Genomic DNA, 57,671 nt, shown 5'->3' with positions numbered 1-57,671 from the left:
GTTGGCTCAAAATCTCTAGGGCTTGGGCTTGGTTATACGCCCCCACCACTGCAAAGCCTGCATTTTCCAAAAACTCCGCTAGGATTTTATGCAATAAAAAGTCATCCTCTAGCAAAAAAAGCTTTTTCATAGCGGGTATTCTAACATTTTTTGTTATATAGTGGGGTTTTGTGTTAAAATAACTAGGTTGCTTTGCAACAACACAAACCAAAGGATTTTTATGCCAAAAATTTTTAAGTTTTCTCTCTGTGCCTTGCTTGCTCTAAGCGCACCTTTAAGTGCGCATAAGAAAATGGATAGTATGGGGCTCATTAAAAAAGCCCTAGAAGCAAACCTAGTCCCCATGCCCATAGGCAAGGATTTAGACAAGTTCTTAGCCCAAAAAGTCAAAGAATTGAACTTAGAGTATAAGGGTGCTGTGATGACAAAGGCACAAATTGAGTTAGGTAAAAAACTCTATTTGGACCCGAGAATTTCTACTTCCTATTTGATCTCTTGCAACACTTGCCACAATTTAGGGCTAGCAGGGGTGGATTTGGTGTCTAGGGCGGTGGGCGAGGGCTGGAAGCCCAACCCTCATTTTTTAAACTCCCCCACGGTGTATAACTCCGTGTTCAACGCCGTGCAGTTTTGGGACGGACGGGTGGCACACCTAGACGAGCAGGCCAAAGGTCCCATCAGCAACCCCGTAGAAATGAACGCTAACCCTAAAATTGTGGAGGCAAAAATCAACTCCATGCCCGGCTATGTCAAAGCCTTCAAACGCGCTTATGGCAACAACATTAAAATCGATTTAAATTTAATCACCGACACCATTGCCATGTTCGAAGCGACCTTAGTAACCCCAAGCCGCTATGACGACTTTTTGCGGGGCAATGTCAAGGCGTTGAGCCGCCAAGAGCAAGAGGGTTTAAAGGTGTTCTTAGATAAGGGCTGTGCGGGTTGCCACAATGGCATTAATTTGGGCGGGATGATGCAACCCTTCCAGGTGACTGCGCCTTATAAGTTTGCCAATGTGGGCGACTTCAAGGGGGATAAAAATGGCATGGTCAAAGTCCCCACTTTGCGTAATGTCCTAGAAACCATGCCCTACTTCCACAATGGGCAGTTTTGGAACATCAAAGATGCGATCAAAGAAATGGGTGCAATCCAACTGGGTGTCACCATCAACGATGAGGAGGCGACAAAAATCGCTACCTTCTTCAATGCGCTTACGGGCAAGAAGCCCACGATTGTCTACCCAGAATTGCCCGTAATGAGTGCGAGCACCCCCAAACCGCAAGGTATCATGGAGGGCGACAAACAACCCGCCAAGCAGCCCACGCACTAATTTAAGCGCAACTTGGGTATAATGCTCGCTTTATTTTGCAAAAGGAGAAAAAATGGCAAAAAGGTGTATGTTGAGCCACAAGGGGCCTATGGTGGGTAACCGCGTGAGCCACGCCAACAACAAGAACAAGCGACGTTTATTGCCTAACTTGCACACCATCCGCATCACCCTAGAGGATGGCACAAGACAGAAGATCAAAGTTGCCACTTCCACTTTAAGGACCATGCGTAAGAGCCAATAGGCGGATTAGGGTGTCCTTTAATGTTGCAAAAAATTAAGGGATTTCTCTCTTCTGTTAAGAAAAAGAAAGTCAAGGCGGATTATAATTTAAACGCCGAGATTTATGAACAATTTGAGGCTTTTAGACTCCCCTTAGTTTTAATCCAATGTTTTATCTTGGTGGGGACTTTGGGCTATTTAGCCTTAGAAGATTACAACCTCGTCCAAGCCTTTTTCCAAACCACCTACACCTTCACTTCTACAGGTTTTGGGGCACTGAACGAAAGCCACTTTGGCACGATCAGCGTCTTTTTCACTTCCATCATCATGTTCTGCGGTACGGGGGTCGTTACCTTTAGTGTCGCCGTTTTAATCAGCGTCATCAACAAGGGCGTTTTATCTAGGCTCATTAGGGAGAAAAGAATGATCTACAAAATCGCAAGGCTCAAAAACCACTATGTCATCTGCTACCACAACGAATACACGATTGAACTGAGCAAACAATTTAGAAGCGCACAAATTCCCTTTGTGGTCGTGGATAATAAAGAGGGCTTTGAAGAAGAGGCGATCAAGCACAAATACCCCCACTACATCGTGGGCGACCCACACACAAACCTCGCCATGTTAAAAACCCACTTAAGCAGTGCAAGGGGGGTTGTCACCTTCTCGGAGATTTTGCCCGTCAATGTGGCGCTCATTGTGAGTGTGCGGCTCTTTGAGAAGGAACTCAAACGCAAGCCCTACTATGTGATTGCCAGCGCCCACACCGATGAGGGTTTGGAGAAGTTAAAAAAACTTGGGGCAGATAGCGTGGTCTCGCCCACAAAACTGATGGCGCAAAGAGTGAGCGCAATGGCGATCCGCCCTGACATGGAGAATATCCTAGAAAAGTTTATTTATAAAAAAGACACCTTGCTCGACCTAGAAGAGGTGATCGTGCCTAAAGAAAGCTGGCTGGTGCAGCGCAAACTCAAAGAGGCGCACTTTAGGGAGATCACCAAAGTTTTTATCATCGGCATTATCCAAAAAGACGGGCGTTACATCCCCATGCCCGATGGAGAGGCGATCATTGCCAGCGAGTCCAAACTTTTAATGATCGGCACTTCTGAGGGCGTGGAAAAGTCCAAATCCTTTATTTTGCAACACCAACGCCCTATGGAAATGGACTACATCACCCTATAAGCCCCCACTAGGCTTTTTTAGCTATAATAGACAAATGAAACCGCACTTACCCCTTTTTTGTGTCCTTTTTTGCTCTTTAAAAGCCCTCACGCCCTACCACAAGCAGTATATCCAACTGCTCACAGAGGACGATGGCTACATCAACCCCTACATTGACCGCTACTACACCGCAGGCACAAGGATCGGCTGGGTGAGTAAAGAATACGATTACAACCGCAAGAAATCGCCCATGTCTTGGGCGCATTTTGTGAGCTTACAGGGCAAGAAAGAGAGAGAAACCCGTTTTAACATCTACCTCACGCAGGACATGTATACCCCCACTCTAGCTAACCGCAAACTTCCCATGCCACTTAAAGGTGAGCACCTTTATGGAGGGTGGTTGCGCTTAAACTTTGGGATTTTCCAAAGAAGCGCGCACTCTTTAGAACACACCAGCGTGAGCTTTGGCATGGTGGGACCCTCTTCTTTGGCTGCGCAGACGCAAAATCTCATACACACATGGGGGCATGACCCAAAATTTTTAGGCTGGAATAGCCAAATCAAAAACGAATTCATCTTTGAGCTCAACTACACTTGGATACAAAAGCTTGACTTTTATAAAAGCCGTTTTTTTAGCATAGACATGTTGCCCGCCGCTAGCTTTAGCTTAGGCAACGCCTTGACTAACTTTAACTTAGGCACGACTTTGAGGGTGGGCTATAACTTAAACGCTGACTTTGGGCCTAACCAAATCCATAGTAACTTTGCCGGGGGTGAGCCTTACAGCAACCGCTTTTCTTTCTATGTCTTTGCCGGGGCAATGGGCTCGTTTCAGCCCCTAGATATTTTCGTGCAAGGCAATGACCCACAAACGCACAACATCACACAACTGCCCTATTTTCTCTACGATGCCCAAGTGGGGGTGGCGATCCTTTACAAGGGGTGGCGTTTTGCCTTCAGTGCCATTGACCTTAGTAAAACCTTTAGAAACCAACGCCAAAACCACAATATCGGCAGTATAGAATTGGACCTAGCTTTTTAATGCGTAAAAAATTCATGTTTATTTTACTCGGGATGGGCGGGCTTTTATGTGTGTTGCTCTTGGGCGTGGGCTTGAAACTGAGCGGTGATGTCAAACGCAAATTAGAGCAGAGTTTAAACCGTCTCGCCACAAATATCCACGCCAAACCCTTTAAATGCTCCGGCTTTAAAAACATTGTGTGCCAAAGTACGGGCGTTTTAGGGCAAACGGGCACAATCAAAGTCGCTCTAGAGGAAGTCAAGACAAACGCCTTGCGTTTTAAACTCGATGTCCCCACCATCCACACCAAAGAGGCGTGGCAGCCCACAAACGCCCATTGCCTTTTAGATTTGAGCCTAAAGGACACTTTAATCGGGCAGAATGCTTGCCACCTTAAAAACGCCAAGGCCACCTATGAGTTTTTTTTAAACGCCCGTTTTAAGGAGGGCAATAAGCCCGTGAGCTTAAAAAATCTCTTAGGCAAGGACTCTCCCACGAAGGATTTAGAGGTTCTGGTGGAGCGGCTAGGCTTTAGAGCGTCTTCTAAGGACATGCGCTCCTTACTCTACCCCGTTTTACAAAAGAGCGGGGACATTAAAGACCCCCATTTTGACGCACACGCCTACGACAAGGCGTTAAAAGAAATCGCCCGCTCGTTTAAAGGCACGATTTTAGTCGGGCTGTTGGTGGCGGGTTTGCAAGATGAAGTGGCAAAGGCGAATGACTTGTCGCAAAAGTTTTTAGACTTTGCCAACAACAAACGCGACTCTGTGGGCTTTGAGCTAGTGAGTAAAAACGCTCCCTTTAAACGCTGGCAAGATTTAAGAAACTTTAAAGAGATTTGGGCGTATTTGCCCCACTTCTCGCTAAAGGTCTTGCCTTGAAACGCATTTTACAAGCGTGGCTTTACTCTAAGGCGGGGCTAAAAGCGGCGTTTAAAGACGAGCCCGCCTTTAGGCAGGTGGTGCTCTTAGCCCTTTTGGGCTTTATCGGGGCGTGCTTTGCGGCACACAGCTTTACGCAATTTGTTTTGCTCATTTTGCCCGGGGTGTTGTGTATGATTGTGGAGCTTTTAAATAGTGCGATTGAAAATGCCGTGGATTTCACGGGCACACACAAGCACCCCCTAGCCAAAAAAGCAAAGGACATGGGCAGTGCCGCGCAATTTGTGGCGTTGGTGTTTTTTATTTTAGTGTGGGGGGGTTATTTTGTCTTTTAGGAGCACTGATGGAAGTTAAAGATATCAAAATTGAAGAGTCCTTACAAGAGAGTTATTTAGACTACTCGATGAGCGTGATTGTCGGGCGGGCATTGCCGGACGCTAGGGACGGGCTAAAGCCCGTGCATAGGCGGATACTCTATGCCATGCACGAGCTAGGCTTGGGGGCGAAAGTGCCTTATAAAAAGAGCGCGCGCATTGTGGGCGATGTGATTGGTAAATACCACCCGCATGGCGATATTGCCGTGTATGAGGCTTTGGTGCGTATGGCACAGGACTTTTCTATGCGTTTGCCCTTAGTCGATGGGCAGGGCAATTTTGGCTCGATCGATGGCGACAACGCCGCCGCGATGCGTTACACCGAAGCACGCATGGCAAGGGCGAGCGAGGAGTTGCTAAAAGACATTGAAAAACAAACCGTGGATTTTAGCGACAACTACGACAGCACCTTACACGAGCCAGACATTCTGCCTAGTCGTTTGCCTAATCTTTTAATCAATGGCTCTAGTGGGATTGCGGTGGGGATGGCAACTTCAATCCCCCCACACCGCCTAGATGAAATCATAGACGCTTTAATTTGCGTCTTAGAAAACCCCCAAGTGGAGCTACTAGAGCTTTTAGAGATCGTGCAGGGCCCCGACTTCCCCACTGGGGGCGTGATCTATGGCAAGCAAGGGATTTTAGAGGCTTACAGCACGGGCAGAGGGCGGATTAAGGTTAGGGCGAAAACCCGCTTTGAAAAGACGGGCAGCAGAGAAAGTATCATCATTGAGGAAATCCCCTACCAAACCAACAAGGCTAAATTAGTCGAGCAAATCAGCGAATTAGCCAAGGATAAAATCGTGGAGGGGATTGCAGAGGTTAGAGACGAATCCGATCGCGAGGGGGTTAGGGTGGTGATCGATTTAAAAAAGGACGCGGTGGCGCAGATTGTGCTAAATCACCTTTACAAGTCGAGCAACATGGAAACCACTTTTAGCATGATCATGCTTGCCATTTACAACAAAGAACCCCGCATTTTCACGCTCTTAGAACTCTTAAAACTCTTTTTGCTCCACAGAAAAACCATAGTGATCCGCCGCACCATTTTTGAGCTAGAAAAGGCAAGGGCAAGGGTGCATATTTTGGAGGGCTTGTTGGTGGCTTTGCAAAACAGCGAGGCGGTGATCGCCTTGATTAAGAGCAGTGCCGATACTTTGGGAGCTAAAGAAGCCCTAGCTAAAGTACATAATCTTAGCGAGGAGCAGAGCAAGGCGATTTTAGAAATGCGTTTGCAACGCTTGACAGGGCTAGAGCAAGAGAAAATCCAGCAAGAGCATACAGAGTTGCAAGCGCAAATCGCCTATTTGCAAGGCATTTTAGAGCATGCCGACAAATTAAACGCCTTGATTAAAGAGGAGCTTTTAGAGGTCAAGGAGAAATTCAGCACCCCACGAAAAACCCAAATTGAGGAGGACTATGAGGGGCTAAGTGCTGAGGACTTGATCGCGCATGAGGATATGGTCGTTACCGTGAGCCACAGAGGCTATGTCAAACGCATGCCCTTAAAGGTGTATGAGCAACAAAAAAGGGGCGGTAAGGGCAAAATCTCAGGCAACACGCATGAGGACGACTTCATTGAGTTTTTCTTCAGCGCCAACACCCACGACACGATTTTATTCGTTACGAACATGGGGCAACTTTATTGGCTGAAGGTCTATCGTATCCCTGAAATGGGGCGTAATGCGATCGGCAAGGCGTTAGTCAATCTCATAGACTTACAGCCCGGGGAGCGGATCAAGGCGACTTTATCCACCCCTGATTTTAGCCCCGATAAATCCTTGGTCTTTTTCACCAAACAGGGCTTGATTAAACGCACAAATCTAAGTGCCTTTGGGCGTATCCGTGGGGGGGTTAGGGCGATCGTGCTTGATGAGGACGATGCCCTTGTTACCGCACAGATTTTACACTCAGGTACGCAAGAGTTGTTTATGGCAAGCTCTAAGGGGTATTGTATCCGCTTTGGCGTAGAGGGGGTGAGAGAAATGGGGCGGATCACGCGGGGGGTGATTGGCATGCGTCTTCGATCGGGCGATGAGGTGATCGGGGGGGGCGTGATTTCTAGCGAGCAAGAGAAGTTACTGAGTGTCAGCTCTAAGGGGCTAGGCAAGCAGACTTTGGCAGGGGCTTACCGCTTGCAAGGGCGGGGCGGCATGGGCGTGATCGCCATGAAAATCACGCAAAGAACGGGCGATTTGATCGGCATTGTGAGCGTAGATGAAAGCCAAGATTTAATGATTCTCACCAAAAATGGCAAGATGATCCGCATGCCTATGGATAGCATTAGAGAAACGGGGCGTAACGCCAGCGGTGTGAAACTTGTGAGCGTGGAGGGCGATGGCGTGGTTTATACGAACACTTGCCCGAAAGAAAATGAAGTGGAATAGAAATTAAAACAAAGGAGATCATATGCAATCCCAGTCCCAAACTTTAGAAAAGTTTTTTAAGGACAGCTATACAATTCCCCTTTACCAACGTGCTTATTCGTGGGAAAAAGAGCAGTGGGGTCAGTTCTTGGCAGACTTGGAGGAGGTGACTCGTGGGGGCAATAAATACTATTTTGGAAATGTGCTGTTAGAATCGCTAGAAGATGAAACACATATTGACATCATCGATGGGCAACAACGCATCACCACGATCCTTATTTTTATTCGTACCCTATACAATGTCTTGGCAGAGAGAGTAAACAATGAGGATAAATTAGGTCAAAATGTCAGCGAAGAAAAGTTTTTAAGTTACCTGATTGAAGATTTTCTTGTGAATCGAGATGTGCCCAAGCTCCAAGCTGTTAAATACGATAACCCCTATTTTCAAGGGATGATCATCACAGACAATGCAACAATGCGTCAAGACCCTAGAACGCCCTCCCAGCAACGCATTAAGGGGGCTAAAGATTTTTTTATCGACCGCTTAAAAAAATATGAAACACCGCATATTTTGGATCTGCTAGACAAAGTCAAAAATGCCACCGTACTCCGCACAGAATTTCAAAATAAAAAAGATTCTGTTTTGATATTTGAGTTGCAAAATAACCGGGGCAAGACTTTAACCCACATGGAACGGCTCAAAAGCTATTTGGCTTACCAAATCTACACCTATAGTAAGAATCGACAGAGTGCAGAAAGACGCTTAAAGAACATGGCGCGTGTGTTTGAAGGCATTTATGGCATGCTTTACTACCTTGGGAATTGGGAGGAAGATACGATTTTGCGCTTCTTCAACATCTCTTATTTCAAGCAAGGCTATGATTACAACGAGAATGATGAAAATTATAACTATAAGAGGGACTTACACGATTCCCAAACAGGTGATAAGCTTGAATGGATAGAAAGCTACACCGAAGAGCTGAGAAGTGCTTTCATGGATTTTTGAAGAGTTTTATCGCTTGGACAATCCCCATAAAAATTTTCTTGTCAAATTAGATATCGTACACGTTTATCCCTTTATCTTTAAGGCTTACCGCATTTTTAGAAATGCTCCGGAAAAGCAAACTCTTTTAGAGCAGGTCTTTAAAGCTTTAGAGGTCATCGCCTTTAGGGATAAGCTGATTAGAACCCGTGCAGATTTGCCCACAAGGCTACAAAAAGCCCTGCAGGATTTTGAAGATGTGCCCACTTTGCGTCAAAAACTTAAAGAGATTTGCGCCGACAAATCTTACTGGGCAGATACAGCACTGACCAATGCGCTTAGGCCAGAAGGCTATGACGATCACTGGCGCAAAAATGCAAGCATCATTTTAGGGCGTTATGAAAATTATTTGCATGCACAAAAGTCCCGCACCAAAGGCTATACGATCAACATTGAGAATCCCCAAATTGAACACATTGCGCCACAAACAGAAAATAACGAAAAACTCAAGAGCGGATACTGTGATTACGATGAGAACTTTTATCAAAACTACCTCCATTGTATTGGCAATCTTTTGCTCATCGATGAGGCACACAATGTTTCCATTGGCAATAGGGATTTTGCAGAGAAACTAGAGAGCTACAACAATGCGCCACCCCTACTCCAGCAAAAAGAAATCAAAGATTTTGTGCAGGATAAGTGGGATAAAGAAGCCATTGAGAGACGCCACAATAAGATTGTAGATTTTGTACTCAAAACTTGGAGTCTATAGGGTGTGGAAACACTAGGGGCGTTTTTTAAAATCTTTTTGTCAGCATGTTTGATAGGGTCTTTATATGCTGAGGAGTTTGTGCTCTCTTACCGGGTGCAAACGCATAATGGCATCGCCACAAACGAGGCGTTTGGCTTGAGCCGGGCACTTAAAAAACACCCCTATAACGCCAGCTACACCTGCGATATACCCGTGAATGAGCCCAAATTAAGCCCCCCCCAACAGCCCTATTTGCTCGACATTCTGCTGAAAAGCTACCAAAATGCGGTGGTGGATTGTCTGTATAAGGGCGAGGTTTGGGTTAGGGCCAGCGGGTTTAACAGCCAATTACAAAACCAAAACCAAGCCAGCCTAGACATACACGCCCCAGCCAGCGTCCATTTAGAGGGGGGGTTGTTGGTGCTAGAAATTTACGAGAAGGGAGAGAAATGAAAATCGCCATTGTAGAAGACGACATCAACATGCGTAAGAGTTTGGAGCTCTTTTTTAGTGATCACGAGGATTTAGAAGTGGTCGCCTTTAAAAGCCCTAAAGACGCATTAAAAGCCATAGACGAAAGCTTTGAGCTCATCATTACAGACATCAACATGCCCCAAATGGACGGGTTGGAGTTTTTACGCAAACTAGAAGGGCGTTTTGAAGCGATTGTCATCACGGGCAACGCCACGCTCAATAAAGCCATCGAGTCGATCCGCTTGGGGGTGAAGGACTTTTTTCAAAAGCCCTTCAAGCCTGAATTGCTTTTAGAATCGATTTATCGCAGCAAGAAAGTCCTAGAGTTTCACAAAATCCACCCCGTGAATAAATCTTGCAAAAAAGAGTTTTTCATCGCCACTTCGCAAGCCCTAGAGGCGGTGAAAAAACAAGCCCTAAAGGCGGCCATCACCGATGCGAGCGTGTTTTTACAAGGCCCTAGCGGGGTGGGTAAAGAGGTCTTTGCCCACTTTATCCACGAGAACTCCAAGCGCAAGGGCGCGCCCTTTGTGGCGATCAACATGGCCGCGATCCCCGAGCATTTGCTAGAGTCCGAGCTCTTTGGGTTTGAAAAGGGGGCTTTCACGGATGCCACCAGTGCTAAAGCGGGCTTGTTTGAGAGTGCACACAAGGGGAGCGTGTTTTTAGATGAAATTAGCGAAATGACTTTAAAGTTACAAAGTAAGTTGCTTCGGGCAATCCAAGAAAAGGAAATCGTGCGGCTAGGCAGCCACAAGCCCATTAAAATCGATGTTCGCTTTATCTCTGCCACCAACACGCAAATTTTAGAGAAAATCCAAGTCAAAGAGTTTAGAGAAGATTTATTCTTTAGGCTCAACACCATACCGCTAAAAATTCCCCCCTTAAAAGAGCGCAAAGAGGAGATTTTGCCCCTAGCTGAGTGGAAGTTACAAGAAGTGCTGTGTACCTATGATTTGGGGCAAAAGTGCTTTAGCGAGCAGGCCAAAGAGTGCCTTTTAAATTACACATGGCATGGCAATGTGCGGGAGTTGCTCTCAGTCGTGGAGCGCGCGGCGATCTTAAGCGAGGGAGCGCAAATCAGCGAAAAGGATTTATTCTTAGAGAGGAGTTAATGTTTTTATGCTAAGGTGAAAGCTCATTTTGATTTTAAGGAGAAAAAATGGAATTTGTTACTTTGAATAACCAAGTCAAAATGCCCCTTTTGGGGATCGGGGTGTTTCAGCTCCAAGATTGCGAAAAATTAATGCTCGAGGCGATTGAGAGTGGGTATCGCTTGTTTGACACCGCCCAAATGTATGGCAATGAGGCAGGCGTGGGGCAGGCAGTGAAAAAAACCAGCGTCCTTCGTGAAGAGTTGTTTATCACCACCAAAGTGTGGTTTAGCAATGCCGGGGAGCAAAAAGCTAAGGCATCTGTGGAAAAATCCTTGCAAAAAATGCAATTAGATTATTTGGATTTGGTGTTGATCCACCAGCCCTTTAACGACTACTACGGCACTTATAGGGCTTTAGAATCTCTGCATAAAGAGGGTAAAATCCGCTCCATTGGGGTGAGTAACTTCTATCCGGGCCGCCTAGCCGACATTGCCACCTTTAGCGAAATTGTCCCTGCTGTCAATCAAATTGAGGTCAATCCCTTTTTTCAACGCCACCAAGACCAAGAAAACATGCAAAAATACAAAGTCCAGCCCCAAGCGTGGGCGCCTTTTGCTGAGGGGCAAAAGGACATTTTCAAGCACCCCGTGCTCCAAGAGATCGCTAGAAAGCACCACAAAAGCATCGCCCAAGTGATCTTGCGTTGGATCACCCAAAGGGGCATTTCTGCTTTATTCACTTCAAGCAAGAAAGAAAGGGTTGTGGAAAATGGAAAAATCTTTGATTTTCGCCTCGATCAAGAGGACTTAGACAAAATCGCCACAATGGACACAAGGCAGAGCGTGTTTTTCGACCACAGAGACCCTAGCGGACTAGAATACTTGGGGACCATCCCCTTTAACGCTTAAGAAAGGCAGTCTATGATTTACAAAAACGCTTTAGACTTGATTGGCAACACCCCCATTTTAAAAACCAGCAAGCTGTTAGAAGAGGGGGCAGGGGATTTGTATGTCAAATTAGAGAAGTTTAACCCCGGGGGGAGTGTGAAAGATCGGGCAGCATTAGGGATGATCGAGCAGGCAGAGAAAAGCGGTCGGCTCACTCCGGGCACAACCATAGTCGAGCCCACGAGTGGAAATACGGGGATCGCCCTAGCCCTGATTGGCTTACTCAAAGGTTATAAGGTCATCATCGTCATGCCAGACACCATGAGCATAGAGCGGCGCGAGCTCATTAAGGCTTATGGAGCTGAGTTGGTGCTGACCCCGGGGTCTTTAGGCACAAAAGGGGCGATCGACAAAGCCCTAGAGATCGGGGCAGCCCCCGGGCATTTTATCCCCCAACAATTTGAAAATCCGGCTAACCCTGATAAGCATTACAGCACCACAGCTGAGGAGATTTTACGGGATTTGCCCCAAGTGGATGCCCTAGTGCTAGGCGTGGGCACGGGGGGGACAATTGCGGGTGTGGGGCGCAAATTTAAAGAGAGTGGGCACAAGGCGCAGATCATCGCCGTTGAGCCGGCACAATCGCCCATTTTGAGCGGAGGGCAGCATAGCCCTCATAAGATACAGGGCATTGGTGTGGGCTTTGTCCCGGGCAATTACGACAAAAGCGTGGTGGATGCGGTCATTGCTGTAGATGAGAAAGACGCAATCCACACGGCACAGCTTTTCGGGCAGAAAGAGGGGATTTTAGTCGGCATTTCTTCAGGGGCGGCGATTTTTGCGGGCATGCAGGTGGCGCGCAAACTAGGCAAGGGCAAAATGGTTTTGACCCTTGCAGCTGATGGGGGAGAAAAATACATCTCCACCGGACTTTACAATGATGGATCTCATTTATAGCCTAGAGCGTGCTTTAGCACAAGACCCGGCGGCACGCAATAAATTGGAGGTGTTGTTGCTTTATCCGGGCGTGCATGCCTTGATTTTGCACCGCCTTGCCCACGCCTTGCACCAAAGGCATTTTTATTTTCTTGCCCGTGCACTCTCGCAATTTAGCCGCTTTTTGACCGGGATTGAGATTCACCCGGGGGCAAAGATTGGGCGGGGGTTGTTCATCGACCATGGCATGGGCGTGGTGATTGGCGAAACCACGCAAATTGGCGATGATGTTACGATTTACCATGGCGTAACTTTAGGTGGCACGGGCAAACTTAAGGGCAAAAGACACCCGACTTTAGGCAACCGGGTGGTTGTGGGCGCAGGGGCAAAGGTGCTAGGGGCGATCACCATTGGCGATGATGTGAAAATCGGGGCAAACGCAGTGGTGCTCGCCGACTTGCCCAGCGGTTCTGTGGCGGTGGGCACAAAAGCTAAAACCATTTTCAAGGAAACTAATGGCTGAAGAATTGACCCAATTTGTGCGCTGTGCGGGTTGAGCGGCTAAGGTGGGTCTGGAGGACCTGAAACGAATCACGGCTAAGCTCAAACAACCCCGCTTTGAGGGTGTTCTCTTAGATTTTAGGGACAAGGATGATTGCGGAGCAATAGAAGTGGGTGGCTCTACGCTCGTGCAAAGTGTGGATGTAATTCCCCCTGTGGTAGATGACCCCTACATTTACGGGCAGATCGCCACAGCCAACGCCCTGAGTGATGTTTTTGCCAAAGGGGCTAGGGCAATCAGTGCGCTCAGTATCCTAGCGTGGGATCAAGAGCATGTGAGCGCTAAGAGCGTGCAGGCGGTTTTGCAAGGTGCGTTGGATAAGCTGAATGAGTGTGCTTGCGCGCTCTTGGGGGGACATAGTTTGAGTGATGTGGAACAAAAATTTGGCTTGAGTGTTACGGGGCTTGTGGAGAAATCCTTGTGGCCCAAGAGGGGGGCGTGCGTGGGCGATGTGCTGATCCTTACAAAGCCTTTAGGCAGTGGGATTCTCACCACTGCCCTAAAGCGCAAGATTTTAAAAGAAGCCCCCCACGCCCTAGAGAGCATGGCAAGCTTAAATTTAAAAGCCATGCGGGTTTTGCAAGACTTCAGCGTGCATGCTTGCACGGATGTTACAGGCTTTGGGCTTGTGGGGCATTTGGCAGAAATGCTAACCCCCGGTATTTCCTTTGAAATAGACACCGCACAAGTCCCGCTTTTGGAGGGGGCATTAAAGTTTGCCAAAGAGGGGGTGTATCCTGGGGGTAGTGTGGCAAATAAAAAAGCCCTGCAGGGGCAGGTGTTAAGCCAAACAAACCTACCCGACATTCTCTTCTATGATGCGCAAACCTCGGGGGGCTTGCTTGTGGCTTTGGAAACTAGAGAGGGGGCAGAATGCGTTAAGATCCTGCAAGATCAAGGCGTGGAGGCGCAGACGATCGGGCGGTGTACACTTGGCAGGCAAAAGATCGCCCTACTCTAAACCACTCCCAAGCCCAGTGGGAGTTCACTCCCCCTAGCCCTTAATCCTTTGTAATTTGTCTTCGTAGCGCTTAATAGAGGTGAGAGTGTTGTTGTGTGTGCGTCTAAATTTTTCAAAAGACTCACGGATGGATTGCATGCCGATTTTGCACTGTTTGGACAAGGAGCGCAAGCGCATGTAAACATCACCAAGCGGTTTATAAGCTTTATAGCGGTTCATAAAGAAAGTGTGCCGTTCTAAAACATCCCTACATCCATAAAGCTTCTTTTTACTTTCTCTTAAGTAAGTGGCGTAAGCCGCCTCTTGGCGCATATATTCTTGTTTAAGCTGGTTAAATTCGTGACTCGGATCTGGATTGATTTGTTTTTGTTTCATATTTATCCTTTATTAATAAAATTGGACCTCATTCTAAGCTTATCTTGCTTAATAAACTTTTAAAGACCTCAACTTGGGGATTTTATCCATAAAAAACCACACAGATTCAGTTAATATTCTCCAAGAGCACCTTTTGTTGGATAATGGAGGTGTCGGCTAAAGAGGCTTGTAACAAAGTGTTGGAAGCCGTCATCTCTAAAATTTTGTCAAAGCTGTAGCGGCGGTGGTTGTAGACAATGATGGTGATCGTGTCGCCCTGTTGCAAAAAATGCTCTTGGGCAAAGGGCATGTAGGGCGTGGCCCCGATGGCGATCAAGAGTTTAGAGGGGTAGTTGTGCGCTCTTAGGATTTCTTGTAGGTCCTCTAAAACTCCCGTGTCTCTTTGGGTGTTCAACATTTCCACGATCCAATCCATGAGTTTGTCGTAAAAATACTCATATTTGACGAGTTTAGAGTTCTCCCCATAGACATGGGTTTGCCCTTCTCTAGTTAAAAACGAGGCGATGGAGAAGTCGTTACACACGCCTCCATAGACAAAGCGGTCAATGGGCAACTTCGCCCCCATGCCCTTAGAAGCCCTAGAAAAATTCTTTTTAGCCGACAGCCTTTTGGCGGGGAAGTTGCGGATCGAGCCATCGTTGAACGCCATGAAGTAGTGGGGGGTGATGCTCTCCACCAAGTGCTTGTCATTGTAGGTGATTTCACACTCTAGGGCGATCTCTGGCTCGGCTTGGGCGCGCAAACTCAAATCATCGGGCAAGACCATGACTTCATTGTCCATGCAATCACGCCCTAAATAGCTCGGATCGTTGGGCAAATAAAAAGGAAAAAGCCCTTTAGGTGCGTCTTTCTCTATATGTTTCATGTTGATAAAGCTGTGTGCTTCGCCTGCTTGCTCTAAATGCTTTGCAAAGTTACCCACAACCCCTAAACCGATAAAGTCTTGCATCCTTTCTCCCTTTGATTTAAGTTAAAAATAAATAGCTCTGCGCCTTTTCTCTCTCAAGGGGGCTAAGGCTAAAGGCTTCATCCCCCACCTGCACGCCATAATCCCGACCACTCTCACTTTTAGCATAACTGAGCACAATCTGTGCAGCTAATTTTTTCTCCTCACGGCTTGCGCTCTTCTCCACAAGTCCTAAGGGACCCTTGCAATCGAGCAACTCGATTTTTTCCATTAGAGGGTGCGGGGCTTCAAGTTTGGCATTTTCTAGCTCATTGCGCGCTACAATCACTCGGGTATTCCCCACGACCATATAACGCCCCACCTTGACAAGCACATTGTCCTGCACCACCATCTCCTGCTGTGTGCGCTGGCGGTGGGCTTGCAAGTCTTTAAGCTTGCGGCTCACGCCCAGATCAGTGAGCAAGCACCCCCCGCTAGGGTTTTCATAGTGCTCAAGCCCAAGCTCTTTGACTTTTTCTAATTGCATGCTGCGCCCCCGCCCTTGCACACTTAAGAGTTTCGCTCTATCCACCCACCCCTGTTTTTCAGCAAAACTAGGTTCTAAAAGCTGTGCGCTCATAGGTCTTAACAACAACTCGTCTAAGGTCTTGGGTTTGCTGTGGTCATCACCTCTGCGATCTAACAAGCCATCAAAGCAACTTTCAACCCCAAAACCACGCACTAATTTTTTTACTTGATCCATCGCTTCGCGCCTTTGGCTCTTGGGGCGCTGGCCTAGCACCTCCCCGCTGATGACAAAGTCCGCCTTGAGTTCTAAAAGCTTGTAAAAGGCTTGGCGGAACATATTGGCGTGGCAATCGATGCAGGGGTTAAAATACTTGCCATAGCCGTATTGGGGCTGAAACAAGACATGGTTAAAAAACTGCTCTTGGATGTCGCATAAAAGCAATTTTGCACCCACTTGCGCGCTGGCTTTCTTTAAGTACTCTCTCTTGTCCTTATTGCCTCCAAACCCGATGTTAAAATGTAGGGCAATGACTTCAACCCCTTGTGAGGCGACAAGGTGCATGGACAGCAAGCTGTCTAACCCTCCGCTAAACAACGCTAAGGCTCTCATACTTTGACTAGTTCTCCTTGGTTGGATTGGTGTAACTTCGTCCGCCACAAAGCAAGCATTTCTAGCCTTTGGCTCAATTCTAGACCGGGAAGGTAGTTGATTTGCTCTAATTGTGCGGCGCAGTGGCGTTTAATAAATAGGACTAAATGTGCCTTAAAATCTTTGTCTGGAGGGGTGGCCATAGGCAACCTCTCGTCTAGCTTAATGGCGGCAATTTGCGCATCTTCGGGCTGGGCGTTGCACAAAAGTAAAAAGGCGTGGGCGCAGTGTTTAAAGACTTGGGGGGTGCTGATGTAGACCTTTGCCTGCCTAAGTAACTCGGGGTAGAGCGCCATGTATTTGATCAACAACTCTTCTAAGGGGTCGCTGATGGGGCGTTGGGCTAGGGGCTGGGGTTTTGGGTTTGGGGATTTAGGCTTTTGGGGGCTAAAAAAGCGCAAAGAGGTTTGCAACAGGCTAGCCGCCATGGGCTTGTAGTCTTCTTGCACCACGGGGGGTAGGCTATGTAAAAAGGCTTGGACTTGCTCAAAGGCTTGCTTTTTTTGCAAAGGGTCATTCAAATTGCAATCCTTGGTGAGCCCCTGCAACACAAACTCAATGAAGGGGATGGGGCGGGCTAAAAGAGTTTTAAGCTCCTCTATCTGCCCTTGTAAAACCATGTCGGCGGGATCAAGCGGAGGGGTTAAAAGCACCACACCCCCACTTTTGAGCTCCTTGGCTAAAAGCTGGCTTGCCTTAAACGCTGCTGTGCGCCCTGCTTTGTCGCCATCATAAAGCAAAATGACAGAAGGCTCGCCCCGACCTAAGACTGGCAAATGCTCAGGGGTTAAAGCTGTGCCTAGCGTGGCAACCGCCGTATTAAACCCGGCTTGGTGCAGTAAAATCACATCTAAATAGCCTTCTGTCAAAATGAGTTGCTTAGTTTTTAGGATATTTTGGCGGGCTTGGAAGTAGCCATAGAGCAATTTAGATTTATTAAACAGCGCGCTTTGGGGGGAGTTGATGTACTTAGCCACCTGTGCGTTTTCTTGCAACACCCGCCCCCCAAAGCCCACAATCTTGCCATTAGGGTTGTGTATGGCAAACATGAGACGGTTAGCAAAGCGCACAAAGGTTTTTTGCTGGTCGTCCTGACCCAAAACCCCCAAATCCAACAGCGTTTTGGTGTCTAATTTATGTGCTTGGATATAGCCAAACACGCTTGAAGGCACACAAAAGCCCAAAGAAAAATCCTTTAAACTTTGTGGGCTTACCCCCCTTTGCTCTAAATACTCAAGTGCATGGGGGGTCTTACCTAGCTGGGCTTGGTAGCACTGGGCGATTTGCTCTAAAAGGTCTGTGCGGGTTGTGGGCTCTTTGGCGTGGGTGAATTGCAAGGGGAAGTTAAACATGCCCGCTAACTTTTGCGCCGCTGTGGGAAAATCCACCTTTTCATATTCCATGATAAAGGTAAAGGCGTTGCCCCCCTTAGAACAACCATAACAACGGAAGGAATTGCGTTGTGGGCTAACGATGAAACTTGGGGTCTTTTCGTCGTGGAAGGGACAGATTGCTTGGTAATTGCTCCCCACTTTTTTAAGTGTGATGTAGCTTTGCACCACCTCCACGATGTCGGCGACTTGTTTGAGTTGTTCTAAGGACTCTTGCGTGATCATGTTTAAGAATTTAGCATAGGTAACTTTGATTTTGCCTAAAGGCGTATACAGGGCGGCTTAGTCCAAAACTTTATAATTTTAGTAATAAATAACTTTAGCCATTTACTATAAAGTTTATTTAGTTGAATATTTTAATCCTGCCCTAAGCCTTGACTTACGCACAATTTTTCGCTAAAATCGTGGCGCTTAAATTTTTTAAGTGCTAATTTTCGTAAATTGAGGAGACCCTATGTTTAAACCATTAGGTGAAAGAGTGCTGGTTGAAAGACTAGAGGAAGAAAAGAAAACCGCTTCAGGGATCATCATCCCCGACAACGCCAAAGAAAAACCCCAAATGGGCGTGGTGAAAGCCGTGAGCCATAAAATCAGTGAGGGCTGTAAATGCCTAAAAGAGGGCGATGTGATCGCTTTTGGCAAATATAAAGGCACTGAAATCGTCTTGGGCGGTAAGGAGTTCATGGTTTTAGAACTTGAAGATGTTTTGGGCGTGGTAGATTCTTGCTGCCACGGACATGGGCACGAAAAAGATAAAGACGGACACAAACACGAGGGCAACTGCTGCCACAACCACTAAGAAAAGCACAACATAAAAATTTGACAAAGGAAAACAAAAATGGCAACCAAAGAAATTAAATTTGCAGACACCGCACGCAATAAGCTCTTTGAAGGCGTGAAACAACTCCACGACACCGTGAAAGTTACTATGGGGCCTAGAGGGCGCAATGTGTTGATCCAAAAAAGCTACGGCGCACCTAGCATCACCAAAGACGGCGTGAGCGTGGCTAAAGAAATCGAGCTTTCTTGCCCTGTCGCTAACATGGGCGCACAGCTTGTCAAAGAAGTGGCGAGCAAAACCGCCGATGCCGCCGGCGATGGCACCACCACCGCCACCGTTTTAGCCTACAGCATTTTTAAAGAGGGCTTACGCAACATTACAGCGGGGGCTAACCCCATTGAAATCAAAAGGGGCATGGATAAAGCCAGTGAGGCGATCATTGCCGAGCTTAAAAAAGCGAGCAAAAAGGTGGGCGGTAAAGAGGAAATCACCCAAGTCGCCACCATCTCCGCTAACTCCGATGAAAAAATCGGGAAGTTGATCGCCGATGCGATGGAAAAAGTCGGCAAAGACGGCGTGATCACCGTTGAAGAGGCTAAAGGGATCGAGGACGAATTAGATGTGGTGGAGGGCATGCAATTTGATCGCGGCTATCTCTCCCCCTACTTCGTTACCAACGCTGAGAAAATGACAACCCAGCTAGAAAACAGCTACATTTTACTCACCGATAAAAAAATCTCTAGCATGAAAGACATTTTGCCCTTGCTTGAGCGCACCATGAAAGAGGGCAAACCCCTTTTAATCATCGCTGAGGACATTGAGGGCGAGGCTCTCACAACTTTGGTGGTGAATAAACTTAGGGGTGTGCTGAATGTCGCCGCTGTGAAAGCCCCCGGCTTTGGCGATCGCCGTAAAGAAATGCTGAAAGACATCGCGATTTTGACCGGCGGACAAGTGATCTCTGAGGAACTTGGCAAAACCCTAGAAAACGCCGATGTGAGCGATCTAGGCGTGGCTGCTAGGATTGTGATCGACAAAGACAACACTACAATCGTAGATGGCAAGGGTAAAGCCCACGATGTGAAAGATCGCATCGCCCAAATCAAAACCCAAATCGAAGCCACCACCAGCGATTACGATAAAGAAAAACTCCAAGAACGCCTAGCAAAACTCAGCGGCGGCGTGGCTGTGATCAAAGTCGGGGCGGCTTCTGAAGTGGAAATGAAAGAAAAGAAAGATCGCGTAGATGACGCTTTGTCTGCCACTAAAGCCGCTGTGGAAGAGGGCATTGTGATCGGTGGGGGGGCAGCTTTGATCCGTGCCGCCCAAAAAGTGCATTTGAACCTAGAGGGCGATGAAAAAGTGGGCTATGAAATCATCATGCGCGCGATTAAAGCCCCCTAGCGCAAATCGCCGCCAATGCGGGCTACGATCGCGGCGTGGTGGTGAATGAAGTGGAAAAACACAAAGAAGCGCATTTTGGCTTTAACGCGAGCAATGGCGAATATGTGGATATGTTTAAGGCAGGGATCATTGATCCGCTTAAAGTGGCGCGCATCGCCTTACAAAACGCCGTGTCCGTCTCTAGCTTACTACTCACCACAGAAGCCACCGTGCATGAAGTGAAAGAAGACAAACCTGCTCCTGCCATGCCCGACATGGGAGGCATGGGAGGCATGGGAGGCATGGGAGGCATGATGTAGCCCTTGCCTTTGCTTTTTTAAAGGGGGGCTTGGAGGGGGCGATTCATACAAGAGTCTTTTTAATCTTCTTAATCTTTCTTAGTCATCTTCTTAGTGCTTTGTTAATCTCTTCATGTTACTCTCAGCAACTCGATCAAAAATAAAGGTGTTGCATGTCTTTTGTGTGTTTCGCTTGTGGGTTTAAAAACCCTGGTGGGGATTTGTTGTTTTGTTTAGAGTGTGGCGCGCTGGGGGGGGTGAATACCAAAACCACGAAAACCTCAAGCAAACCCAAGCAAAAGTCCAAAAATTTTTAAAAGAGTGCCAAAAGGCGAGGGCGGATGTGCAGGTGCGTGCTCCGCTTGAGGGCTTGCAGGGGGTGTTTGAGCAAGCGGTGCAAAACCGCAATTTTTTAAAAGTCTTGCAGGGCTATATACCAGAAAACGCCCAAGAGTTGCAGGGCTTTCTCGATCAAATCGAGCAGTTTTTAAAACGCGATGCGGGTTTTCAAATCGCCTTTGTGGGCACGATCAAGGCGGGTAAATCTACTTTGATTAATGCCATGCTCCAAAAGGATTACGCTAGCGTGGATGTCAATCCCGAAACTGCTGTACTCACCAAGTTTAAATACGGCTCTAAGCCTCTAACCACGATCAGATTTTACAGCGTAGCGGAGTGGGCACGGCTTTTAAAGAGTGCAACGGATAGTGGGGGCAAATTCTTCAAAGAATACCAGCAATCTAAAGCCGAGCAAGAAAAAGACAAGTGGCTAGGGATGTCTGCCATCAGCGAGCCCTTGAGTAAAGAGTGCTTGGCTAAATACACTTCATCCAGATCGCCCGTGCATTATTTTGTCAAAGAGGTGCTTATTGAGTTCCCCGAGTTCCCCTATGAAAAAAACATCGTTTTCGTGGATACCCCGGGCTTGAATGACCCCGTTGCTTACCGCTCCAATGTTACACGCGACTACATCCAAAACGCTAATGTGGTGTTGATGTGCGTGGAGTGCAAGAATTTACAGGGGCAGGAATTAGACACCATTTTTAGGATTTTTGACAACACTTGCGGACACCCCGAAAAAGTCTATACACTCGGCACGCATTACGACATTTTAAACAACCCTGCTAAAGACTGGGAGAAAATCAAAGCCAAATGGACGGAGTGGCTGACAACCGATCACACAGGCAGGGGCAAAACGGGTTATAACCCCAAGCTTGCCCAGCAAAACATCATCCATGTTTCGGGGCATTTGTCTTTGCTTTGCACTTTAGCCAAACAGGGGGCTTTAAGCACAGAGGAGGAAAAACAACTTAAAAAGCTGTGTTATGGCTTCTTTGAAAGCGATAAAATCGCCCCCCACCTCAAAGAATTGCAAAAAATCTCCAATGTGGAGGCGATCCACCAGAGGATTAAAGAGGATGTGCTGGATAGTGCCCAACAAGAAATCTTAGAGGACACTCGCAGAAGTTATGCCGTCATCCAACAAGAAATGAAGCATTATTTTGGCAACCACGCTAAGAGTTTGGGTGAGAGTTACGCCAGTGTGCGAGGAGACACAGCCCAAATCAACGCCAAGCTAGAGCAGGACAGACATAAGTTAGAGGAATTAGAAAAATCCAAGCAGGAGTTTGAATCCTTGATCGCGGATTTTGATGCGGAATCTAAGAGTGTCTTAGACAATCTGGACGCTGAAATCGATAAAATCATTAAAGAAAGTGGGGTGTGAAATGGGATTTTGGGGAAGTCTTTGGAGTGGGGTTAAGAGTGTGGCTAGTGCCGTAGGTGGGGCGATTGCAAGTGCTGGAAGGGCGATTGTTAGTGGCGTGAAAAATCTTTTTAGCTCCAGCAAAGACACCGCTAGAGAAGTGGGCGCAATGCCCTCTTATTCAGTCGGCAGTGCAAGCGCACAAGAAACCATCGACCTTAATCAGGTGTTGGCAGAGTTTAAAGCAAAGGCTAGAGAAATGGCAGCAGAGCCACAAGAATCTCTAAGGCAAGAGTGTATCGCCGTCTTCGATCGCCTCGTAGAAGAGGTGGAAAAAATGGGGGCACATTGCAATTTGCAGTCTTTGCGCCAAAACATCCGCAACCGCCAAAAATCCATTTTTGGGCGCATTAAGGGGTTTCACGAAAAGCTTTATACAAAAATCAGCCTAGATAACACAGAATGCCAAACAATTTGTGCCTTCAATCCGGGCAAAGAGAAAGAAAACAGGATGTATCAATTCATCAACCAAGCCATCCAAGATGCCCTAAGGGACTTCAAAAAAGAGATTAGGGACAAGGTGCAAGAGGCGATCGACAGTGTGAAAGAGAAGCTACAAGACCAATTAGACAAAGAAAATAGCCTTCTTAAACACAGCCAAGAAGCGTTAAAAGACATCCAAGAGGCGAGCGACATCAACCAAAAAGAGCAAAAGCAATTAGATTTGGCGTTTGCGTTTTTCAGTGCTGCCTATGCTAGCCAGCAACTCGGGTAGCGTGAGGTTTAAATGGCAACTCAAGAGCAACTCCGTTGGCAACTTTGCAACCAGTTAGAAAATCTCCTAAAAGCCAAGTGGCACACAAGGGTTTTGGCTTTTTTTGATGGGCTTGCACTAGAAGTGTTGCGCAAACATTTTAGTGCTTTCGATCGCTTGTTGGCGGGTGTGGATAAGGAGAGTGCTTTATACAAAGACATTCATCGCCAACAAGTGACGATTTTTAAGCACATCCGCCATTTTTATGAAACCTTGCACGCCCAAGTTAGTCTAGATAATCCCAAATACCAAGAAATTTTTACTTTGAGTCCCGCGCGTGAAAAGGAGGATCAAATGCGACAACACCTTGCCCAAGTACTCAAAGACTCTTTGAGAAAATTTAAAGAGAATATGCGTCAATCGATCGCAGAGGTGCAAACAGCATTAAAAAACCGCCTCAATCCAAAGAGCGGGCAATGTTTGCTCGCACCCTGTCCTAAACGCATATTAGAGATTCAACTAGGAGAGAGGCAAAGAAGAGAGTCTAAGTTAGCCTTTAAACACTTTATCGCCACTTATGGCGTATGGTTGCTCCAAGAAAAACCTAAACCAAAAAAGGCACATAATGCACCACTTTATCTTAAACAGCGTCAAGGCGGATTTTTACACTTTCAAGGGCAAACACTACGAAAGATTGGGGCTAAAAGAGCCAAAAGACAATGAGGAAAGGCAATTATTACAGATCGCAAAGCGTTACCAAAACAACATCCGCCAAATTGAGGCACGCATGCAACACTATTTAGAATCCAAGCTTAAAAGTTACACACATTTACGCTTTGACACCCTTAAGGACGCAGAGATCACGCTCAATTTAGATTTTCAAGTTTTCATCAACCGCCATAGCGACCTTGCGACCACCCATCTTTACTATGTGTTCCGCGCCGTGTTTAAACGATTTGCCGCCTACAAGGTCAAGCAACTCTTAGAAAAAATCCACTCCAAGCTCTTAATGCGTAAAATCAAAGCTAACCATCTGTGGCTAAAACACGCATGCCCTCTCTCTTTTTAAAGAGTTGCTTTATTTTCAGGCTTTCAAAAGTTTTTAAAACCCACACCCAAGATAGGGCAACAACGAGATTTAGAAAGGGGGAGATTAAAACGGGGGTGTGGTGCTAAGGTTTTTAGACACAAAGACCGGCGCACTTGATCTTTAAGCCTTTCCGTAATAGCACGGGTATTTTAATCATAGTTTTTAAAAGAATTGATGCTAGATTATTTTATATCGTAGGAGGTTGACCCCTCCATGTATACCAAATATGGACTTGCCCGCTTATTTACAAGAAGTTATCCAAACTTTGCCTGAAAATGCAAGGATTCCTGATTTTGGTTGTGGATTTGGGCAGTTTTTAAGTGCGCTTAAATGGGTAGGGGTTAATGGGGATTTTGAGCTTCTTGGTCTAGACATCAATGAACGGGCTGTGGCGCATGTGTAGAGTTTAGGCATTGATGCCATGTTGTGCCCAAATTTCTTAGAGTATAAGCCTGAAAAACGCTTCGATCTTGTGATCCTCTCCTATGTGTTGGAGCGCTTAAACAAGGACAAATCATCCTCGCTTTGATACATCTTAAAGCACATTGTTTAAGCCCACAAGGCAAGATTTTGGGAGGCCATCACTTGCATCCAATGTGCCATTGTCATCGCAGAGTTTAACGCTCTATTTGGTCTAGAATTATGTGTGGCGTGTCCTATCGACCCGATTTTGGGCGTTTCAAAACACACTACAGCGGATTGTATTTTGGTGCAAGTATTAAAGCGTTGATTGCTTTAGGGCAACAAAAAGGTTACCAATTTGTGGGGTGCGACAAACGGGGAACAAGTGTGTTTTTTATCCACAATCCTTTAGCCTCTAAACCAAATTTAAAATTACGCTCTTACAAGATATTGCTATGGTCACTATTACCGCCAAAGCTGCGATCAAGCCGGAGTAAGCACCTTGTTAAACGGCAATGCTCGCTTTGAGCTCATTAAACATTTACCCTTACATGCCTAGAGTTCCCAAACTAACCCTTTTGATTTTTAAGTCCTACTATGTAATAGTGTGGGTAAAGGATAGCCCATGCAAAACTACACCCACCTACACCTGCACACCGAATATTCTCTGCTCGATGGCGCAAATAAAATCAAGGTTTTAGTCAAAAAGATCAAAGAGCTGGGCATGACCAGTGTGAGCATGACCGATCATGGCAACATGTTTGGTGCGATCGACTTTTACACTTGCATGAAAAAAGAGGGGATCAAGCCCATCATTGGCATTGAAACCTACCTACACAACGCCGAAAAGTTAAACGACAAACAATCCCGCCAGCGCTTCCACTTGTGCCTATACGCCAAAGATTTAGAGGGCTACCAAAATCTCATGTATTTGAGCTCTCAAGCTTTTTTAGAGGGGTTTTACTACTACCCCCGTATCAATAAGAAAATCTTAAGAGAAAGAGCTAGGGGGCTGATTTGCTCGAGTGCATGCTTACAAGGCGAGATCAACTGGCATTTAAACAACCAAAACCCCCGTAACAAAAAATTCGGTGCAAAGGGCTATGAGGAGGCTAAACGCATTGCCCTAGAATACCAAGACATTTTCGGGGACGATTTTTATATGGAGATCATGCGCCATGGCATTGCCGACCAACTCGCCATTGACGAACAGGTGATTAGGCTCTCCAAAGAAACGGGCATTAAGCTTATCGCCACCAACGACACCCACTACACCAACAAAGAGGACGCCAGTGCGCAAGAAGTTGCTATGTGTGTGGCGATGGGCAAGACCCTAAATGACACCGAACGACTCAAACACTCCGTGCATGAGTTTTACATTAAAACCCCCGAAGAAATGGCTAGGCTCTTTGCCGACATCCCCGAAGCCCTCGCACACACGCAAGAGATCGCCGACAAATGCCATTTAGAGATCGATCTTAAGAACGACACCAACCCCCCCACCCCCCCCCGCTTTAAATTCACCAAAGAATACGCCCAAAACGAAGGATTAGACTTTGAGGACGATAAAGCCTACTTCGCCCACAAGGCAAGAGAGGGGCTTAAAAAACGCCTAGAGATCGTAGAACCTAGCTTGCACGCCAAATACACAGAACGGCTAGAATACGAGATCAAAACCATCAGCGACATGAAGTTTGCAGGCTACATGCTGATTGTGTGGGATTTTATCCGCCACGCCAGAGAGAGCAATATCCCTGTGGGTCCGGGGCGTGGGAGTGCGGCGGGCAGTTTGGTCGCCTTTTGTTTGCAAATCACGGACATTGATCCACTCAAATACGATTTACTCTTTGAGCGGTTCTTAAACCCCGAGCGGGTGAGCATGCCCGATATTGATACCGACTTTTGCCAAAGGCGGCGGGGCGAAATGTTGGATTACATGATCGCCAAATACGGCAAATACAATGTCGCCCAAGTGATCACCTTTAATAAAATGCTGGCTAAGGGGGTGATCCGCGATGTCGCAAGGGTGCTAGACATGCCCTACAAACAAGCCGATGAAATGGCAAAGCTGATCCCTAATCGCTTAGGTATTAGCTTGCAAGAAGCCTTCGAGCTAGAGCCTAAAATCCAAGCCTTGATCGAGAGGAACCCCCTTGCCAAGCAGGTTTGGGATTTTTCCTTGCGTTTGGAAAATTTGAATCGCTCGGCAGGCAAGCACGCCGCCGCGTTGGTGGTGGATAGCGAAAGGGAGCTTTGGTATAAATCCCCCCTTTACACGAGTGAGCGCACAGGTGGCATTGTAACGCAATATTCCATGAAATACCTAGAGGCGATCGACTTAATCAAGTTTGACTTTTTGGGGCTAAAGACGCTCACGGTGATCCACGATGCCCTAAAGGTCATTGAAAAATACAGCCACAAAAAGATCGACTTTTTGAGTGTGGATATGGACGATCCGAAAGTCTATGCCACGATCCAAGAGGGCAACACGGTGGGGATCTTCCAAATCGAGTCGGGCATGTTCCAAACCTTAAACAAACGGCTACGCCCTTCTAGTTTTGAAGACATCATTGCGATCATTGCGCTGGGTCGCCCCGGTCCTATGGAGTCTGGCATGGTCGATGACTTTGTCAACCGCAAACATGGCAGTGCCCCGATCACCTACATGTTTGACGCACTAGAGCCCATTTTACGCCCCACTTACGGCACGATCGTGTATCAAGAGCAAGTCATGCAAATCGTGCAAACCATTGCGGGCTTTTCTTTGGGGGAGGCGGATTTGATCCGCCGGGCGATGGGTAAGAAGGATGCACAAATCATGGCGGACAATAAAGCCAAATTCGTGCAAGGGGCGATCAAAAATAATTTTGACAGCCAAAAGGCGGGCGAGTTGTTTGATTTGATTGTGAAATTTGCCGGCTATGGGTTCAACAAGTCCCACTCCGCCGCCTATGCCATGCTTACCTTCCAAACCGCCTATTTAAAAACCCACTACAAGCACGAGTTCATGGCGGCGATGCTTAGCAGCGAATGCCGCCACATTGAATCGGTGGCTTACTATGTGGAAGAGGCGAGCTCTATGGGGATCAAAGTGGAACGCCCCCATGTCAATACCTCCGATGTGCAATTCAAAGTAGAGGATCAAAAGGGCGAAAAAGTCATTGTCTTTGGGCTGGAGGCGATCAAGGGGGCGGGCGAGGGGCCACTAGGCACTTTGGTGGAGATCCGCGAAAAACATGGCAATTTTACGAGTTTAGAGGATTTGATTAGCAAAATCGACTTTTCAAAGTTTAGCAAACGCATTTTAGAGCCCTTGGTGAAATCAGGCAGCTTAGACGGGCTGGGCTACAACCGCCGCACCATGCTAGAAAACTTAGACGCGATTTGCGATGAGGGGCGTAGGAAGGATAAGAGCAACGCGCAGATGAGCGTGGGGTTGTTTGCCAACATGTCTAGCGAACAGCTAGAAAAGGCACATTTAGACTTGGTGGAGTTGCCCGAATACGATGCCAGCACGCTGTTAAACTACGAATACGAATGCATGGGGCTTTACTTCTCAGGCCACCCTTTAGACGCATTCAAAGACGAGATTAAAGGCCTTAAAAATGTGGCTAAGAGCGTGGATATTGCACGCATGGAGATCGGCGCATCAGCGGTGTTTATCGGCAAGGTTTTAGATGTCAAGCGTAAAATAGGCAAGAACAGTGGCAAGCCCTATGGCGAGGCGGCGATCGTGGATTTCTCAGGCCGCTTTGAGCTCATGCTGTTTGAAAAACAACTAAATGCCCTAGATCAACTGGATACAGAATTGCCCCTAGCCTTTAAATGCAAGATCGAGGAGCAAGAGGAAGTCGCCCGCTTGCGTCTTTTGGAGATCGACACCTTTGAAAATATCAAAAAAGCCAAAATCCCAAGAGTACGCTACAAAGTCCAAAAAGAGGACACGGAGGACACACAGCCCGTAGATATTGTCAAGGATTTTAGCGACAACCCGAGCTCTTGCGTGATCGGGCATCAAGACGAGCAGCACATCCCCCTATCCATCGTGCTAGACACAAGCGTGTCTTTAGATTTGTTTTCTAAGCTCAAAGAGGCGGCCGCAAGCCACAAGGGCAACCGCGCCCTCTCTGTGGTCTTTTACGAACAAAACAAACGCCTGCGCTTCAACACCGCCTTTAAAGTCAACACCACGATTAAAGAAAATTTTAAAACCTACCAATGGCTGGATAATTAATGCGTTTAAACCAATTCTTAGCCCACAATATCCCCTGCTCGCGCCGGGCTGCCGACGCGCTCATTGCTGAAGGGCGGGTTAAGGTCAAGCACACCAAAGCCACCTTCACCACACCCTTTAGCCCCAAAGATAAAATCTTTGTGGATGGCAAGTTGCTCAGGCCAAAAAAGCACGAGCATTTCAGCGTGATTGTCTATCACAAGCCCAAGGGCGAGCTGGTGAGCCACAAGGACGATCGGGGACGCAAGGCCATTTTTGACAGCTTAGATAAAAAGTTTCAACACTTCACCCCCATAGGGCGTTTGGACTATGCGTCTATGGGGCTCTTGCTCTTAAGCGATAGTAAAAAAGTCGTGGATACCTTGATGCATAGTCGCTTGGAGCGTACCTATTTGGTGAAAATCGATGGGAGCGTGACGCAAGCCATGCTTGATGCCTTTGAAAATGGCTTAGAAACCACCAGCAAAGAAGGGGCGCATGAAAAAAGTCGCATAGAGAGCATCCACATTGCCCCCATGCAGGCGATGGTGCTTAAAAGCAGCCGCAATTACTCTAAGCTTAAGCTCACCTTGCAAGAGGGGCAAAATAGAGAATTACGCCGCTTTTTCGGACATTTTAAGCGAGAAGTGCTAGACTTAAAGCGGGTTAGCTTTGGTTTCGTGTCTTTAAACGCTCTGCCTGTAGGTAAAACCCGCTATTTAAATGCGAAAGAGTATAAGCATTTACACGCCTTTTTAAACCAACTAGGAGAAGAAAATGGATAAAACATTGTTGTTTAGCCCTTGGAAAATCAAGGATTTGGAGCTCAAAAACCGCGTGGTGATGGCACCGATGGATCAATACAGCGCCGTGGATGGCTACACCAACGAGTGGCACACGCACCACTATGTCAGCCGTGCTATTGGGCAAGTGGGCTTGATTATTTTTGAAGTGGCGGCGGTGAGTGCGAAGGGGCGGATCGATCCGGGGGATTTAGGCATTTATGAAGACGGGCACATTGAAGGTTTGGCTAAGATTGTGGCTGAGTGCCACAAATACGGCTCTAAAGTGGCTTTGCAGATTGGGCACGCAGGCAGAAGGGGGCAGCTCAAAGACACTCCGCTTTTAGCCCCCACAGCTTTGCGTTTTAACGAGCAATACGCCACACCTAAAGAAATGGATACCAACGACATTAAGCAAGTCATTTTAGAGTTTAAACAAGCGGGTTTAAGAGCCAAACAAGCGGGCTTTGATGCGTTAGAAATCCACGCCGCCCATGGCTATTTACTCAGCAGCTTTTTATCCCCCCTAACTAACCAAAGAAGCGATGCCTATGGCAAAAATAGGGCATTGATTTTACAAGAAATCTTAGAGAACCTAAGAGAGACTATGGACTTGCCCCTCATTGTGCGCGTGTCTGCCACCGACTACCATAAACAGGGCAATACTCCAGAGAAAATGGCTGAGCTTTTAGAGCCCTTAAGCCCCCTTTATGATGCCCTCAATGTCAGCAGTGGGGGCGTGGTGCAAGCCCCACCTAAGAATTATAGAGCCACTTCAGGCAAGGCCACCGAAGAAACCAGCATTAAAGTCTATCCGGGCTATCAAATCCCCTATGCGTTGGTGCTCAAAGAAGCCTTGGATAAACCCACAATCGGGGGCGGGCTCTTAGAAGAGCCCAAAATGGCACAAAGATTAGTGGGTAGTCAAGTTGTGGATGCGATCTATTTGGCTAGGGCTTTGCTCAAAAACCCCTTTTGGTGTTTTAATGCGGCCATGAGCTTAGGGCAAGAGATTGAAATCCCCAAACCTTACGCTAGGATGGTGTATTTGTAGTCTGTTTAGGGTTTTTAAGAATGCTTATATGTGTTTTCCATGCCTTGCCTAGCTAAGTCAATGGTTGTTTATTTTGTAAATAAAATTTATGGGGGAAATAAATCGAGTTTATTTGGTTAGAAAATATAAAACTACACTTGTATATACTCATATACGCAAGTGTACATAAGCGAATAATTAAGGAAAATGGGTTCTGTTCATTTTTGTTTTTTGTTAAAGATAGCAAGGGCTCTAGTCTTGTGGGTAGCTTGTGTACCTCAGAAGTGATCGATGGTGTAGTCTAGTTGTATTAAGAGCTTTTGGTGGTCATCGGGGTGCTGCAATAAATGGGCTCTGTGCTTCGGGGATTTTATCTAAGTTCGTTTAATTTACACCCACCTTTCAAACCCATTTATTTTTTCATCTATCAAAATCCATTTGCCCCCATAGTTTTGGTATAAGTGTTGCAATTTTATCCTTGTTGAGATTAAAGGATTTTTCTAATTCTTGCGACTCTAACACTACTTGACACACATACTTCCACACAGCTCTCTCAATAAATGCCCTCACAAAAGCCTTTTCTTGCCACACTATGTATTTCTCTAAGATTGTTGTTTGCACTGGATCTTGGGGTTTGGAGACTGGGTCTTGTTGCTGGGGTGTAGTGAGCTTGGCTATGGGTTGTTGCTGTGATTTAAGGGCATCTAATTCTTGTTGGCATTGTCTGTTGGGCTAATCTGTTGTCGTTTTTACCGCTTGTTATATCACTTCCTCTTAGTCTTTTTCCAAGGTTTGGAGTTCTAGGGTCTTGGTGAGTTCATCACTCATGCGTTCTAGGTCGCCTCGTAAAGTTTTGATTGTGTGCTCTTGGCCGACAACTTGGGCTTCGAGCTCATCGTAAGTGGGGGTTTGGGTCGTGTAGGATTGTAGTTGCTATTTGAGTGTCCCCATTGTCTTTTTACAAACTTTCAAAATACCTTAGCAACTCTTTAACACCGCCAAACTCTATATCCCTGGTTTTCTCAGCGTTACATAGTCATCTTGTTTACAGATTTTTGGGACACCTAATGTTTCACATAGCGCATTAGTTGCTTTGAAGCCTTAGCTTGTGCCTCTGTAATTTGTTTAGTATCTTGGGGTTTGAGGGATTTACCCGTATTGGTGTTTATGGTTCTACAAGTTCTTCTAAGGTGTTCTTGGCTTCTTGGAGTTTTGAAGTCAATGCTATTTCTCGTTGTCTCACTCAGTTTAGGCGGTCTTAAGGATGTTGATCTGTGTTGTGAGAGCTTGTTGGTCTTGCTTTTCTGTTGAGAGCCGTGCATTGTTTTTAGCTTGTTCTTGCAAAGCTACCCCCTTTATACCCCTCTCCCCGTGCCTCAGCAACTTTTTATTGAGCTCATCTATGGATACATAGCTCCCTTGGGATTGATTGCTGTGGTTTAGTCTTGGAGTTCTTGGATTGTGCTGTTTTTTCTTTGTTAGCTTTTATCCAAAACCCCACTTCACACTGTAATGCGGCTATATAGCCTTCAGCAAGTTCAAACTGCCTTAATAATCCACTCTTGCCCCCAAAAATATTTCTCCCCGCACGCCACAAAGTTTCCGCAAACCCAAGAGATCAAGCAAGAGTCTGAGTAAGAAAACGATATATTTAAGGATTTGAGAGGTGCGAGCTGTTTGAGAATAAATAGTAAAGAGTATGTTCTTACATTTTTGGTTGGCTTACTGATCTTTGGCCATGGTTGCTTATCGGGTTTTTTAGTCTCTCTTTCAAAATAGGATTCAACCACAACCCAAGTTAAGCTAAGGGTTATTTGTAACATCAAAGAAATCTACAATACTTTTCTTTTTAAATAAATCTTTGTTTAAGCCATTTGGTGAGTCAGATTATTGAACTCCAAACTAGCGTTCTGTCCAACAATACTGTCCTTGTAAGCATGATCTGCCAGAGAGATTAAGACCTATAACATTTAGACAGTAAATGTGTAACTACTTGAATTAAGAGTATATCAAGAGCATATTAATTCAATATATAGTATTACAAGTCTTTCCTTAGAACAGTTCAATCGGTCTATTAAAGTATATACGGTGCGGCACTGTATTGTGGTGACTTGGAGCAGTAAAATTTACATGCTCTCCTTTAAACAAAGCAAGGAGTCTTGGGGGAGTGGTTTTTAATCAATAGAAAATAAACGGCAGAAGGACAAAGGGGTTATTTTATAAATTATATTATTTTGAAAAAACTAAAGACTAACCTTACTAGCTAAAGTTCACTTTTATCTAAGGTATTTTAAAAGTTTTAATATCCTCGTTCATACTTAAACGATAAGAAAACCCCTATGAGATTTATGAGAGACAAGAAGAGAAACTCTATCAAAAGAGAACATGGAGAGCTGTCTCTAGTGAAATGCAATCACGGCATGTCTTTAAGTTATAATTGAGACTTAGGGCATAAAAAGGCGTGCCTTGTTTAATTACTCCAAGCACCATTTTAGCTACAGATAGAGATTTACATGCACTTTAAAGGGGAATCAATATTCTTGCAAGGAATATTTTTAAGAATTCTCTAAGCTTTTATTTTAACAAATTACTCTATAATGGATCGTTCTTTTGAGATAGAGATGCAAGTGAATTGAGAGTGCTTAAGGGCTCTGTGAGATTAGGACAATTGGGTTGGGCTATGCTTAAAAAATGCGCTTGGGCTTTGTGCTTGTGTGGGGTGTTATCCACGGGCTTGCACGCTGAAAAGATTGAAGATGTCGCCAATATCGTGGGCGTGCGGGATAATCAGTTGATCGGTTATGGCTTGGTGATAGGGCTCAATGGCACGGGGGATAAGTCGGGCTCGAAATTCACTATGCAATCCATCGCCAATATGCTAGAGAGCGTGAATGTCAAGGTTTCCCCTGATGATATTAAGTCTAAAAATGTCGCCGCTGTGATGATCACCGCCACACTGCCTTCTTTTGCCAGACAAGGCGATAAAATCGATGTGCAAATCTCCTCCATAGGGGATGCAAAGTCCATAGACCATGGCGTGTTGGTGATGACCCCCTTAACGGCAATCGATGGCAATATCTACGCCATTGCACAAGGGAGCGTGAGTTTAGGCAATTCTAAAAACTTGCTCTCAGGCACGATCGTCAATGGTGCGACCATTGAACGCGAAGTCGCCTACGATTTGGCGCACAAAAATGGCATGACTTTAAGCTTAAAACGCCCCGATTTTAAAAACGCCGTGAAAATCCAAGAAGCCCTAAACGAAGCCTTTAAAGAACCCGTAGCCCTAGCCATTGACCCCAAAACCATTAAATTAAGAAAGCCCGCAAAGCTCACTATGGTGGAGTTTCTGGCCCTCATCCAAGAAATCAATATCAGTTACAGCAACCAAAATAAAATCATCATTGACGAGAAGTCGGGCACCGTGGTGGCAGGTGTGGATATTGTGGTGCATCCGGTGGTCGTAACGAGTGGAGACATTACGATTAAAATCACCAAAGAACCCCTAGAGCCCAAAAAGGGCAAAGCCAAAAAGGACATTACAAAGCTAGGACCTAACACCGCCCTAGACACTAAAGAGAACATTTTAAGCACCCCCAAAGCCACGATCGCTAGCGTGGTGAAAGCCTTGCAAAAAATCGGGGTGAGTTCTAAAAGCATTGTGTCGATTTTAGAAGCCATGAAAAAAAGCGGCGCGATCAGCGCAGAAATGGAGGTCATATGATTAAGAACAATTTAGACATTTACAACCAATACCTAGCCAATAAACTAGACGCAAACAAGCTCAAACACGCCAAAGGAGGCAAGCTAGAGGATCAACAACTCAAAACCCAAACCGATGCCTTTGAATCCTTGCTTTTAAAGTTCATGCTAGACACGGCGTTAAAACTAGATAACCCGCTTTATCCTAAGCAGGCGGGCAGTGAGATTTACCAATCTATGTATAAAGATTCGCTCTCTAACCAGCTCAGCGGGCATTTTGGTTATAGCGAATTGCTGTTTAACTTCTTAAAAGAGCAAGAGGCGCAGAAAAAGGGATAGCCTAGTGGATCAAAATATCCTAGACAATATCGGGGGGCAAGATAGACAGGAGCTGTTGCGACTACTCAATGAATTTATTTTGCAAAGCTATAAAGTTGAAAAAGAGTTTAAAGACTACAAAGCTTTATACGAGTGGGTGATCGAGATTTTGCCCCAAGCTATTTGGGTGATCAACGAGAACAAAAGCTTTTTTACAAGAACAGCAAGGCGATTGAGAGCCAAGAAGTTTTTGAAAAGGCAAAGGCTCTAGGTTTTAACACCGAGATCGAGCATGAGGGTAAAAACTATCTCTTTCAAAACAACAAAATCCAAGGCAAGGAAATCATCACCGCCACGGACATTACCAAACAAAAACGCCAAGAGCGGTTAGTGTCTATGGGTAAAATCTCCGCCCATTTAGCCCACGAGATTAGAAACCCTGTAGGCTCAATTTCGCTTTTAACTTCAGTGCTCTTAAAAAAAGTGGAGGACAAGACTAAGCCCATTGTCTTTGAGTTGCAACGCGCGCTGTGGCGCGTGGAGAGGATCATTAAGGCGACTTTATTGTTCTCTAAAGGCGTGCATGCTAATAAAGTCCCCCAAAGTTTGGGGCTTTTAGAGGACGAAATCAAAGAAGCCCTAAATCAATACAGCTACACCAAGGACATTAGCCTAAAGACCGCCATTGCGCCTATCAGCGCATCTTATGACTTAAGCTTGCTCTCTATTGCCCTGCAAAACTTTCTATACAACGCCATCGATGCGATTGAAGAGGGGGCTTGCGAGGAGGGGCATATCGAAGTGATTGCCTTTGAAGAAAATGAGTGGGTGGTGTTTCACATTAAAGACGATGGCAAGGAAGTTTTAGATAAAGATTTGCTCTTTGAGCCTTTTGAGACTACGAAATTAAAGGGCAATGGGCTAGGGCTGGCTTTGTCCTTGCAAGTCGTGCAAGCACATGGGGGCAAAATCACGCTCTTAGACACAGCAGAAAAAACCTTTGAAATCCGCATTTTAAAAGACTTGTAGCCGTGCCTAGTTTATGCTTTTGTGCTATGATAAGCCTTTTTTAGTCAAAGGTTTGCCATGCAAAAGATGTTAGTTACAACCCCCATTTACTATGTCAATGACAGCCCGCACTTAGGGCATGCCTACACGACTTTCATTGCCGACATGCTCAAAAAATACCACAGCCTGCAAGGCAAAGAAGTGTTTTTACTCACCGGCACAGACGAGCATGGGCAAAAGATCGCTCTAAGTGCCAGCAAGCACCATTTAAGCCCCTTGGAGTATGCGTCTAAAATTAGCCAAAAATTTAGGACAGAGTGGGATTATTTTAAAATCGATTACAACCACTTTGTCCGCACCACAGATAGCACACACGAGCAAGCCGTGCAACAAGCCCTTGACACAATGCTAGCAAAGGGCGACATTTATAAAGGCACTTATGAGGGCAATTATTGCGTGAGCTGTGAGAGTTTTACCACAAACAGCACCACTTGCCCAGATTGCAACCGCCCCACGAGCAAGGTCGCCGAGGAGAGCTATTTTTTTAGATTGAGCGCCTACCAAGAGAGGCTTTTGGACTTTTATAACAAGCACCCACACGCCATTTTGCCCCTGTTTCGCCGTAATGAAGTGGTGAGTTTCATTAAGCAGGGCTTGCACGATTTGTCCATCACCCGCACGAGTTTTGAGTGGGGCGTGCCCTTACCCAGGCACTTAAACGAGCCTAGGCATGTCGTGTATGTGTGGCTAGACGCACTTTTAAGCTATGTGAGTTCTCTAGGCTATGGCACAGACAATGCCAACATAGACTATGTCAACCACGCCCTACACATTGTCGGCAAGGACATTTTGCGTTTCCACGCCATTTATTGGGTCGCCTTTTTAATGAGCCTAGATTTGCCTATTTTTCAGCAACTCTGTGTGCATGGTTGGTGGCTCATTGAGGGGGTGAAAATGAGTAAGAGCATCGGCAATGTGCTCAACGCCAAAGACTTAGCCCAAAGCTATGGAGCTGAGGCTTTGCGTTATTTTCTTTTAAGAGAAGCCCCATTAGGACAAGACGGGGATTTTAGTGTCCAAGCCCTAATTCGCCGTTTCAACGCCGATTTAAGCAACACTTTAGGTAATTTAATCCAAAGGCTGGCAGGACTACTTAAACCCTTTAGTGGGGAGCTTAAGAGCACCCACACCCTTGAGTTTTACGCCCCCCTTTACACCCAGTGGCAGGCGCAATTAGAGAGTTTAAAGGGGTATTTGCAAGAGTTGCAACTACACCGCTATTTAGAGGAGTTGTGGCGTGTTTTTGAGGCGTGCAACGCCACAATCGCCAAAGAACGCGTGTTTTATCTCTACCCCGTGTTGCCCGAAAGTGCCAGTAAGCTCGCCAAGTGGCTACACATCAGTCTAGAGCCTAAGAGTTTTCAAGCGTATATGCAAAAAGACTTTTTACTCCCCGCCTTAAAGCTAGCCCCCATAGAAGCGCTTTATCCTAAGCTTGAAGAGGTGCAAGCCACAACCAAAGAAACCCCCAAAGAAGCCCAAAATGCCTACATTAAATTTGAGGACTTTAGCAAGCTAGACCTACAAGTCGGCACCATTGTCAAGGCTGAAAAAGTGCCTAAGAGCGATAAACTCTTGTGCCTACAAATAGACTTTGGCGGACGGGTGCGTCAAATTTTATCGGGCATTGCCAAATACTACAGCCCCGAAAGCCTAGAGGGCAAGCAAGTTTGCGCCCTTCTTAATCTGCCCCCCCGCCCCATGCTAGGGTTAGTGAGCGAGGGCATGGTGCTTAGTGCTAGCGATAAAGACGGGCTAAAACTCATCACCCCCCTAGAGCTTGTCAGTAATGGAGCAAAGATTGGCTAGTGGATGTCTGTGAAGTGGTGGCGGTTACAAAGGGGGTTTTAAAGAGCGAGCCTTTTGTGCGTGCTTTCACCCACACCACAGCTAAACTTTCTAGCGTGAAAAAGGGCTGTTTATTTGTCGCCTTTGAGCCGGCTTGTATTGAGGAGGCGGTGCGTCTTGGGGCTTATGGGGTGCTGTTTGAAAAACAAGCCCCAATCAGCGACCCCGAGATTGCGTGGATTTGCGTAGAGAACTTGCAAGAGGCGGTGTTTAAGCTCTTGTATTACAAGTTTTTAGACGCTCCCCTATCCCTTTATAAACTCTCTAGCCTAGAGATCGAGATCTTTAACAAACTTGCTAAGGCTCCCGGCGTGTGTGCCTTTGAGGGGGATTTTTTAGAGCTTTTAAATTTGGACTTAAAGGGCATACACACCTTGCTTTTAACCCACACCCCCCAAACTCACCCCCAAGAAATCGCAAGCACCCCCCTACACTCTCTTACAAGTGCAACTTTTTAGTTTGTCGCTGTGCTACAAGGGGCAAAGGCATGATTTAAAAATCTCAGGGCTATACGCCACAGAGTTAGCAAGGGTGCTAAATCTTTGTGAGAGTTTGGGGCTGGAGGTGCATTTAAGCCATTTAGGCACGCTAAGTCACATGCAACCGCATTACACCAACAAACGCCTAGAGTTATGCCCCTTCGGGCAAAGTGAGCGGATATTGATTTATGAAAGGCACACTACAGAGTTGCCCCGCATGCTAGACTTTGTGAGAACCACAGCCCCCTATCACAGGCTAGAAATCTTTAGCCAGGAGCCCCTAGAGCTCGCCCACACCCCCTATACAGACCTACAAGATTTGCAAAGCTTGCTGTGTGCTAAAGATTATTCGCTAGGCTTGGTGCTAGGCAATGTGCCTTTACAAGAACTTTGGCACAAACCCACAAGAAGGGGCTTGTTTGACCCGCTGTGAGGGCATCCATAGGGGCGTGCCTATTTGCCTACCCCCTGAATTATCTTTAGAGCAAGTCTATCAAGAGGCATTAGCCCTAAAGCCATGGCGCAAAGGACCTTTTTGTTTTACCCAAAACGATAAGGGCTTTTGCATTGACAGCGAATGGCAAAGCTACATGAAATGGGATTTAATCAAGGGGGCAATCAACCTAGAGGGGCTAGAAGTCGCCGACATAGGGTGCAACAATGGCTACTACCTTTTTTGCATGCAAGAGCAACGCCCTAAAAGCCTAGTGGGCTTTGATCCTAGCCCACTTTGTGAAAGACAATTTCATTGGCTCAATGGTTTTTTAAAGACCCCCATTCTTTACGAGAAACTGGGTGTGGAGGACTTACGCACCTACCCTAAACACTTTGATGTGCTCTTTTGTTTGGGCGTGCTTTACCACAGAAAAGACCCGCATAGCACGCTTAAAGCCTTGTTTATGGGCTTAAAGCCTAGCGGGGTGTTGGTGCTAGACACCTTGATTTATGACAGCCCCCTAGAAGTCGCCCTATGCCCTAGCACCTATGCCAAAATGTCTAATGTCTTTTTTATCCCTAGCCCTAAAGCCTTGCAAAATTGGGCTTTTAAGGCGGGCTTTAAAGAGTGTAGCCCCCTTGCCTTTAAAAGCACGGACACAAGCGAACAACGCAAAAGTGCGTGGATTGACGGGCTTAGTTTAGAGTCCTTTTTAGACCCTAAAGACCCTACAAAGAGCATAGAGGGTTACCCTGCCCCCCTTAGGGGGTATTTTATCTTGCGTAAATGAAAGGATGAGCTATGGAAACGCCGATTGAAGAGGGCTTGCTGGTTTGCTCCAAATTAGACCAAACCCTTTGCGCCGACTTAGTGTCCTTTGGGGGCAATAAAGCCACCGTGTGTTTCACGCCTAAAGAGTTCATGCTCTGTGAAGAAGACGTCGTGCATGCGGGCTTTATTGTGAGTGCAGCGAGTTTTGCAGCTTTGTGTGCGCTGAATAAAAAGAATAGCCTCATTTCTTCCATGAAATTAGGCTTACTCGCCCCCATTGAGCTCAAGCAAGAGGTGTTTTTTAATGCGGTGGTGGTGCATGCCAGCTCTAAGAAATGTGCCGTGCATGTGGAGGGGGAGTTTATGGAAATCAAAGTCTTTGAGGGGGATTTTGAGATTTTAGTCTTTGAGAAACGCCCCTTTAAATTCAATTTTAAGGAAGATCAGTGATTGTTGCCTTAGTAGTGGATAGTTTTGAGGACAAGAGCAACGGGACTTCAATGACTTGTTATCGCTTTTACCAAGCCCTAAAAGCAAGGGGGCATGAGGTGCGGGTGGTCGCGCCCTTTGTCCATGGCGATGGCTTTTATGGCTTGCAAGAGCGCTATATCCCCTTAGTTACCGAGATTTCGCACAAACAGCACATGATTTTTGGCAAGCCCGATAGAGAGATTTTAGCCCAAGCCTTTGAGGGCGTGGACATTGTGCATGTCTTTTTGCCCTTTAAGCTAGAAAAAGTCGCCGTTGAGGTGGCGCATAAATTAAAAGTCCCCTATGTCGGGGCGTTTCACCTACAGCCCGAGCATATCACCTATAATATGAAGTTACAAAACTTAGGCTGGTTGAACCGCTTTATCTTTTGGTGGTTTAAGCAAAACTACTACCAACACATACACCATATCCATTGCCCCTCCCCCTTGATTAAAGCCGAGCTAGAAAGGCATGGCTATGGGGGCAAAAAGTATGTCATTTCTAACGGCTTTGACCCCCTTTATGCCAAACGCCCTAAGAATACCAAGACAGATAACCTCTACCATATCATCATGATCGGGCGTTACTCTAATGAGAAAAACCAGCAGGTGTTGATAGAGGCGGTGCGTCTAAGTAAGTATAAAGAGCAAATCAAACTCCACTTAAAGGGCATAGGACCCAATCTAGCAAAACTACAAAAATGCGCTGAGGGGCTCGCCCACCCTGTGGATTTTGGCTTTTTAGAGCCTAAGGACTTACTCGCCCTGCTTTATCAATGCGATTTATACATCCACACCGCCGATGTGGAGGGCGAGGCGATCGCCTGTTTAGAGGCGATGAGTTGCGGGATTGTGCCTATCATTTCAGATAGTAAAATCAGTGCCACAAATCAATTTGCCCTAGACGATCGTTCGCTCTTTAAGTCCAACGACCCCAAAGACTTAGCCCAAAAGATCGACTATTGGCTAGAACACCCCGATGAGCGCACTGAGGCTGAAAACGCCTACGCCACCAGCGCACAAAACTACACCCTAGAGGACTCCATCCAAAAAGCCCTGGCCATGTATGCAGAGGCGATTAGGGATTTTCAGCACATTTATAGGAGTTAACCTACTCTTGCTGCAATTTTTTAGCCAAGTTAAGAACCTGCTGTATTTGGGCGTTGGTGAGCTTGCCCTCGTGCACAAAGCGCACCTTGCCCGCCTTGTCCAACACCACAATCAAGCTTTCTTGCTTTTTTAGATCCCACGCCTTTTGCACCACCCCGTCATTGTCCATCACCACTTGGCTATTGGGGTGTTGCTTTTTCGCCTTCTTGGTTTCCCCTTTGGCAAAAAGTCCCGTCCCCATGATGGCATCGTCTATGTTGACAATGTTCGTTGTTTGGTATTTGTTCTCATCAAAATGTGCGATCACGATTTTGTCCATGAGGGGTTGGTTTTCTGCCTTAACACTCTTGCGCCCCGCCATGTGTTGCAAAATCCGCACCTTGCCCACTAAGTTTTTGCTGTCCCACACCTTGTAATCTATGGAATTGCCATGCAAGATGATTTCGCCCTTGTCTTGCACCACCACTTCTTTTAAGGGTTGGTTTAACACAATGTTTGATCCCCACGCTACACCCAACGCTACAAATAGACTTCCAAATATCCTTTGCAAAACACGCCTTTAAATTGGAATAAAGAGGCATTATACACCTTTTAATCCTTGAGCTCAAAGAGCTCTTACAAGATTAATCTTTGTGGGGTTTTTGCCACACCACATGCCCATTAATGCCATGTTTTTCATACACGCTAAGCACTTCTTCTAAAAAGGCGACTAGCTCCATCTCGCCCGCCTCTTGTGCGCTCTCAAGCAGGCGTAGAAACATTTTCTTACCCGTCTCTGTCTGATTAAAATTCTTTTTTAAGAAATTATGCCTAGCGCATAAAGTTTGCCCGTTTTCTAAAGTGGCTTTGCCCCCTAAGTCTTTAGGTTTGATGTGATCGACATGCAATTCTACCCCCTCTTTTTCTCCAGCCCCGCAAATTACACAAGCATACCCGTCCCTCTCTAGGATTTGCTTTTTTAAAGCCGGGGTAAAGTCCTCTAAATTGGGGTGCAAGGTGAAATTAGGATCGTAACGATACACACCCTTAGAAACCTTGATTAATTTTCCTTGTTGGTGCAAGGATCGAATCCCTCGATCTGGGTCCCTAAACACCTTGCCTGTGCGCTCTTTGTATTCTTTCACCACCCAATCCACCACCTCTGGGTGGGCGATGTCTCTATTAGGATTTGCCTTAAAAAACTCCATAATTAAATCTAACTGCCCCATAAATTCCCCTCTTTTGCCACCTCTTTTAAAAACCGCTCTTTGGCGAGGGCGCAGTAAGTGCTATCTAGCTCTAAACCCACAAAGGCGCGTTTATGTAGGTGGGCTTCAAGCATGGTCGTCCCACTCCCGCTAAAGGGATCGCAAATGGTGTCGCCCACAAAGCTAAAAAGTTTAATGCAGCGACGGGGCAATTCTCTAGGGAAGGGGGCAGGATGACCTATGCGCTTTTTGGACTCCCCATTAAACTGCCAAAGCCCATTCGTCCAAGCCATAAACTCCTCTTTGCTCATGTCGCTTTCCCCCTTGTGCATTTTACGCCATGTGCGTTTGTAAAAAAGCACGATAAGCTCCACGGGGGCGATGACATAGGGGGCAGATGCGCTAAGCCAGCTGCCCCACGCCGTGCGTCTAGAGATGTTGCCCTCGTTCCAAATGATGGTGCTGTGATAAAGCCAGCCCACTTTTTTAGCTAAGGTGATTAAATCCGCCCCCACGCTCTGCTGTCCGCCCTTGTTTTTATCAAGGGGGATATTCAAACACAGCCGCCCACTATCCTTGCTCCATAAATAGACATTTGTAAGCCAAGTGCGGCTAAAATCTAAATACTCCAAATAACTTTGGCTGTCCTCACTGCCGTTGTAGGCGATCCCCACATTGTAGGGCGGGGAGGTGATGGTGCAATCTAGGCTCTCTTTTTCTAAGGCTTTGGGGTCTAGGGCGTTGGCGTGGTGTAAAGAGACGTTCTCGTGGCTGAAGTAAAGGCTCATAGATTCTTTAAAAAAGCTTCAACTTGGATTTGCAAGTGTTTTAAGTCCTTGGAGTTGTCTAGGATGTAGGAGCTTAGGGCACGCTTGGCTTCAATGTCCATTTGGGCATTTAGGCGTTTTAAAATCTGCTCTTGGCTTAGTTTGTCTCTCTTAGCCACCCTTTGCATTTGCACCTCTCTAGGGGCATAGACCAAGACGATTTGCGAAATGGCATAACTCTTTTGCCCTTCGATCTCAAAATACAGCGGGATGTCTAAGAAATAGGGCTTTTGGCTCTGCTCTAGGCTGTGGGCTTGTTGCAATAAATCTAGGCGGATCTTGGGGTGTAAAAACGCCTCAAGGGCTGCCCTTTTGGCTGGGTCGCTAAAAACAAGCGTGCCTAGTTTGGGGCGTGAAACTCGCCCCCCCTCGCTAATGCCCTCGCCAAAAATTTCAATCAACTCCTTTGCGTGCTTTTCTAACAAGGCATGGGCACTCTTGTCTGCGTCTATGATGGTATGCCCGTGCAAGGCAAGCAGGCTAGCCACGGTGCTTTTGCCCGTGCCTATGCCTCCGGTGAGCACAAAAGCGTGTTTTAGACTCAATTTTTAAATAGCCCTAAATGGTCTTGGTGTAGCCATTGAGGCTGGGCAAAGGCGGCGGTGTGGATGTCCTCGTTGTAGTGGCGTAAGCCCTCAAGCATATCCACCCTTTGCAAGATCAAATCCGCTAGGGGGTGGGCTTGCTTGGAGGCAAAGAAATAATGCGTGCTAAAGGGTGCATAGGGGCTAGAAAAGGGCATTAGAACACTAAAGTGGGGGGCAAGCTCTTGCACGCTTGTTTTAAAGGCTTGTGGCTCTACTAGGGGGCTTGGCGCACTGGTAATTAAAATCCCCTCAATGCCAAGCATGCGCTGCAAGCCATCGATTTGGTGGGCGTTTAGAGGGCTTAAAGAGAAGATCAGGTCATATTTTTTCACCTCTAAATCGAGGATTTTAGAAACCTGCTTGAAGTGGGGATTGGTTTTGAGTGCATCCAAGTGGGGTAAGAAGTCTTTTAAATTCTCTAGCAAAGTTCCCTCTTCTTGCACAAAATCCACTTTTAAGTGCTCATGGCGCAACAACTCAAAGGCGATTTCTATGTTAAAACCCCCTAAAATCAAAGACTCTTTAGGGTGTGGATGCGTGCAAGCGGCGATATGGGCTAAAAGCTCGGCTTCTAAATGGGGGAAGTTTTGCAAGAGTAACCCCCCTTGTTGCCCCGTGATTTGGGCGACTTGCCCCATTTTTGAGCTATAAAGCATGGCTTGACAACTTTTGCCCTCTAAGGTTTTTGTCGGTTCAAACGCAAACATTAAAATTCCTTGCGGGGGTCGTGCGCGCCATACATCATGTGGCTCTTAGAGTTGATCACAATTGCGTTCACATCGCCCATCACGGGTTTAACCACAATGTGGTAGCCCATTTTTTCTAGGTTTTCTTGCACATCTTTAACCATGCCAAAAGGTTCGGTGCGGATTTCATCGGGCAACCATTGCATATGAAATCGTGGGGCACTCACGGCTTGAGAAATATCCATTTTATGGTCGATCACATTGCTGATCACCTGTAACACCGTGGTGATGATGCGTGCGCCCCCGGGGCTGCCCACCACCATAAAGACCTTGTTGTTTTTCAGAACAATAGTGGGCGACATGGAGCTTAGGGGGCGTTTGTTGGGCTCAATGGCATTAGCCTCTCCGCCCACAAGCCCGTAAAGGTTGGGTGTGCCCGGTTTTATAGAGAAGTCGTCCATTTCGTCATTCAGCAAAAAACCCGCCCCATTCACGGCGGCGGCACTGCCGTAGTAGTTGTTGATGGTGTAGGTGATGCTCACCGCATTGCCCCACTTATCCGCCACAGAGTAGTGTGTGGTGTTCTTGCCCTCGTGCAGCTGCCCTAGCCCGGGGTTGATTTGGCTGCTGGGTGTGGCTTTGTCTGGTTGGATATGTGCGTAAATTTCTTTGGCGTATTCTTTGCTGGTGAGTTTTTCTAGAGGGATGGCGATGAAGTCAGGGTCTCCCATATACACGGAGCGGTCGGCGTAGGCTTGGCGCATCGCCTCTGCCATGATGTGGATGGTTTGGCTAGAGCCAAAGCCAAGTTTATGCAAATTGGCGTTCTCCATAGTGTTTAAAATCTCAATCACATGTGCCCCACCTGAGCTGGGTGGTCCCATTGAGATGATTTTATAGCCCCTATAACTACCGACCACAGGTTTACGCCACACCACATTGTAGGTAGCGAGGTCTTTTTTGCTGATGATCCCACCATTTTTGCGCATGTCATCCACGATCAAATCCGCAATTTTGCCCTTGTAAAAGGCATCTGCGCCTTTATCCCTAATGAGCATTAGGGTTTTGGCTAGGTCTTTTTGCACAAACAAATCCCCCTCTTGGTAAGCCACCATGCCCTTTTTTAGAAAGTATTTGCGACTGCTGGCGTATTTGGCAAAGCGGGGCTTGTTATCAAGCATGGTTTGCCCCTGCCTTTGAGTGAGCCTAAAGCCATTTTGGGCTAAGTCAATCGCTGGCTGTATAAGGGTGGCAAGCTTGCGGCTGCCGTATTTTTACGCAATGCCTCCAAGCCCGCCACGGTGCCGGGCACGCCTGCGGCCAAGTAGCCATCAGTGCTTAGGTTAGGCACAACGTTGCCTTTTTTATCTAAGTACATGTTTTTTGTGGCTTTTAGGGGGGCCTTTTCTCTAAAGTCTAGGGTTACATTCTCCCCATTGGCTAGGTGGATCACCGCAAAGCCGCCTCCGCCCAAGTTGCCCGAAGAGGGGTGCACCACCGCTAAAGCGTAACCAATCGCCACCGCCGCATCAATGGCGTTGCCCCCCTCATCTAAAATCTTTTGCCCCACTTTATCAGCAAGGGCATGGCTGGTTAGGGCTAGAGCCCGCCCCTTAATGGGGGGGTAGGATGCTCCAAAAACTAAACTCGCATTGATAACAACTATTGCGCATAGACGCATCAATACACGCATATTTGCCTCCAAAAAGTTCAATAAAGCCGACATTCTAGCATGAATTACTTGAGCCAAGCCCTCATGCAAATTAGGCTATAATGTTGCATTCACTTTAAAGGATGCCCTTGAGTCTTGCGCTGAAATACCGCCCCAAGCATTTTAACGAATTGGTGGGGCAAGAGAGTGTTGCCAAAACTTTAAGTCTAGCCTTAGAGAGTGGGCGTTTGGCGCACGCCTATTTGTTTAGTGGGCTTAGGGGCAGCGGCAAGACGAGCAGCGCGCGCATTTTTGCTAGGGCTCTGCAATGCGCTAAGGGGATTAGTGCCACGCCTTGCGACTCTTGCCCCTCTTGCGCAGAAAGTTTGCAAGGATCGCATTTAGACACCATAGAGATGGACGGCGCGTCTAATCGGCGGATTGAAGATGTGCGCGGCATCATCGAGCAGAGCAAGTACAAACCCTCGCTAGGCCGCTTTAAAATCTTCATCATTGACGAAGTGCATATGCTCACTAAAGAAGCCTTCAACGCCCTATTAAAAACCCTAGAAGAGCCCCCAGCCCATGTCAAATTCATTCTAGCCACCACAGATCCCTTTAAATTGCCCGCCACCATTTTAAGCCGCACGCAGCAATTCCACTTTAAAAAAATCCCCCTTAAGGCGATCGTGGCGCATTTGAAGTTGATCTTTGAAAAAGAGGGTGTAGACTATGAAGAGCCAGCCTTAGAAATGTTAGCCCGCAGTGGAGGTGGGAGTTTGCGCGACACTTTGACCCTAGCCGAGCAAGCCATAAGTTTTAGCAACCAAAATGTGAGCGCCCTAGCCACAAGCCAAATGTTAGGGCTTGTAGACAGCAGAGTTTTAGAAGAGTTTTTTAGCGCCCTAGTGGCAGGCAAGAGTGTAGAAAATTTATTGCAAAGTCTAGCCGAATACGACACGGCTATGGTGTTAGAAGAGATGGCGCGTTTTTTAAAAGAAGCCATGCTTAGCCAAAAGTTGCCCTCAGGCGTGCTTGAGCCGTTCATGAGCGCAATTGCGCAGGCGCAACCCCTGCTCAACTATGGGGCGGATGGGGATTTTGTGCTGGCTTTAAGCACGCTTAAAATGCAAGCCAGCTTACAACAGCCCCAAACCGCCCAAGCACAGCCCACACAAATAGCCACACCAAAAACCACCCACCAAGCCCCACAGCCACAACAAGCCACGCCCCATCCACAGCCCACGCCCACAACCCAAGCCCTCCAAACCGCCCACAAAAACCCAGCCCAAAGCACACGACCCCCGCAAGCCGACCCTAAAGAGTTGTTTAAACAACTCATTGCCAAGATAGAGAGCACAAATACAAAATTGGGCAGGGTGTTCAGGGAGCTTTTGGTGTTTAAGTCCTTTGATAATGGCATTTTATTCTTGCACTCTAACGCTGATGAGAGCGCAAGTTTGCTTTTACGCGAGCATTATAAAACCTTGATTGTGCCCTGCTTAAAAGAGGTCTTTGGGGCAAACGCCCGCATAGAAACCGACAAATCCAAGCCAAAACCCCTAGAGCAGTTTAAAGAGAACAACCCCTCCTTAATGCAAGCCATGCAGGATAACCTCGGCACAACCGATGGCAAAGTGGAGGATTGCTAATGTTAGACATGCACGCCACCCTCGCCCAAATCCCCCAAGTGGTGCAAGCTGTGCAAGCGCATTTAGGCACGCATAGTTTGGTGTTCTTGCAAGGGGATTTAGGCAGCGGTAAGACCACTTTCGTGCAGCACTTTTGTAAAGGATTAAACGCCCCTCTAGCCACTTCGCCCACTTTTAGCCTGCTACACACCTACAAGACCCCCAAGCTTTGCATTTACCACTATGATTTTTACTTAAAAGGCTTTGAAGAGCTGCACGCTTTAGGGGTGTTGGAGAACTTGGAGCAGGGGGGGGTGCACTTTATAGAGTGGGGGGATTTACCTTTGTTGTCTTGGCTTAAATCCTGCGGTTTTAGCCCCCTCATCTTAAGCCTTAAGCGCCACGATGAAACTTGCCACTACAAGCTAATGCATGGATAAACTCAAAGCCGAGAACTTAAGCAAGCAAATTAAGAAAACCAAAATCGTGCATGATGTGTCTTTAGAGGTGGAGAGCGGGCAGGTGGTGGGTTTGCTTGGACCTAATGGGGCGGGCAAAACCACGACCTTTTATATGATTTGTGGGCTCTTGCAACCCAGCGGGGGCAAGGTGTATTTGAACGACATTGATTTATCTAGCTACCCCCTGCACCAACGCTCGAATATGGGCATTGGCTACCTGCCCCAAGAGTCGAGCATTTTTAAGGATTTGAGCGTGCAGGATAACTTAATGCTCGCTGCCCAAACAACTTTTAAAAGCAATAAAGAGGCGCTTGAGCGCATTGAAGAAATGCTCGATGCCTTCAATATCCAAGCCATTAGGGAGCGGCGGGGGATGTCTTTAAGTGGGGGGGAGCGGCGCAGGGTGGAGATTGCACGGGCTTTAGTGAAAAACCCCAAATTTATTTTACTAGACGAGCCCTTTGCGGGGGTGGATCCCATTGCAGTGTTAGACATACAAAAAATCATAGAACACTTGGTGGAGATGAATATCGGGGTGCTCATCACTGACCACAATGTGCGCGAAACTTTGAATGTGTGCCATAGGGCGTATGTGATCAAAAGTGGGGCCTTGCTAGCAAGCGGGAGTGCGGCACAAATTTACGACAACCCCTTAGTGCGTAAATACTATTTAGGGGAGAATTTCAAGGCTTAATGCTGCGCGCCCGCCCCAATCTTAAAAATAAACTCTCCGCCACCCTTAAAAGCTGGCTGCCTATTCTACAAAGCGACCCTTTAGAGATTGAAGAAACTTTACTAAACTGCGCCAAGGACAACCCCTTCGTGCGGGTGCAAAGCGGCATGCGCACGGACTTTAGCAGCCATAAGTTTTACAAGCCCCCCAAAAACGCCCTAGGCGATCAAATCGAGCGCCTAAGTGTGCGCCCAAAGAGCCTACACGAAACCTTAAACGAACAGCTCTTGCCCCCCCTCTTTCCCACCCCCATGTCCTTAAAAATCGCCACCGACATTATCGAAAATTTAAACCCAGAGGGGTATTTTGAGGGCGACACACAGGCGCAGGCGCTGAACTTAGGCGTGGAAGTTGCCGACTATGAGAAGGTGCGCCAACGCTTTGCCTATTTAGACCCCCCGGGTGTGGGGGCGTGCAACTTGCTAGAAAGTTTTGCCTTTCAGCTTGCCCAGCACGAGGAGCTAGACACACCCACCTATGAGCTGTGTGCCCGCATTTTAAAGGATTTAGAGCAACACCAACAGCACCGCCACCACCCTCTATATGCCAAAGCCATGCAGGTCATCACTTCCTTTAAAAACCCCCCGGCCCTAGAGTTTGGTGAGAGTTTGCCCCCCATTATCCCCGATATTTTGGTGCTAGAGGAGGACGGAGACATTAGCGTGCAGCTTAACGAGGGCTATTACCCTAAAGTCGTGCTCGAGCAGGGCAAAATCGCCGCAGACAATGGGTATTTAAAAGAAAAGCTTAAAGAAGCACGGGACTTGGTGGATGCGCTGCAAATGCGCCACCAAACGATCCAAAAAATTGGGCTCATGCTTGTGGAGTATCAATACGACTTCTTTAAAGGCGGGGCGATCAAGCCCATGCGTTTAGTGGACCTTGCCGAAGAGTTTGGCTATGCGGCCAGCACCATTTCACGGGCAATTTCTAATAAATACTTGGCGTGCAATCGGGGGGTCTTTGCCATTAAAAGCTTTTTTGCCACTGCCCTAGAGGGCGATGTATCTAACGCCGCCATTAAAGAGTTCTTGCTGGAATTGATTAACAAGGAGGACAAACAGCACCCCATGAGCGATTTAAAGATTTTGGAGCTTGTGGAAAAGCAATTTGGGCTAAAGATGGTGCGCCGCACCATCACCAAATACCGCAAACTTTTAAATATCGCCAGCTCCACTGAGCGCAAAAAGCTCTATGGCATGGCGTTGGATTTAACATAGCATGCTAGAATCACCGCTTGCAAAAGGAGTTGCATGTCCGCTGAAATGGGTTTAAATTTGAGTGATGCCGCTTTGTTGGAGTTGTTCAATGCCTACAATGGATGTGGCAAGAGGCAGGCGGCGGCAGGGGTGGCGAGCGTGCGCTTTTGCCCGCATGGCGTGCAAGACTATCTAAGGGCATTTAGCCTATATAAACAGATCGTGCTCGGGCATTGCCGCAACGGGCAGGTCTTCCACCGCCTCGCCCAAATGTATGAAAAAGGGCAGGGCGTGGCACAGGACATGCAAAAAGCCCTGTCGTGCTATCAGGGCGTGGTGCAGGTGGGGGTAAAAACGCAGTGGATTTATATCCACGCTTTGACGAAGCTCATTGCGGCCTATGAAATGGGCGATGGCGTGGAGCAAGACGCACAAAAAGCCCTGCACTACCAAAGCAAGTTGAGTGAGGCGAAGTTAGAGGTTACCAGGTCTTACTTGCGCCTTTATCTCAAAAAGCCCAACTCCAGAGCAAAACGCAGGCTCTCTTTTTGAACTTGAAACAAGGATGCCCATGCTAGAGGATTTGTCCCATTTGTCTTTGCACTTGAGCGATGACGCTCTATTAGATTTGTTTAACCAATACAATGGGGAGGTGTGTGGCGCACCCCACATGGTGCAAGAGTATCTAATGGCGTTTGAGTACTTTTGCAAAATCGCCCGCAAAGAAAACGATTTTGGCTATGAGTTTTATGCTCTTGGCAAAATGTATGAACTCGGGCAAGGCGTGGCGCAAGATTTAGAGAAAGCCAAGGGGCTTTATACCGAGGCGATCAAGAACTACCAAACCTACGAAGAGGGTGTGCCTGAGAACAAGCACACCCAAGCCATGCAAGACTTAGAGCAATGGCTCTAAATATCCATCCAAAAGCCCGAGTCTAAATCTTTATCGCTGTGGTGCGAGGGGCGGTCGCTGAAATTTTGGGCGTGGTTTGTGCGCCCGCAACCGAGTTTGTGGTGGTCATGCCTATGCCTCTGAGTGTTGATTGGGTTGTGCCCATGCCCGCAATGGTTAAAGGCGGGCTTTTTGTCCTTATTTAGGGTTGCTAAATACGCCCCATCCACAAAGGGCATGTTGATTTCAACGGGTTCATCAGAGAGTCTTTGCAGCACTGAGGGTTGGGGGGAAGTCTTGATGTCGGGTAAAATGGTTAAAGTCGCCCCAAATTTGGCGACAAGTTGTTGAAATTCTTGCAGGTCTTCGTGTTTCAGTTGTCGTATCAGTAAGTCCATGAGAAACTCCTTCCAATGGAATGCCTTATTTTAGGACACTAAAACTAATCAATGGTAATTTTAGTCTAAAGTTTTAGACCAAGTGGGCGTGGTACTTCTCCACAAAGAACACGGGGTTATAGCCCATTTTCGCCTGCCTTAAACCCTCAATGCCTAGATCTTCCTCTCGATTCACATATACGCAATCAGCAAAGGCGTGGACTAAGAGCTGTTGGTTGACCATTTGGTAAGCCCCCCTAACGCTCGGGTCAGCCTTTTCGATGTGGATGAGTGCCATGTCCGGGTTTAATTTCTCCCCAAAGCTCATCGCCACAATGCGCCCTTCGATCCTAATCACCCCCCCTAGTAGGGGCAAGCTCTCATAAATTTCTAGCACGCTTAAAATTCCCCTATGCTCGTGCTCTAGCCCTAAATCTTGTGGGTCGTCTAGCTTATGCCACTCTTTGAGTGCCTGCATTAAATCGGGGATATTTGTAGGGCTGATGGGCTCATAGCTGTAGCGGGGGTAGAGCTTTAAAAAGGCGTTGAGATGGTTTTTCTTTTTATGGAACTTTTTACCGCTTAGGGCGATGAGCTCGGTCACGCTATAGATATAATCAAAGCGATCTCTCTTAGCCTCATAGCTAAAGGCGTGGGGGTAAAGCTGCTCTAGCTCGTCCTTATGCTCGCTTTGCAAGGCTCTAAACTCTAGGGGCTGATTTTGTGCCTTAGTGTAAGTGATGAGTGCGTCTAGCACCGCCCTTTTATCCCCTGAGCCTATGGGGTAGAAGTAAAAGGGCGACTCGTTAGGGTAAGTGGTCTGCACCACCACACAGCCCTCCACAAAGGCTAGGCAAATCTTTCTAGCCCCTTGCCATAAATACAAATTCGTAAAACTGACATCGCCCACGAGGAAGTGGTCTGCCTTTAGGGCGGAATCTAGGCGGTCCTTTTGCGCCAAATTGAGAGGGTTAAACTCCACATGCTCTCCGTGTATTGGAATAAGCGCCTAAAACAATAGATTGCAAGTGGTTGGGTAGGTCCAGCTCAATATCCACTTCCAACAAGCAGCCAAACTTTGTCGCTACAAAGTAGGGGTTATGAAAAGATTTTAGCAGAGCCTGCATTTCTTGGGTGTGTATGGGCTCAAAGAAGAGCGCCTTGCGCGTGGGGTTTGTTTGCGCCAAAAAGCCAAAACGCCCAAGCAGCAAGCACCACGCCCCCCCGACTTTAAAGCTGTGCGCGATCTCTAATTCCTGTTGCTGGATGAGCCTAGCCAACGCTTTTAAGCCCTCAGCGTGGGCGCAGGTTTTACGCACCTCCAAGATCCCGTAATCCACGCCCTTAAATAAGATCGCCTCAAAGAGTTTTAAGGGGTTCAACAAACTCAATTTAAACTTCTGCCCTAAAAGCCTTCTTGCGGTGTTGGTGTTGCCACTCACCCCCACCCTTTCAGGGGTAAGAAGCCCCCTAGACACGCTTAAAATCTCGGTATAGACACTCTCAAGCCGCCCCCCCACTTTGGCAAAAATCTCGGCTTCTCTTAGGGGGTTATAGACGCTAAACCCGGCTTGGTGCTTGTCCTTGGCAATTTGTGCGCTTAGGGCAAAACGAGCGTTTAAGAGCTGCACTAGGCTTTGATCGATTTGATCGATTTGCGCCCGTTTGGAGGCGATGCCCTCCCCTTTTAAATGCCCCATTTCGTGCCTAATCAAGTCAAAAAAGTCTTCTCTCTCTTTGAGTGTGCGGATTTTGCCCCCCTCAAACCCTAGCTCTAAGAGATTGGGGCGGCTATTGTAGTGGCTTGCCATGCTCGCCCCATATGCCCCCACCTTTTCAAAGACCAACAAATCCCCCCGCTCTAGCTTGGGTAACTCCACCCCCTTGATGAAGCAATCTGCACTTTCGCAAATAGGCCCGACTAAATCATAAGCCACCGGCTCGGCGTTTTTGGGGGTAAGCAGGCGCACGGGGTGGGTGGCTTGGTAGAGGGCAGGGCGCATAAAGTCATTCATGCCCAAATCCACAATGGCAAAGTTTTTGCGCTCGTTTGACTTGGTGTATTGCACCTTGGCAACCAAAATTCCATGCTCTGCCACCACACGCCGCCCCGGCTCGCAAATGATCGTTAAGTCTAGCCCCTCAGTGGCTTTAAATAGGGCACTGGCGTAGTCTGCTAGGGGTATGGGCTCTTGTGTTTCGTTGTAAGCCACGCCAAGCCCCCCGCCGATGTCAAAGAATTTAAGCTCTATGCCACTGGCGATCAAAAAGCGGGTAAAACCTGCCATTTTCTCAAAGGCTTGTTCTAGGGGGGCGAGTTGCAAGAGCTGCGAACCGATGTGAAAATGCAAGGCGATGGGCTCTAAAAAGGGCGATTGTTTGGCAAACATAAACATTTGTACCGCCTCCCTCTCCTCCACACCAAATTTATTCTCCCACAGCCCCGTAGAGATATAGGGGTGGGTGGCGGGGTCAATGTTAGGATTGACGCGCACGCTGATACGGGCTTTGGTGTGCTGCTCTTTGGCGATTTGCTCTATGAGCCTAAGCTCCTCAAAGGACTCCACATTTAAAAACAAAATCCCCCGCTCGAGGGCTTCTTGTATCTCGCTCTCTAGCTTGCCCACCCCGCTAAAGATGATTTTATAGGGCGCAATGCCCGCTAAAAGCGCGCGGCGGACTTCATAGATGGACACGCAGTCCGCCCCCGCCCCCGCCTTAGCTAAAACCTCCAAAAGGGCTAGATTAGAATTAGCTTTGAGGGCGTAGCAAATGAGCGATTTACACCCCCTAAAGACTTCTTTAAAGTCTAAGAAAGCCCCCCTAATGCCATCCAAATCGTAAAGATAAAAGGGGGTCTTATCCGCCAAAGTGGCGATTTGTGCGGGGTCTAACACTAAGAGATTTTTCGTGCCGCGAGCGCTTTTAGGGCGTGGGCCTCACCAATTTCAAAGGCTTTTTTATTCAGCTCCACGACTTTAGCGGGGACTTTAGAAACCATGGTTTTGAGCACCTGTTCTTTATCCACGCACCCCATCAACACCACCGTAACCGCCAAAGCCACCACCGATTGCGTGATGATGTTGCCGACCTCTTCTTTGGCAATGGTGATGATAGGGAGTTTATACAGCTGAAACTTCGCCTCATCTTCGGGTGTGGGTTGCACTAGGTTAGGGTCCACCACCACAACCCCCCCCTCCTTGACATCGCCTTTAAAGAGTTGATAACTGCTTTGGGCCACTGAGAGCATGAAATCAATCTCGCCTTCTTGGGCGTAGGGGTAAATGATTTCATTAGGGCTTAAAATAATATCCACTTTCGTGGGCCCGCCCCTTACTTGGCTGGTGTAGGTAGAGGTTTTCGTGCCAAAGCCCCCGGCTGCAATCTGCGCCTCGGCTAAGATTTCGCCCGCCAAAAGCACGCCCTGACCGCCCACGCCTGTAAATCGTAATTGTGTTTGCATCGGAGATCCTTAGGCTTTTTTCGCTTGGGCTTTGTCGATCACGCCCTGATACGCTTGGCAATACTCCATTTTGGAAGTGTCATGCCTTAGCACCCCTGTGGGGAATTTACCCACCCGCTCCTCAGGGGTCATTTCTTCGTATTTGCGGCGGCTAACAAGGCGCGATTCGATCCATTTTAAAGTCTGTGCCGCCTCGCCCATTTTGTTTTTGCGCCCTAGGTTGATGTGGCAGTTGCTGTGCACATCTACGAAGCTAAAACCCTTGTGGTTAAAGGCATCGGTAAGGATACGCTCTAACTTTTTGGGCTCTAGCACGCTCTCACGCCCCACAAAGCTCGCCCCCGCTGCCATCGCAATTTCGCAAGGATCAAAGCTGTTGTCAATGTTGCCGCCCTGAGCGGTTACGGTCCACATACCATTGGGTGTGGTGGGGGAGGTCTGCGAGTTGGTTAAGCCGTAGATGAAGTTATCCACCAAGACTAAGTTTAAATCGATGTTGCGCCTACAAGCGTGGATGGTGTGGTTGCCCCCGATCGCAAAGCTGTCCCCATCCCCGGACACCACAATTACATGTTTAGTGGGGTTTGCCATTTTAATGCCGGTGGCGTAAGCCAATGCCCGCCCGTGTGTAGTGTGCACCGTGTTGCAATTCACATACGAACTCATGCGCCCGCTGCAGCCGATCCCGCTCACAAAGCACACATCGTCCATGTCCCAGCCTAGGGTGTCAATAGCACGGATAATGGATTTTAAAATCACCCCATCCCCACAACCCCAACACCATAAAGTGGGGGTTTTATCTACCCGTAAATAAGTGTCGTAGTCAAACGCCATTAAAACTCCTTGATTTTAGCCATGATTTGTTTGGGTGAGAAGGGGCGGCCATTGGCTTGCAACAAAGCCGGAACCTTACGCCCTAAAATGTGCTCCACTTCTTGCAGATACTGTCCCTTGTTGAGCTCCACCACGAGGATATTTTTAAACTGCTTGCCTAGCTCCTCTAGGCGTTTTTTGGGGCTAGGCCATAGAGTTAAAGGCCTAAAAAAGCCCACTTTTTTAGGGTAATTCTCAGCCTTAAGCTCTCTCAACGCCTCCTTAATTGCCAATGCGCTCGAGCCATAGGCAATCACCAATAAATCCGCCCCCTCAATGTCTATCTCTTCATTGAGGCAGACCTCATCAAGCTTGGAGTCGATTTTATTAAAGAGCCGATCCATCAGCGCGCCCCCGATTTTTGCATCCTCAGTGGGAAAGCCGATAGGCCCGTGGTGCAAACCCGTAATGTGGTAGCGGTAACCCTTGAAGAAGGGGTTTAAAATAGCGGGCTCATCATTTGGCACGCCATAGGGCTGGTAGTCTTTAGGATCGCCCTCAAACACCCGCCGATTGACAATGCTTAAATCCTGCAAGTCGGGCAAAGAAACTTTGCCGTACATGTGTCCTACGGTTTCATCCAAGAGCAAGAAGACGGGGGTCATCAACTTCTCTGCCAAGTTGAACGCACGGATGGTTTCAGTGTAGGTTTCTGCTAAACTTCCCGGAGCCAAAGCCACGGATTTAAAATCCCCATGCGTGGGGTGTTTTAAAAAGTTGACATCGCCTTGTGCCACTCGTGTGGGCATCCCCGTAGAAGGCCCTGATCGCATCACATCCACAATCACCAAAGGCGTTTCTGTCATAAAGCCATAGCCCATTTGCTCCACTTTTAAAGAAATGCCCGGTCCTGAGCTTGCCGTCATCGCCTTCACCCCGCTCATGCTCGCACCCAGTGCCACAGAAATGCCCCCGATCTCATCCTCCATTTGGATAAAATGCCCCCCGTGCTTGGGTAGTAGCCCACTCATCGCATGCATGATGTCCGAGCTGGGTGTGATGGGGTAGCCCCCAAAGAAGCGGCACCCCGCCTCGATCGCCGCCCTTGCGACCAACTCATTGCCATCTGAAATCACCTCTCTCATTTGCCCCTCCCCTCTTTCACGCTTTCTTCTAAAAGCATGTAATTATTTGCCCGCACTCTAGCCCCCCTATCCTCAGCTTCTTTAGACACTTTCGCAAATTTAAACTCCTTCTTCTCTGCCACATAAATTGCAAAATCGGGGCAACCCAGCTCACATTTGTAGCACCCGATACAACTCTCAGGGTAGGCGACCTTAGCGACCTTACCCAAAATGTGCGTGGGCTTAAAGCCCATCCCAAGCACCCCCGCCGGACACACCGACACGCACAAATCACAACCCTTACAACGGGCTTCATTGACCCAAACAGGCACGCCCTCAGGGGCTTGCATTTTCGCCATTTCATCTCCTTAAAGACCCTTAATGAAATCCGCCCGAGATACTAGCATTAAATATCTAAAGCGAAACTAAGCTAAGATCAAAATTTGGGAATTGCACGGACATGCTCTTTATAATTCACGCTGAATTTATGCGTCCCCCCTTTGGTTTTGACAAAGTATAAAAAGGGCGTTTTGGCAGGAAACAAAGCCGCCTTGATCGCATCAAGCCCCACACTGCCCACGGGCTCTTTGGGCAGACCCTTATGCTTGTAGGTGTTGTAGGGGCTGTTGTCGGTGGCAATCCTTTCGTGCGTTACCTTGCTGTGCGCATACGCCCCATAATTTAACGCCCCGTCCATTTGCAAGGGCATGTGCCTTTTTAAGCGGTTGTAAATCACCCCGGCAATGAGGGGCATCTCTGCGGCATTGGCCGCTTCTTTTTGGATAATGGAGGCAATGATTAGGGTTTGTTGCCACTTTTTGGGGTCGTAGTTGCCTAAAAGTTGCTCGCTTAATTTTTGGTAGTGTTCTTGGCTGTGCTTTAAAAGATAGCCCATGAGATTTTGCGCCGAAATGCCAAGCGTGAAGCGGTAGGTGTCCGGGACAATCGCCCCATCAGCCCAAAGGGCTTTGGCGTTGTAGACTTGCTCTAAATCCTCCACTTTTAAATGAAACACCTTAGCCAAGTGCCTTAGAAAAAAATACAAGGTTTCGCCCGGGATTAAGGTGATGTCCTTATAGACCACCTTAGACAAGCTCAAGGCGTGCAAGAAGTCCCCCTTGGTGGTGGTGTTATTGGGGCTTATAGGGATTGCCACATAGCCCCTTTCGGGTGTGTGCCATAGGTGCAAAGCGGACATCAGGCGTAAAATCCACAAATCTAGGGTATTTATCGGGGGCGTGGGGCTTTCTAGGGCGTGTAGGTGGCTTAAGGCGGTTTTAAGCGCACCTTTGGGTATGTAAACAATCGCGTAAGATTTTATGGGTATACTTAAGTAAAACAGCAATGAAAGCGCGATGATCAAAGCCATCTCCAAGAGAATATTACGCCCTTTTTTTTCTATCGGGCTTGTGGCCGTTCTTTTTGCCATTCTGTTTCTTGTGTTGAAAAACGGAATTTACATCTCCTCCATGCACTTTGGCGGACTCAAAATAGAGCGATTCTATCTAAAACTGAATAATAAATTCTTGCTAAGGGTGGGGCAGTTAGACATCATAGAGCTC

The 57,671-nt window shown here is 47.2% G+C and carries 57 protein-coding genes and 4 pseudogenes (2 of these 61 cut by a window edge); 41 read left to right on the top strand and 20 right to left on the bottom strand.

Annotated features, from left to right (window positions below; all coding sequences use genetic code 11):
- Positions 1–130, bottom strand: partial view of a copper response regulator transcription factor CrdR gene (gene crdR, locus K6J74_RS07275; protein ID WP_221271762.1) — the start only. 506 nt of this gene lie to the left of the window's left edge; only the first 130 of its 636 coding nucleotides appear in the window; it begins with the start codon at positions 128–130; its stop codon lies beyond the left edge, outside the window.
- Between the two features lie 162 nt (positions 131–292).
- On the opposite strand from crdR, the gene K6J74_RS07270 reads away from it, so the two are divergent.
- The 15 genes from K6J74_RS07270 to selD all read left to right on the top strand — a co-directional run bounded on the left by K6J74_RS07270 (position 293) and on the right by selD (position 14,005).
- Complete coding sequence (locus K6J74_RS07270; protein ID WP_221272626.1) at positions 293–1,330, top strand: cytochrome-c peroxidase; 1,038 nt, start codon at positions 293–295, stop codon at positions 1,328–1,330.
- Between the two features lie 52 nt (positions 1,331–1,382).
- A complete protein-coding gene (gene rpmB / locus K6J74_RS07265; RefSeq protein ID WP_221271761.1) occupies positions 1,383–1,571 on the top strand; it encodes a 50S ribosomal protein L28 in 189 nt (62 codons plus the stop codon).
- A gap of 20 nt (positions 1,572–1,591) precedes the next feature.
- Positions 1,592–2,731, top strand: a complete 1,140-nt coding sequence (locus K6J74_RS07260; RefSeq protein ID WP_221271760.1) for a potassium channel family protein — start codon at positions 1,592–1,594, stop codon at positions 2,729–2,731.
- 34 nt (positions 2,732–2,765) lie between these two features.
- Positions 2,766–3,752: a lipid A deacylase LpxR family protein gene (locus K6J74_RS07255; protein WP_221271759.1), complete on the top strand. Its 987-nt coding sequence runs from the start codon at positions 2,766–2,768 to the stop codon at positions 3,750–3,752.
- Complete coding sequence (locus tag K6J74_RS07250) at positions 3,752–4,615, top strand: hypothetical protein (RefSeq protein ID WP_221271758.1); 864 nt, start codon at positions 3,752–3,754, stop codon at positions 4,613–4,615. The genes K6J74_RS07255 and K6J74_RS07250 overlap by 1 nt, the downstream gene beginning before the upstream one ends.
- On the top strand, positions 4,612–4,950 hold the full coding sequence (locus tag K6J74_RS07245) for a diacylglycerol kinase (protein ID WP_221271757.1): 339 nt from the start codon (positions 4,612–4,614) through the stop codon (positions 4,948–4,950). Before K6J74_RS07250 ends, K6J74_RS07245 begins: the two co-directional genes overlap by 4 nt.
- 8 nt (positions 4,951–4,958) lie before the next feature.
- Positions 4,959–7,376 (top strand): DNA gyrase subunit A, encoded by a 2,418-nt coding sequence (gene gyrA, locus K6J74_RS07240; protein WP_221271755.1) that lies wholly within the window; start codon positions 4,959–4,961, stop codon positions 7,374–7,376.
- 22 nt (positions 7,377–7,398) lie between these two features.
- A complete protein-coding gene (locus tag K6J74_RS08795; protein WP_260321585.1) occupies positions 7,399–8,361 on the top strand; it encodes a DUF262 domain-containing protein in 963 nt (320 codons plus the stop codon).
- Positions 8,342–9,109, top strand: a complete 768-nt coding sequence (locus K6J74_RS08790) for an HNH endonuclease family protein (RefSeq protein ID WP_260321584.1) — start codon at positions 8,342–8,344, stop codon at positions 9,107–9,109. Before K6J74_RS08795 ends, K6J74_RS08790 begins: the two co-directional genes overlap by 20 nt.
- A 78-nt stretch (positions 9,110–9,187) precedes the next feature.
- Positions 9,188–9,541 carry a hypothetical protein gene (locus K6J74_RS07230; protein ID WP_260321583.1) on the top strand — a complete coding sequence of 118 codons (354 nt, stop codon included), beginning with the start codon at positions 9,188–9,190 and terminating at the stop codon, positions 9,539–9,541.
- Positions 9,538–10,677, top strand: a complete 1,140-nt coding sequence (locus tag K6J74_RS07225; RefSeq protein WP_221271753.1) for a sigma-54-dependent transcriptional regulator — start codon at positions 9,538–9,540, stop codon at positions 10,675–10,677. Before K6J74_RS07230 ends, K6J74_RS07225 begins: the two co-directional genes overlap by 4 nt.
- Before the next feature lie 47 nt (positions 10,678–10,724).
- A complete protein-coding gene (locus tag K6J74_RS07220; RefSeq protein ID WP_221271752.1) occupies positions 10,725–11,567 on the top strand; it encodes an aldo/keto reductase in 843 nt (280 codons plus the stop codon).
- A gap of 12 nt (positions 11,568–11,579) precedes the next feature.
- On the top strand, positions 11,580–12,503 hold the full coding sequence (cysK, locus tag K6J74_RS07215) for a cysteine synthase A (protein WP_221271750.1): 924 nt from the start codon (positions 11,580–11,582) through the stop codon (positions 12,501–12,503).
- On the top strand, positions 12,484–13,005 hold the full coding sequence (gene epsC / locus K6J74_RS07210) for a serine O-acetyltransferase EpsC (RefSeq protein WP_221271748.1): 522 nt from the start codon (positions 12,484–12,486) through the stop codon (positions 13,003–13,005). The genes cysK and epsC overlap by 20 nt, the downstream gene beginning before the upstream one ends.
- 43 nt (positions 13,006–13,048) lie before the next feature.
- Positions 13,049–14,005 carry a selenide, water dikinase SelD gene (gene selD / locus K6J74_RS07205; protein ID WP_221271747.1) on the top strand — a complete coding sequence of 319 codons (957 nt, stop codon included), beginning with the start codon at positions 13,049–13,051 and terminating at the stop codon, positions 14,003–14,005.
- 33 nt (positions 14,006–14,038) lie between these two features.
- Here the strand turns inward: selD and K6J74_RS07200 are convergent, their stop codons facing one another.
- The 4 genes from K6J74_RS07200 to dnaG all read right to left on the bottom strand — a co-directional run bounded on the left by K6J74_RS07200 (position 14,039) and on the right by dnaG (position 18,059).
- The gene (locus K6J74_RS07200; RefSeq protein WP_221271745.1) at positions 14,039–14,380 is read right to left on the bottom strand and encodes a serine protease; all 342 of its coding nucleotides are present in this window, start codon (positions 14,378–14,380) and stop codon (positions 14,039–14,041) included.
- A 106-nt stretch (positions 14,381–14,486) separates the two neighbouring features.
- Entirely contained in the window at positions 14,487–15,329 is an 843-nt protein-coding gene (locus tag K6J74_RS07195) for a DUF5718 family protein (protein ID WP_221271743.1), read from the bottom strand.
- Between the two features lie 16 nt (positions 15,330–15,345).
- Positions 15,346–16,404 carry a 7-cyano-7-deazaguanine synthase gene (locus tag K6J74_RS07190; protein ID WP_221271741.1) on the bottom strand — a complete coding sequence of 353 codons (1,059 nt, stop codon included), beginning with the start codon at positions 16,402–16,404 and terminating at the stop codon, positions 15,346–15,348.
- Entirely contained in the window at positions 16,401–18,059 is a 1,659-nt protein-coding gene (gene dnaG, locus K6J74_RS07185) for a DNA primase (protein WP_221271740.1), read from the bottom strand. Before dnaG ends, K6J74_RS07190 begins: the two co-directional genes overlap by 4 nt.
- 229 nt (positions 18,060–18,288) lie before the next feature.
- Here dnaG and groES point away from each other — a divergent pair, with 229 nt between their 5' ends.
- The 19 genes and pseudogenes from groES to K6J74_RS07090 all read left to right on the top strand — a co-directional run bounded on the left by groES (position 18,289) and on the right by K6J74_RS07090 (position 40,478).
- Positions 18,289–18,633, top strand: coding sequence for a co-chaperone GroES (gene groES, locus K6J74_RS07180; RefSeq protein ID WP_221271738.1), 345 nt, complete (start codon positions 18,289–18,291; stop codon positions 18,631–18,633).
- A 39-nt stretch (positions 18,634–18,672) separates the two neighbouring features.
- Positions 18,673–20,318: pseudogene (gene groL / locus K6J74_RS07175) on the top strand (chaperonin GroEL).
- A 217-nt stretch (positions 20,319–20,535) separates the two neighbouring features.
- A complete protein-coding gene (locus tag K6J74_RS07170) occupies positions 20,536–22,023 on the top strand; it encodes a dynamin family protein (RefSeq protein ID WP_260321731.1) in 1,488 nt (495 codons plus the stop codon).
- A 1-nt stretch (position 22,024) separates the two neighbouring features.
- The gene (locus K6J74_RS07165; RefSeq protein WP_221271734.1) at positions 22,025–22,777 is read left to right on the top strand and encodes a hypothetical protein; all 753 of its coding nucleotides are present in this window, start codon (positions 22,025–22,027) and stop codon (positions 22,775–22,777) included.
- Positions 22,778–22,789: 12 nt separating this feature from the next.
- Positions 22,790–23,479 (top strand): hypothetical protein, encoded by a 690-nt coding sequence (locus K6J74_RS07160; protein WP_221271732.1) that lies wholly within the window; start codon positions 22,790–22,792, stop codon positions 23,477–23,479.
- Positions 23,451–23,825: a hypothetical protein gene (locus K6J74_RS07155; protein ID WP_260321582.1), complete on the top strand. Its 375-nt coding sequence runs from the start codon at positions 23,451–23,453 to the stop codon at positions 23,823–23,825. Before K6J74_RS07160 ends, K6J74_RS07155 begins: the two co-directional genes overlap by 29 nt.
- A gap of 253 nt (positions 23,826–24,078) precedes the next feature.
- Positions 24,079–24,249, top strand: a complete 171-nt coding sequence (locus K6J74_RS07150) for a class I SAM-dependent methyltransferase (protein WP_221271727.1) — start codon at positions 24,079–24,081, stop codon at positions 24,247–24,249.
- Positions 24,250–24,873: 624 nt separating this feature from the next.
- On the top strand, positions 24,874–28,482 hold the full coding sequence (gene dnaE / locus K6J74_RS07145; protein WP_221271725.1) for a DNA polymerase III subunit alpha: 3,609 nt from the start codon (positions 24,874–24,876) through the stop codon (positions 28,480–28,482).
- Positions 28,482–29,246 (top strand): pseudouridine synthase, encoded by a 765-nt coding sequence (locus K6J74_RS07140; protein ID WP_221271723.1) that lies wholly within the window; start codon positions 28,482–28,484, stop codon positions 29,244–29,246. Before dnaE ends, K6J74_RS07140 begins: the two co-directional genes overlap by 1 nt.
- Complete coding sequence (locus K6J74_RS07135) at positions 29,239–30,297, top strand: oxidoreductase (protein WP_221271721.1); 1,059 nt, start codon at positions 29,239–29,241, stop codon at positions 30,295–30,297. The genes K6J74_RS07140 and K6J74_RS07135 overlap by 8 nt, the downstream gene beginning before the upstream one ends.
- Positions 30,298–32,956: 2,659 nt before the next feature.
- Positions 32,957–34,000, top strand: coding sequence for a flagellar basal body P-ring protein FlgI (locus tag K6J74_RS07130; RefSeq protein WP_221272624.1), 1,044 nt, complete (start codon positions 32,957–32,959; stop codon positions 33,998–34,000).
- Positions 33,997–34,317, top strand: a complete 321-nt coding sequence (locus K6J74_RS07125; RefSeq protein ID WP_221271719.1) for a hypothetical protein — start codon at positions 33,997–33,999, stop codon at positions 34,315–34,317. The genes K6J74_RS07130 and K6J74_RS07125 overlap by 4 nt, the downstream gene beginning before the upstream one ends.
- Before the next feature lie 4 nt (positions 34,318–34,321).
- Positions 34,322–35,325 (top strand): annotated as a pseudogene (locus tag K6J74_RS07120) (sensor histidine kinase).
- Positions 35,326–35,382: 57 nt separating this feature from the next.
- Positions 35,383–37,173 carry a methionine--tRNA ligase subunit beta gene (gene metG / locus K6J74_RS07115; RefSeq protein ID WP_221271717.1) on the top strand — a complete coding sequence of 597 codons (1,791 nt, stop codon included), beginning with the start codon at positions 35,383–35,385 and terminating at the stop codon, positions 37,171–37,173.
- Positions 37,173–37,670, top strand: coding sequence for a hypothetical protein (locus K6J74_RS07110; protein WP_221271715.1), 498 nt, complete (start codon positions 37,173–37,175; stop codon positions 37,668–37,670). Before metG ends, K6J74_RS07110 begins: the two co-directional genes overlap by 1 nt.
- A gap of 1 nt (position 37,671) precedes the next feature.
- Entirely contained in the window at positions 37,672–38,124 is a 453-nt protein-coding gene (locus K6J74_RS07105; protein WP_221271713.1) for a hypothetical protein, read from the top strand.
- Positions 38,111–38,917 carry a tRNA 5-methoxyuridine(34)/uridine 5-oxyacetic acid(34) synthase CmoB gene (gene cmoB, locus K6J74_RS07100; protein WP_260321581.1) on the top strand — a complete coding sequence of 269 codons (807 nt, stop codon included), beginning with the start codon at positions 38,111–38,113 and terminating at the stop codon, positions 38,915–38,917. Before K6J74_RS07105 ends, cmoB begins: the two co-directional genes overlap by 14 nt.
- An 11-nt stretch (positions 38,918–38,928) precedes the next feature.
- Complete coding sequence (locus K6J74_RS07095; RefSeq protein ID WP_221271710.1) at positions 38,929–39,348, top strand: PaaI family thioesterase; 420 nt, start codon at positions 38,929–38,931, stop codon at positions 39,346–39,348.
- Positions 39,345–40,478 carry a glycosyltransferase gene (locus K6J74_RS07090; protein ID WP_221271708.1) on the top strand — a complete coding sequence of 378 codons (1,134 nt, stop codon included), beginning with the start codon at positions 39,345–39,347 and terminating at the stop codon, positions 40,476–40,478. Before K6J74_RS07095 ends, K6J74_RS07090 begins: the two co-directional genes overlap by 4 nt.
- Position 40,479: 1 nt before the next feature.
- On the opposite strand, the gene K6J74_RS07085 is transcribed toward K6J74_RS07090, so the two are convergent.
- The 6 genes and pseudogenes from K6J74_RS07085 to ggt form a co-directional block, all read right to left on the bottom strand.
- Positions 40,480–41,028, bottom strand: coding sequence for a YtfJ family protein (locus tag K6J74_RS07085; protein WP_221271706.1), 549 nt, complete (start codon positions 41,026–41,028; stop codon positions 40,480–40,482).
- Positions 41,029–41,101: 73 nt separating this feature from the next.
- Positions 41,102–41,686: an HNH endonuclease gene (locus K6J74_RS07080; RefSeq protein WP_221271705.1), complete on the bottom strand. Its 585-nt coding sequence runs from the start codon at positions 41,684–41,686 to the stop codon at positions 41,102–41,104.
- Positions 41,674–42,453: a DNA-methyltransferase gene (locus tag K6J74_RS07075; RefSeq protein ID WP_221271703.1), complete on the bottom strand. Its 780-nt coding sequence runs from the start codon at positions 42,451–42,453 to the stop codon at positions 41,674–41,676. The genes K6J74_RS07080 and K6J74_RS07075 overlap by 13 nt, the downstream gene beginning before the upstream one ends.
- A complete protein-coding gene (gene coaE, locus K6J74_RS07070; RefSeq protein WP_221271702.1) occupies positions 42,450–43,037 on the bottom strand; it encodes a dephospho-CoA kinase in 588 nt (195 codons plus the stop codon). The genes K6J74_RS07075 and coaE overlap by 4 nt, the downstream gene beginning before the upstream one ends.
- Positions 43,034–43,786: a spermine/spermidine synthase domain-containing protein gene (locus tag K6J74_RS07065; RefSeq protein WP_221271699.1), complete on the bottom strand. Its 753-nt coding sequence runs from the start codon at positions 43,784–43,786 to the stop codon at positions 43,034–43,036. The genes coaE and K6J74_RS07065 overlap by 4 nt, the downstream gene beginning before the upstream one ends.
- Positions 43,786–45,458: pseudogene (gene ggt, locus K6J74_RS07060) on the bottom strand (gamma-glutamyltransferase). The gene K6J74_RS07065 and the pseudogene ggt overlap by 1 nt, the downstream one beginning before the upstream one ends.
- Before the next feature lie 101 nt (positions 45,459–45,559).
- Between ggt and K6J74_RS07055 the strand changes: the two are divergent.
- From K6J74_RS07055 to K6J74_RS07030, 6 genes are read left to right on the top strand one after another with little or no spacing between them, the layout of a single operon-like run.
- Positions 45,560–47,068: a DNA polymerase III subunit gamma/tau gene (locus K6J74_RS07055; protein WP_221271698.1), complete on the top strand. Its 1,509-nt coding sequence runs from the start codon at positions 45,560–45,562 to the stop codon at positions 47,066–47,068.
- Complete coding sequence (gene tsaE / locus K6J74_RS07050; protein WP_221271696.1) at positions 47,068–47,487, top strand: tRNA (adenosine(37)-N6)-threonylcarbamoyltransferase complex ATPase subunit type 1 TsaE; 420 nt, start codon at positions 47,068–47,070, stop codon at positions 47,485–47,487. The genes K6J74_RS07055 and tsaE overlap by 1 nt, the downstream gene beginning before the upstream one ends.
- On the top strand, positions 47,480–48,202 hold the full coding sequence (gene lptB, locus K6J74_RS07045; RefSeq protein WP_221271694.1) for an LPS export ABC transporter ATP-binding protein: 723 nt from the start codon (positions 47,480–47,482) through the stop codon (positions 48,200–48,202). The genes tsaE and lptB overlap by 8 nt, the downstream gene beginning before the upstream one ends.
- Entirely contained in the window at positions 48,202–49,461 is a 1,260-nt protein-coding gene (locus K6J74_RS07040; protein WP_221271692.1) for an RNA polymerase factor sigma-54, read from the top strand. Before lptB ends, K6J74_RS07040 begins: the two co-directional genes overlap by 1 nt.
- 33 nt (positions 49,462–49,494) lie before the next feature.
- Complete coding sequence (locus K6J74_RS07035; protein WP_221271690.1) at positions 49,495–49,992, top strand: SEL1-like repeat protein; 498 nt, start codon at positions 49,495–49,497, stop codon at positions 49,990–49,992.
- Between the two features lie 19 nt (positions 49,993–50,011).
- A complete protein-coding gene (locus K6J74_RS07030) occupies positions 50,012–50,353 on the top strand; it encodes an SEL1-like repeat protein (protein ID WP_221271688.1) in 342 nt (113 codons plus the stop codon).
- Here K6J74_RS07030 and K6J74_RS07025 read toward each other — a convergent pair.
- From K6J74_RS07025 to mltG, 9 genes and pseudogenes are all read right to left on the bottom strand, one after another.
- Positions 50,350–50,730, bottom strand: coding sequence for an immunoglobulin domain-containing protein (locus K6J74_RS07025; protein WP_221271687.1), 381 nt, complete (start codon positions 50,728–50,730; stop codon positions 50,350–50,352). The genes K6J74_RS07030 and K6J74_RS07025 overlap by 4 nt on opposite strands.
- Positions 50,731–50,803: 73 nt before the next feature.
- Complete coding sequence (locus K6J74_RS07020; protein WP_221271685.1) at positions 50,804–51,691, bottom strand: DUF2156 domain-containing protein; 888 nt, start codon at positions 51,689–51,691, stop codon at positions 50,804–50,806.
- Positions 51,681–52,409, bottom strand: coding sequence for a chorismate mutase (locus tag K6J74_RS08785; RefSeq protein ID WP_260321730.1), 729 nt, complete (start codon positions 52,407–52,409; stop codon positions 51,681–51,683). Before K6J74_RS08785 ends, K6J74_RS07020 begins: the two co-directional genes overlap by 11 nt.
- Positions 52,392–53,588 (bottom strand): annotated as a pseudogene (lysA, locus tag K6J74_RS08780) (diaminopimelate decarboxylase); the annotation flags it as partial. The pseudogene lysA and the gene K6J74_RS08785, both read right to left, overlap by 18 nt.
- A 17-nt stretch (positions 53,589–53,605) precedes the next feature.
- On the bottom strand, positions 53,606–54,172 hold the full coding sequence (locus K6J74_RS07010; protein ID WP_221271683.1) for a 2-oxoacid:acceptor oxidoreductase family protein: 567 nt from the start codon (positions 54,170–54,172) through the stop codon (positions 53,606–53,608).
- Between the two features lie 9 nt (positions 54,173–54,181).
- The gene (locus K6J74_RS07005) at positions 54,182–55,006 is read right to left on the bottom strand and encodes a 2-oxoglutarate ferredoxin oxidoreductase subunit beta (RefSeq protein ID WP_221271682.1); all 825 of its coding nucleotides are present in this window, start codon (positions 55,004–55,006) and stop codon (positions 54,182–54,184) included.
- Positions 55,006–56,130: a 2-oxoglutarate synthase subunit alpha gene (locus tag K6J74_RS07000; RefSeq protein WP_221271681.1), complete on the bottom strand. Its 1,125-nt coding sequence runs from the start codon at positions 56,128–56,130 to the stop codon at positions 55,006–55,008. Before K6J74_RS07000 ends, K6J74_RS07005 begins: the two co-directional genes overlap by 1 nt.
- Positions 56,127–56,468 carry a 4Fe-4S binding protein gene (locus K6J74_RS06995; protein WP_221271680.1) on the bottom strand — a complete coding sequence of 114 codons (342 nt, stop codon included), beginning with the start codon at positions 56,466–56,468 and terminating at the stop codon, positions 56,127–56,129. Before K6J74_RS06995 ends, K6J74_RS07000 begins: the two co-directional genes overlap by 4 nt.
- 77 nt (positions 56,469–56,545) lie before the next feature.
- On the bottom strand, positions 56,546–57,538 hold the full coding sequence (gene mltG / locus K6J74_RS06990) for an endolytic transglycosylase MltG (protein WP_260321580.1): 993 nt from the start codon (positions 57,536–57,538) through the stop codon (positions 56,546–56,548).
- A gap of 40 nt (positions 57,539–57,578) precedes the next feature.
- Here mltG and K6J74_RS08775 point away from each other — a divergent pair, with 40 nt between their 5' ends.
- On the top strand, positions 57,579–57,671 hold the start of the coding sequence (locus K6J74_RS08775) for a YhdP family protein (protein ID WP_260321579.1). Its footprint extends 1,737 nt past the window's final position; the window shows 93 of its 1,830 coding nt (coding positions 1–93); the start codon lies at positions 57,579–57,581; its stop codon lies off the right edge, out of view.

It is taken from the genome of Helicobacter sp. NHP19-012 (assembly GCF_019703325.1).
GTDB classification, from domain to species: Bacteria; Campylobacterota; Campylobacteria; order Campylobacterales; family Helicobacteraceae; genus Helicobacter; species Helicobacter gastrofelis.
Note: the sequence above shows the minus strand (reverse complement) of the source record. Positions and strands in the feature narration are given on the sequence as shown.

Bases quoted from the DNA above. Each gene is read 5' to 3' on its own strand.
- K6J74_RS07270 (WP_221272626.1), top strand. From the start codon at position 293: ATGGATAGTATGGGGCTCATTAAAAAAGCCCTAGAAGCAAACCTAGTC.
- rpmB (WP_221271761.1), top strand. From the start codon at position 1,383: ATGGCAAAAAGGTGTATGTTGAGCCACAAGGGGCCTATGGTGGGTAAC.
- K6J74_RS07260 (WP_221271760.1), top strand. From the start codon at position 1,592: ATGTTGCAAAAAATTAAGGGATTTCTCTCTTCTGTTAAGAAAAAGAAA.
- K6J74_RS07255 (WP_221271759.1), top strand. From the start codon at position 2,766: ATGAAACCGCACTTACCCCTTTTTTGTGTCCTTTTTTGCTCTTTAAAA.
- K6J74_RS07250 (WP_221271758.1), top strand. From the start codon at position 3,752: ATGCGTAAAAAATTCATGTTTATTTTACTCGGGATGGGCGGGCTTTTA.
- gyrA (WP_221271755.1), top strand. From the start codon at position 4,959: ATGGAAGTTAAAGATATCAAAATTGAAGAGTCCTTACAAGAGAGTTAT.
- K6J74_RS08795 (WP_260321585.1), top strand. From the start codon at position 7,399: ATGCAATCCCAGTCCCAAACTTTAGAAAAGTTTTTTAAGGACAGCTAT.
- K6J74_RS07225 (WP_221271753.1), top strand. From the start codon at position 9,538: ATGAAAATCGCCATTGTAGAAGACGACATCAACATGCGTAAGAGTTTG.
- K6J74_RS07220 (WP_221271752.1), top strand. From the start codon at position 10,725: ATGGAATTTGTTACTTTGAATAACCAAGTCAAAATGCCCCTTTTGGGG.
- cysK (WP_221271750.1), top strand. From the start codon at position 11,580: ATGATTTACAAAAACGCTTTAGACTTGATTGGCAACACCCCCATTTTA.
- epsC (WP_221271748.1), top strand. From the start codon at position 12,484: ATGATGGATCTCATTTATAGCCTAGAGCGTGCTTTAGCACAAGACCCG.
- K6J74_RS07200 (WP_221271745.1), bottom strand. From the start codon at position 14,380: ATGAAACAAAAACAAATCAATCCAGATCCGAGTCACGAATTTAACCAG.
- K6J74_RS07195 (WP_221271743.1), bottom strand. From the start codon at position 15,329: ATGCAAGACTTTATCGGTTTAGGGGTTGTGGGTAACTTTGCAAAGCAT.
- K6J74_RS07190 (WP_221271741.1), bottom strand. From the start codon at position 16,404: ATGAGAGCCTTAGCGTTGTTTAGCGGAGGGTTAGACAGCTTGCTGTCC.
- dnaG (WP_221271740.1), bottom strand. From the start codon at position 18,059: ATGATCACGCAAGAGTCCTTAGAACAACTCAAACAAGTCGCCGACATC.
- groES (WP_221271738.1), top strand. From the start codon at position 18,289: ATGTTTAAACCATTAGGTGAAAGAGTGCTGGTTGAAAGACTAGAGGAA.
- K6J74_RS07165 (WP_221271734.1), top strand. From the start codon at position 22,025: ATGGGATTTTGGGGAAGTCTTTGGAGTGGGGTTAAGAGTGTGGCTAGT.
- K6J74_RS07160 (WP_221271732.1), top strand. From the start codon at position 22,790: ATGGCAACTCAAGAGCAACTCCGTTGGCAACTTTGCAACCAGTTAGAA.
- dnaE (WP_221271725.1), top strand. From the start codon at position 24,874: ATGCAAAACTACACCCACCTACACCTGCACACCGAATATTCTCTGCTC.
- K6J74_RS07140 (WP_221271723.1), top strand. From the start codon at position 28,482: ATGCGTTTAAACCAATTCTTAGCCCACAATATCCCCTGCTCGCGCCGG.
- K6J74_RS07135 (WP_221271721.1), top strand. From the start codon at position 29,239: ATGGATAAAACATTGTTGTTTAGCCCTTGGAAAATCAAGGATTTGGAG.
- K6J74_RS07130 (WP_221272624.1), top strand. From the start codon at position 32,957: ATGCTTAAAAAATGCGCTTGGGCTTTGTGCTTGTGTGGGGTGTTATCC.
- K6J74_RS07125 (WP_221271719.1), top strand. From the start codon at position 33,997: ATGATTAAGAACAATTTAGACATTTACAACCAATACCTAGCCAATAAA.
- metG (WP_221271717.1), top strand. From the start codon at position 35,383: ATGCAAAAGATGTTAGTTACAACCCCCATTTACTATGTCAATGACAGC.
- K6J74_RS07095 (WP_221271710.1), top strand. From the start codon at position 38,929: ATGGAAACGCCGATTGAAGAGGGCTTGCTGGTTTGCTCCAAATTAGAC.
- K6J74_RS07080 (WP_221271705.1), bottom strand. From the start codon at position 41,686: ATGGGGCAGTTAGATTTAATTATGGAGTTTTTTAAGGCAAATCCTAAT.
- K6J74_RS07075 (WP_221271703.1), bottom strand. From the start codon at position 42,453: ATGAGCCTTTACTTCAGCCACGAGAACGTCTCTTTACACCACGCCAAC.
- K6J74_RS07065 (WP_221271699.1), bottom strand. From the start codon at position 43,786: ATGTTTGCGTTTGAACCGACAAAAACCTTAGAGGGCAAAAGTTGTCAA.
- K6J74_RS07055 (WP_221271698.1), top strand. From the start codon at position 45,560: ATGCCCTTGAGTCTTGCGCTGAAATACCGCCCCAAGCATTTTAACGAA.
- tsaE (WP_221271696.1), top strand. From the start codon at position 47,068: ATGTTAGACATGCACGCCACCCTCGCCCAAATCCCCCAAGTGGTGCAA.
- lptB (WP_221271694.1), top strand. From the start codon at position 47,480: ATGGATAAACTCAAAGCCGAGAACTTAAGCAAGCAAATTAAGAAAACC.
- K6J74_RS07040 (WP_221271692.1), top strand. From the start codon at position 48,202: ATGCTGCGCGCCCGCCCCAATCTTAAAAATAAACTCTCCGCCACCCTT.
- K6J74_RS07035 (WP_221271690.1), top strand. From the start codon at position 49,495: ATGTCCGCTGAAATGGGTTTAAATTTGAGTGATGCCGCTTTGTTGGAG.
- K6J74_RS07030 (WP_221271688.1), top strand. From the start codon at position 50,012: ATGCTAGAGGATTTGTCCCATTTGTCTTTGCACTTGAGCGATGACGCT.
- K6J74_RS07025 (WP_221271687.1), bottom strand. From the start codon at position 50,730: ATGGACTTACTGATACGACAACTGAAACACGAAGACCTGCAAGAATTT.
- K6J74_RS08785 (WP_260321730.1), bottom strand. From the start codon at position 52,409: ATGGGGCATTTAAAAGGGGAGGGCATCGCCTCCAAACGGGCGCAAATC.
- K6J74_RS07010 (WP_221271683.1), bottom strand. From the start codon at position 54,172: ATGCAAACACAATTACGATTTACAGGCGTGGGCGGTCAGGGCGTGCTT.
- K6J74_RS07005 (WP_221271682.1), bottom strand. From the start codon at position 55,006: ATGGCGTTTGACTACGACACTTATTTACGGGTAGATAAAACCCCCACT.
- K6J74_RS07000 (WP_221271681.1), bottom strand. From the start codon at position 56,130: ATGAGAGAGGTGATTTCAGATGGCAATGAGTTGGTCGCAAGGGCGGCG.
- K6J74_RS06995 (WP_221271680.1), bottom strand. From the start codon at position 56,468: ATGGCGAAAATGCAAGCCCCTGAGGGCGTGCCTGTTTGGGTCAATGAA.
- mltG (WP_260321580.1), bottom strand. From the start codon at position 57,538: ATGGCAAAAAGAACGGCCACAAGCCCGATAGAAAAAAAAGGGCGTAAT.